The organism is Streptomyces roseolus (assembly GCF_014649855.1).
Classification (GTDB): Bacteria; Actinomycetota; Actinomycetes; order Streptomycetales; family Streptomycetaceae; genus Streptomyces; species Streptomyces roseolus.
Genome location: NZ_BMTV01000030.1, coordinates 56,212 through 99,960, shown reverse-complemented (window position 1 = coordinate 99,960; position 43,749 = coordinate 56,212). Strand labels below are relative to the sequence as shown.

General features: G+C 75.9%; 33 protein-coding genes (1 of these 33 only partly in view). 14 read left to right on the top strand and 19 right to left on the bottom strand.

What is annotated here, in order from left to right; translation table 11 throughout:
* The first annotated feature begins 412 nt into the window (after positions 1–412).
* Positions 413–862, top strand: a complete 450-nt coding sequence (locus IE245_RS29860; protein ID WP_189953192.1) for a PTS sugar transporter subunit IIA — start codon at positions 413–415, stop codon at positions 860–862.
* Between the two features lie 80 nt (positions 863–942).
* Entirely contained in the window at positions 943–2,613 is a 1,671-nt protein-coding gene (gene ptsP, locus IE245_RS29855) for a phosphoenolpyruvate--protein phosphotransferase (RefSeq protein WP_189953190.1), read from the top strand.
* A 76-nt stretch (positions 2,614–2,689) separates the two neighbouring features.
* Here ptsP and IE245_RS29850 read toward each other — a convergent pair whose 3' ends face one another.
* Positions 2,690–3,580, bottom strand: coding sequence for a DUF8829 domain-containing protein (locus IE245_RS29850; protein WP_189953188.1), 891 nt, complete (start codon positions 3,578–3,580; stop codon positions 2,690–2,692).
* A gap of 36 nt (positions 3,581–3,616) precedes the next feature.
* Positions 3,617–4,906, bottom strand: coding sequence for an MFS transporter (locus IE245_RS29845; protein ID WP_308436637.1), 1,290 nt, complete (start codon positions 4,904–4,906; stop codon positions 3,617–3,619).
* A gap of 46 nt (positions 4,907–4,952) precedes the next feature.
* Here IE245_RS29845 and IE245_RS29840 point away from each other — a divergent pair, with 46 nt between their 5' ends.
* Entirely contained in the window at positions 4,953–6,272 is a 1,320-nt protein-coding gene (locus IE245_RS29840) for a GntR family transcriptional regulator (RefSeq protein WP_189953186.1), read from the top strand.
* A gap of 69 nt (positions 6,273–6,341) precedes the next feature.
* On the opposite strand, the gene IE245_RS29835 is transcribed toward IE245_RS29840, so the two are convergent.
* Positions 6,342–7,928, bottom strand: a complete 1,587-nt coding sequence (locus IE245_RS29835; protein ID WP_189953184.1) for a serine protease — start codon at positions 7,926–7,928, stop codon at positions 6,342–6,344.
* A gap of 328 nt (positions 7,929–8,256) precedes the next feature.
* Here IE245_RS29835 and IE245_RS29830 point away from each other — a divergent pair, with 328 nt between their 5' ends.
* Complete coding sequence (locus IE245_RS29830) at positions 8,257–8,904, top strand: RNA polymerase sigma factor (protein ID WP_229851670.1); 648 nt, start codon at positions 8,257–8,259, stop codon at positions 8,902–8,904.
* Positions 8,901–9,941, top strand: a complete 1,041-nt coding sequence (locus IE245_RS29825) for a CU044_5270 family protein (protein WP_189953182.1) — start codon at positions 8,901–8,903, stop codon at positions 9,939–9,941. Before IE245_RS29830 ends, IE245_RS29825 begins: the two co-directional genes overlap by 4 nt.
* A gap of 50 nt (positions 9,942–9,991) precedes the next feature.
* Here IE245_RS29825 and IE245_RS29820 read toward each other — a convergent pair whose 3' ends face one another.
* Positions 9,992–11,971, bottom strand: a complete 1,980-nt coding sequence (locus IE245_RS29820) for an acetoacetate--CoA ligase (RefSeq protein WP_189953180.1) — start codon at positions 11,969–11,971, stop codon at positions 9,992–9,994.
* A gap of 213 nt (positions 11,972–12,184) precedes the next feature.
* On the opposite strand from IE245_RS29820, the gene IE245_RS29815 reads away from it, so the two are divergent.
* Positions 12,185–14,593: a glycoside hydrolase family 31 protein gene (locus IE245_RS29815; RefSeq protein ID WP_189953179.1), complete on the top strand. Its 2,409-nt coding sequence runs from the start codon at positions 12,185–12,187 to the stop codon at positions 14,591–14,593.
* Positions 14,594–14,603: 10 nt separating this feature from the next.
* The gene (locus tag IE245_RS29810; RefSeq protein ID WP_189953177.1) at positions 14,604–15,410 is read left to right on the top strand and encodes a DUF4253 domain-containing protein; all 807 of its coding nucleotides are present in this window, start codon (positions 14,604–14,606) and stop codon (positions 15,408–15,410) included.
* 12 nt (positions 15,411–15,422) lie between these two features.
* Here IE245_RS29810 and IE245_RS29805 read toward each other — a convergent pair whose 3' ends face one another.
* Positions 15,423–15,935, bottom strand: coding sequence for an NUDIX domain-containing protein (locus IE245_RS29805; RefSeq protein WP_189953175.1), 513 nt, complete (start codon positions 15,933–15,935; stop codon positions 15,423–15,425).
* 60 nt (positions 15,936–15,995) lie between these two features.
* Between IE245_RS29805 and IE245_RS29800 the strand changes: the two genes are divergently transcribed.
* Complete coding sequence (locus tag IE245_RS29800; RefSeq protein WP_189953173.1) at positions 15,996–16,829, top strand: M15 family metallopeptidase; 834 nt, start codon at positions 15,996–15,998, stop codon at positions 16,827–16,829.
* Between the two features lie 319 nt (positions 16,830–17,148).
* Here the strand turns inward: IE245_RS29800 and IE245_RS29795 are convergent, their stop codons facing one another.
* Genes IE245_RS29795 through IE245_RS29780 form a run of 4 tightly spaced genes read right to left on the bottom strand, consistent with a single transcriptional unit; the run spans position 17,149 to position 21,463 of the window.
* Positions 17,149–17,754 carry a GTP-binding protein gene (locus IE245_RS29795; protein WP_189953171.1) on the bottom strand — a complete coding sequence of 202 codons (606 nt, stop codon included), beginning with the start codon at positions 17,752–17,754 and terminating at the stop codon, positions 17,149–17,151.
* Entirely contained in the window at positions 17,735–18,172 is a 438-nt protein-coding gene (locus tag IE245_RS29790) for a DUF742 domain-containing protein (protein WP_189953169.1), read from the bottom strand. The genes IE245_RS29795 and IE245_RS29790 overlap by 20 nt, the downstream gene beginning before the upstream one ends.
* 10 nt (positions 18,173–18,182) lie before the next feature.
* Positions 18,183–18,626 (bottom strand): roadblock/LC7 domain-containing protein, encoded by a 444-nt coding sequence (locus tag IE245_RS29785; RefSeq protein ID WP_189953167.1) that lies wholly within the window; start codon positions 18,624–18,626, stop codon positions 18,183–18,185.
* Positions 18,623–21,463 (bottom strand): sensor histidine kinase, encoded by a 2,841-nt coding sequence (locus IE245_RS29780; RefSeq protein WP_189953164.1) that lies wholly within the window; start codon positions 21,461–21,463, stop codon positions 18,623–18,625. Before IE245_RS29780 ends, IE245_RS29785 begins: the two co-directional genes overlap by 4 nt.
* Before the next feature lie 476 nt (positions 21,464–21,939).
* On the opposite strand from IE245_RS29780, the gene IE245_RS29775 reads away from it, so the two are divergent.
* Complete coding sequence (locus IE245_RS29775; RefSeq protein ID WP_189953163.1) at positions 21,940–22,284, top strand: hypothetical protein; 345 nt, start codon at positions 21,940–21,942, stop codon at positions 22,282–22,284.
* Positions 22,285–22,335: 51 nt separating this feature from the next.
* On the opposite strand, the gene IE245_RS29770 is transcribed toward IE245_RS29775, so the two are convergent.
* The 5 genes from IE245_RS29770 to IE245_RS29750 form a co-directional block, all read right to left on the bottom strand.
* Positions 22,336–27,084: a coiled-coil domain-containing protein gene (locus IE245_RS29770; protein WP_229851667.1), complete on the bottom strand. Its 4,749-nt coding sequence runs from the start codon at positions 27,082–27,084 to the stop codon at positions 22,336–22,338.
* An 83-nt stretch (positions 27,085–27,167) separates the two neighbouring features.
* Positions 27,168–28,082 carry a hypothetical protein gene (locus IE245_RS29765; protein ID WP_189953161.1) on the bottom strand — a complete coding sequence of 305 codons (915 nt, stop codon included), beginning with the start codon at positions 28,080–28,082 and terminating at the stop codon, positions 27,168–27,170.
* Positions 28,079–28,852: a hypothetical protein gene (locus IE245_RS29760; RefSeq protein ID WP_189953159.1), complete on the bottom strand. Its 774-nt coding sequence runs from the start codon at positions 28,850–28,852 to the stop codon at positions 28,079–28,081. The genes IE245_RS29765 and IE245_RS29760 overlap by 4 nt, the downstream gene beginning before the upstream one ends.
* On the bottom strand, positions 28,849–30,378 hold the full coding sequence (locus tag IE245_RS29755; protein ID WP_189953157.1) for a hypothetical protein: 1,530 nt from the start codon (positions 30,376–30,378) through the stop codon (positions 28,849–28,851). Before IE245_RS29755 ends, IE245_RS29760 begins: the two co-directional genes overlap by 4 nt.
* A gap of 141 nt (positions 30,379–30,519) precedes the next feature.
* Positions 30,520–31,233 carry a GntR family transcriptional regulator gene (locus tag IE245_RS29750; RefSeq protein ID WP_189953154.1) on the bottom strand — a complete coding sequence of 238 codons (714 nt, stop codon included), beginning with the start codon at positions 31,231–31,233 and terminating at the stop codon, positions 30,520–30,522.
* A gap of 237 nt (positions 31,234–31,470) precedes the next feature.
* On the opposite strand from IE245_RS29750, the gene IE245_RS29745 reads away from it, so the two are divergent.
* From IE245_RS29745 to IE245_RS29725, 5 genes are all read left to right on the top strand, one after another.
* Positions 31,471–32,799, top strand: coding sequence for an MFS transporter (locus IE245_RS29745; RefSeq protein ID WP_189953153.1), 1,329 nt, complete (start codon positions 31,471–31,473; stop codon positions 32,797–32,799).
* On the top strand, positions 32,796–33,599 hold the full coding sequence (locus IE245_RS29740) for a putative hydro-lyase (RefSeq protein ID WP_189953151.1): 804 nt from the start codon (positions 32,796–32,798) through the stop codon (positions 33,597–33,599). Before IE245_RS29745 ends, IE245_RS29740 begins: the two co-directional genes overlap by 4 nt.
* Before the next feature lie 150 nt (positions 33,600–33,749).
* Positions 33,750–34,514: a LamB/YcsF family protein gene (locus IE245_RS29735; protein WP_189953149.1), complete on the top strand. Its 765-nt coding sequence runs from the start codon at positions 33,750–33,752 to the stop codon at positions 34,512–34,514.
* The gene (locus tag IE245_RS29730; protein WP_189953147.1) at positions 34,511–35,143 is read left to right on the top strand and encodes a 5-oxoprolinase subunit B family protein; all 633 of its coding nucleotides are present in this window, start codon (positions 34,511–34,513) and stop codon (positions 35,141–35,143) included. Before IE245_RS29735 ends, IE245_RS29730 begins: the two co-directional genes overlap by 4 nt.
* Positions 35,140–36,069 carry a 5-oxoprolinase subunit C family protein gene (locus IE245_RS29725; protein WP_189953145.1) on the top strand — a complete coding sequence of 310 codons (930 nt, stop codon included), beginning with the start codon at positions 35,140–35,142 and terminating at the stop codon, positions 36,067–36,069. Before IE245_RS29730 ends, IE245_RS29725 begins: the two co-directional genes overlap by 4 nt.
* Here IE245_RS29725 and IE245_RS29720 read toward each other — a convergent pair.
* From IE245_RS29720 to IE245_RS29700, 5 genes are all read right to left on the bottom strand, one after another.
* Positions 36,000–39,641 carry a hydantoinase B/oxoprolinase family protein gene (locus tag IE245_RS29720; RefSeq protein ID WP_189953143.1) on the bottom strand — a complete coding sequence of 1,214 codons (3,642 nt, stop codon included), beginning with the start codon at positions 39,639–39,641 and terminating at the stop codon, positions 36,000–36,002. The genes IE245_RS29725 and IE245_RS29720 overlap by 70 nt on opposite strands.
* Entirely contained in the window at positions 39,638–40,576 is a 939-nt protein-coding gene (locus IE245_RS29715; RefSeq protein WP_189953141.1) for an SGNH/GDSL hydrolase family protein, read from the bottom strand. Before IE245_RS29715 ends, IE245_RS29720 begins: the two co-directional genes overlap by 4 nt.
* Positions 40,573–41,862 (bottom strand): glycosyltransferase, encoded by a 1,290-nt coding sequence (locus tag IE245_RS29710; RefSeq protein ID WP_189953193.1) that lies wholly within the window; start codon positions 41,860–41,862, stop codon positions 40,573–40,575. The genes IE245_RS29715 and IE245_RS29710 overlap by 4 nt, the downstream gene beginning before the upstream one ends.
* Positions 41,863–41,933: 71 nt before the next feature.
* On the bottom strand, positions 41,934–43,055 hold the full coding sequence (locus IE245_RS29705) for a glycosyltransferase family 4 protein (RefSeq protein WP_189953138.1): 1,122 nt from the start codon (positions 43,053–43,055) through the stop codon (positions 41,934–41,936).
* Between the two features lie 225 nt (positions 43,056–43,280).
* On the bottom strand, positions 43,281–43,749 hold the 3' end of the coding sequence (locus IE245_RS29700; RefSeq protein ID WP_189953136.1) for a HEAT repeat domain-containing protein. 1,028 nt of this gene lie beyond the right edge of the window; 469 of the gene's 1,497 nt are visible here — the last part of the coding sequence; its start codon lies beyond the right edge, outside the window — the gene reads right to left on this strand; it ends in the stop codon at positions 43,281–43,283.

The following is a 43,749-nucleotide window of genomic DNA, read 5'->3' as shown; positions in this document are numbered from 1 at the left end:
ACTCTATCAGATCTTTCCGATCCGATTTCCTCGGTGCTTTCCGGTCCCGAAATCGAATTTCCCGGGGCCTTCCGGCGGGGTCAAACATTACCAGGCTTTCTCCGACCCCCTGACCACCCCTCCGCGTTCACCGGACGGACCGGAGCAGGCAGAGGTGTAGACCACTGGGGTTAGGATCTGGCTTGATCGGTGCTGCCGACCGCGACTCAAAGCCGCGTTGGGGTCAGGCAGGAGTACGACAGTACATCCCACCGTCAGTGGAGGCAAATCGTTTCCGGTAGTCCCTAGGTCCGCCAACTGGTACGTCTCGTGCGGAACCGGGACTTCTTATGACTTACGCTTCAGAACTAGTACGCGCCGCCCAGGACAGGTGTGGCGGCGCCACACGATCTCCGCCCCTGGGAGGCTTCCCATGTCAACCGTGACGTCGCCACTCGCTGGACGCGCCATCGGTCTCGCCAACGTTCCCGACCCGGTCTTCTCCGGTGCCATGGTCGGGCCCGGCACCGCCATCGATCCCGTACGTGAGCCCTCCGAGGCGGTCTCCCCCATCGACGGGGTCGTCGTCTCCATGCACCCGCACGCCTTCGTCGTCGTGGACGGCGAGGGACACGGGGTGCTGACGCACCTCGGCATCGACACCGTCCAGCTGAACGGCGAGGGCTTCGAGCTTCTCGTCAACAAGGGGGACACCGTGACGCGCGGACAGGCCGTCGTGCGGTGGAACCCCGCCGACGTCGAGGCCGCCGGCAAGTCCCCCATCTGTCCCGTCGTCGCCCTCGAGGCCACGGCCGACTCGCTCTCCGACGTCCGTGAGGACGGCGACGTGAAGGCCGGCGACCAGCTCTTCGACTGGAGCTGAGTCCGGTCCGTCGCCCGGACGGCCGCGAGTACGACATTCAACGCGGCGGCATCGGCCGCCGCTCAATCGGAGACGGTGAGATGGAGACAACGCTGCGAGGCGTCGGCGTCAGCCACGGAGTGGCGATCGGCCAGGTGCGGCACATGGGTACGGCGGTTCTCGAGCCGCCCGCCAAGCAGATTCCCGCCGAGGACGCGGAGCGCGAACAGGGGCGCGCCCGCCAGGCGGTGGAGGCCGTGGCCGCGGACCTGATCGCGCGCGGCAATCTGGCCGGCGGCGAGGCCCAGGCGGTGCTGGAGGCCCAGGCGATGATCGCCCAGGACCCGGAGCTCATCGCCGACGTCGACCGCAGGATCGCGGTCGGCAGCACGGCCGAGCGCGGTATCTACGACGCCTTCTCGCACTACCGCGAGCTGCTGGCGGGTGCCGGTGAGTACATGGCGGGCCGGGTCGCCGACCTGGACGACGTGCGGAACCGGATCGTGGCGCGGTTGCTCGGGGTGCCGATGCCGGGTGTCCCGGACAGCGACGAGCCGTACGTGCTCATCGCGCGGGACCTGGCGCCGGCCGACACCGCGCTGCTCGACCCGGCGCTCGTGCTCGGGTTCGTGACCGAGGAGGGCGGGCCGACCAGCCACAGCGCCATCCTGGCGCGTGCCCTGGGCGTGCCGGCGGTGGTGGCGCTGCCCGGCGCCGGCGAGCTGGCGGAGGGCACGCAGATCGCGGTGGACGGTTCCACCGGCGAGATCTTCGTGGACCCGAGCGAGGAGAAGAAGGCGGCGCTGACCAAGGCCGCCGAGGAGCGGAAGGCCGCGCTGTCCGCGTCCAGCGGCCCGGGTGCCACCTCGGACGGGCACAAGGTGCCGCTGCTCGCCAACGTCGGTGGACCTGCGGACGTGCCGGCCGCGGTGGAGGCGGGCGCCGAGGGCGTCGGTCTGTTCCGTACCGAGTTCCTCTTCCTGGACGACAGCCAGAAGGCTCCGTCCGAGGAGAAGCAGATCGAGGCGTACCGGAAGGTCCTGGAGGCCTTCCCCGAGGGCCGTGTGGTCGTGCGGGTGCTCGACGCCGGCGCCGACAAGCCGCTCGACTTCCTGACGCCGGCCGACGAGCCGAACCCGGCTCTCGGCGTGCGCGGGCTGCGGTCGCTGCTCGACCACCCTGAGGTGCTGCGGACGCAGCTGACCGCGCTGGCGAAGGCCGCCGAGGGTCTGCCCGTGTACCTGGAGGTCATGGCGCCGATGGTGGCCGACCGGACGGACGCGAAGGCGTTCGCCGACGCGTGCCGCGAGGCGGGGCTCCGGGCGAAGTTCGGCGCGATGGTGGAGATCCCGTCCGCCGCGCTCCGGGCCCGCTCGATCCTGCAGGAGGTCGAGTTCCTGTCGCTGGGCACGAACGACCTGGCCCAGTACACCTTCGCCGCCGACCGTCAGGTGGGTGCGGTGTCCCGGCTGCAGGACCCGTGGCAGCCGGCGTTGCTCGACCTGGTGGCGCTTTCCGCCGAGGCCGCCAAGGCCGAGGGCAAGAGCTGTGGTGTCTGTGGCGAGGCCGCCTCGGATCCGCTGCTCGCGTGTGTGCTGACCGGTCTGGGCGTCACCTCCCTGTCGATGGGCGCGGCGTCGATCCCCTACGTGCGGGCGACGCTGGCGAAGTACACGCTCGCGCAGTGCGAGCGCGCGGCGGCCGCGGCGCGGGCCGCGGACACGGCGCACGAGGCGCGGCTGGCCGCGCAGGCGGTGCTGTCCGGGGAGTGATCCCGGGGTCGTAGCGCGTGGTTCGGAGGGGCTTCCCGTCACCTGGTGGCGGGAAGCCCCTTCGGCGTGTCCGGGGTCAGGGGTGGCGGTGGGTGCCGGGGTCGGGGGTGAGGGGGAAGCCGGCGCGGTGGTCGACGCCGTGCTCCGGGGGCAGGGGTTCGCCGGTGCGGGCGTCGGTGCAGTAGGCGGCGAAGACCTCGGCCTCGGTGAGCGGGGCGAGGGTGCCGTCGACGAGGCGCCAGCCGTGGAGGCGGTCGGGGCGTCCGGGGCGGGTGGCCCGCAGGACGAGTCCGCCGGGGGCGGCGAGGACGATGCCGGCGGCGAGGACGGCGGCGAACTCGGTGGCGGCGGTGGGGTCGTGGTGGTTGGTGCCCCGGTCGTCCCGGGCGGTGTGGAGGACGGCGAGCAGGTGGTCGTCGGCGGCGGGGACGCTGCAGACGAGGTGGTGGGTGCCGGATCCCGCGCCGTCGAGGAGGGCGAGGAGCAGGCGGGTGGCGCGGTCGAAGGCGTCGCGGCCGAGGTCCAGGCCGCAGTCGGCGCAGTCTCCCGCGGTGGCGAGGACGGTGGTGGCGTACTCCCAGGTGGCGCGGCGGACGGCGGTGTCGACGAGCTCGGGGAGGAGGGTGGCGAGGGGTTGCCCGGTGTAGGTGACGCGGGCGCCGGTGGTGGCCAGGTGGTCGGTGAAGCGGCTGCGGCTGGTGGGGTGGTCGGGGTCGAGGCCGGTCTCGGCGCAGTAGGAGACGTATTCGTCGGGGTCGAAGAGGGCCACCGTGGTGTGGGTGCCCTGACGGGCGAGGGATTTGAGGAGGGCTTCGATCTCCTTGAGGTAGGTGCCGTGGTCGTCGAAGGCGAAGGTGCGGTAGCGGCGCATGGCGGCGAAGTCCTGCTCGTCGGCGAGGAGTCCGACGGTGCTGGGGATCTCGCGGCGCAGGGCGCGGCGGAGGCGGGTCGTGGTGGTGGTCGTCATGGGTCCCCCTCGGTCGTGGTGCTCTGATCGCGGCGATCAATGCTCACTCACCGTAACTTTCGCCACTGACAGTGACGACTGGGCGGGCTGGGTGACGCGGTCGCGGATGAGTCGGTGCTGGGCCGCGCCCGCGCCGGCGAGGGCGAGGCCGAGGAGCGGCCAGGCGAGGGGGCCCGTAGTCATGACGGCCGTGACGAGGAGGGGTCCGGCGAAGCGCTGGCTCGACTGGGCGAGGCCGTGGACGCCGAGGTACGCGCCCTGGGCGTCGGCGGGGGCCAGGGCGACGGAGAGTTCCCACGAGGAGGTGGCGTGGACGATCTCGGCGAACGTGAGGGCGACGACGGCCACGACGAGCGCGGCGATGGCGAGGGTGCGGCCGCCCGCGGCGGAGGCGGCGAGGGCGAGGGTGCCGACGACGAAGAGGCCGGAGAGGGGGACGAGGAGGCGGCGGGCCGCGGCCGTGGTGGCGCCGTGGCGGGCGAGGGGGACCTGGAAGAGGACGACGAGGACGGTGTTGAGGACGAGGAGGAGCGGGACGAGGCCGACGGGGGCCTCGGTGGCGTGGACGATCCAGAGGGGAACGGCGACCTGGAGGATCGTGTCGTCGAGGAAGAGGGCGGCGTCGGTGGCGGTGTAGCCGAGGAAGGCGCGGTCGCGCCAGGGGCCGGCGGGCTTGTCCCGGACGGCGGTGCGCGGGGTGGTCCCGGCCGAGGAGGTGACGCGGCTCGTGGTGGGCGGTTCGGCGCAGCGGAGGGTGAGGGCCGTGATGGCGGCGTAGGTGAGGACGTTGCCGACGAGGAGCCAGGTGTACGCCTGGGTGGAGCCGGTGGCGAGGGCGGCCGCGGCGCCGAGGCCGCCGATGGACCAGCCGATGTTGACGGTGGTGCGCTGGATGGCCTGGTAGCGGGCGCGTTCGGCGCCGGCCTGGCGGGCCGCGTACAGCTTGACGAGGACGCTGCTCGCACGGTCGGGGAGTGCGCCGAGGGCGGAGTAGAGGGTGAGGAGGAGGACGTGGTCGGTGGTGAGGAGGGCGAGGAGGGTGGCTCCGCGCAGGAGCTGGGTGGCGGCGATGACGCGGACGAGGGGGAAGCGGTCGGCGAGGACGCCGGCGAGGGGTGCTCCGGCTATGCCGACGCCGCCGGAGACGGTCATGAGCAGGCCGACCTGACCGAGGCTCAGTCCTGAGACGTAGGTGAAGTAGAGGGCGGTGCAGCCGGCCCAGAGGCCGGTGCCCGTCTTGTCGACGATGCCGACGACGAGCATGCGGCGGCCGTCGCGGCCTCCCGGGATGCGGTCGAGCGCGGTGCGGTGCCATGACGACCTCATGTGACCCCCCTTGACGCAAATTATGTACTGATACATAATCAGGAATGTGGTGACACAATATTCGATTCAGGGGACGACGGCCAAGGGGATCGCCGCGTCCGTCGAACGCGGGGTGACCGAGGGGGAGCTCGCCCCCGGCGACGCACTGCCTCCCGTACGGAAGCTCGCGGACGACCTGGGGATCAGTCCGGGCACGGTGGCGACCGCGTACAAGGAACTGCGCGCACGGGGGCTCGTGGTCACCCGCGGGCGGGGCGGCACCGTCGTGGCGGAGGCGCCGTCGGTGGCGTCCCGGAGGCCGCCCCGCATGCCGGAGGGGCTGACGGACCTCGCGAGCGGGCTGCCCGACCCCGCCTTCCTGCCGGTGCTCCACCCGCCCGGCGACGTACGGCCCGTCCACGGCTCGCACCGGGCGGCGCCGCGGCTCGCCGCCCTGGAGGAGCTGACCCGGGCGTGGTTCCGGCGGGACGGGGTGCCCGCGGAGCGGGTGACCTTCGCGCACGGAGCGCTCGACTGCGTCGCCCGGCTGCTGTCGGTGGAGCTCCGGCCCGGGGACGCGGTGGCCGTCGAGGACCCCGGCTTCCACCACCTCCTCGACCTGGTGCCGGCGCTCGGACTGCGGACGGTGCCGGTGGCCGTCGACGGTGAGGGGCTCTCGCCGGGCGCCCTGCGGGCGGCGCTGCGGGCCGGGGTGCGGGCCGTCGTCCTCAGCCCGCGTGCGCAGTGCCCCACCGGGGCGTCCCTCTCCCCCGCGCGGCGGGACGAACTGGGTTCGCTGCTCCGGGAGTTCCCGGAGGTCCTGGTGATCGAGGACGACTACCTCACCGAGCTCGACGGGCCCTCGGCGCCGACGCTGAGCGCACTGGGGCTCGCCCGCTGGGCCCAGGTGCGCACGGTCTCGAAGCGGCTGGGCGTGGACCTGCGGTGGGCCGGGGTGGCGGGGGACCCGGTGACGATCGCCCGGCACGACGGCCGGATGCTGATGACCTCCGGCTGGGTCAGCCATGTGCTCCAGGAGACCGTGGCCCGGCTCTTCTCCGACCCGGAGGCGGCACGGCTCGTGGCGCGCGGGGAGGCCGCGTACGCCGAGCGGCGGCGGACGCTGATCGACGCCCTCGGGGTCCACGGGATCCGGGCGGCCGGGGCCGCGGGCCTGAACGTGTGGGTGCCGGTGCGGGACGAGTCGGCGGTCGTCAACGGACTCCGGACGTACGGGTGGTGGGTGGCGGCGGGCGCCCGCTTCCGGATCGCCGCGCCGCCCGCCGTACGGATCACCGCCTCCCTGCTGGTGCCGGAGGCCGCCGAGCGGCTGGCGTCGGACTTCGCGCGGGTGCTCGGGGACACCCAGGCGACGTACGGGGGCTGACGCGGCGTGAGCCCGCCGTCCGGGCCGGGAGGCGGCCGGGCGACGGGCTCACGCGCGCGTGGCGGGTGGTCAGCGGGTGCGGTAGGCGTTGCCGAGGGTCTGGTCCAGGGTGTTGCCCTGGGCGTCGGTGAGCGCGGCGCGGAAGGAGACCGCGCCCCCGGCGGCGGGGTTGCGGACCACGACGGCGCCGTTCACGACGGGCGCCTCGGTCCAGGTGCCGCCCCCGTCGACGGAGACCCGCACGCGCAGCGACCGCGTGCCCGAGCCGGCGGCCGGACCCTGGACGGTGACCGGGACGCGGAGTTCCGCGCCGGCGGGGGCGGTGCCGTCGAGGTCGAGCGGCGGGGTGAAGCGGACGACGCTCAGGGGGAGCGCGGTCGGGGCGGTGGTCGCGGCGGAGTCGAAGGCCCAGACGGCGGTCGTGCGCCCCGCGCGCGTGCCGGTGCCGTGGAGGGCGGTGGCGGTGAGCCGGTAACGGGCCTGTGCCGGAGTGCCGGGGGTGAAGGAGGCCCGGCCCGGGTCGCCGCGGTGGGTGCCGACGAGGACGCCGTCGCGGTGGAGGGTCGTGGTGGCCGAGCGGAAGACCGGGTCCGAGGGGGCGTGCCCCTCGCCGTCGGCGAGCAGCGGCACGTCCAGGGCGAGCCGGTCGCCGTCGCGGACGCCGGCGGGAGCCGCGCCGGGGGCCTGGGGGAGGGCGGGGCCGAGGACGGCGTTGTCGAAGGTGTGGGTGGTGGTCACGCCGGCGCGGGCGGGGAGGTCCGGCGCCTCGTACAGGTTGGGCGGCGTCTCCGGCGTGCCGGGGGTGGTGTACGTCAGGTCCCAGGCGCCCCGCTCGGGGGTCACATGGAAGGTCGTGCCGCCGGGGCGGGCGAACTCGGCGCCGAGGCCGAGGGAGGTGCCCTCGGACGGCAGGATCGCCGCGGAGCCGACGCCGCCGGCGCCGTCCCGGTCGGCCGCGCGGACCTTCAGCGTGGCCAGATCGCCCGCCGCGGGCCTGCGGACGAAGCCGGTCAGGGCGCGGCCGGAGGTGAAGCGGTAGCCGAGGCCGTAGTCGGCCCGCTCGCCGACCCAGTAGCCGTCGAACGAGGCCGTCACCGAGCCGGGTTCGGCGGCGGGGCCGAGGTGGGCCACCCGCAGGCCGTCCGCCGACGACATCAGGTTCGCGAAGCGGGTCCGCCCCTCGTGGCGGACCTCGACGAACGACATGGCGTGCTCGGGACGGGCGCCGGGCTCGGGCGGGCGCACGTCGACCGGGGACGTCGTGCGGGCGTCGAGCGTGACGGTCGTGTCGTGGTCGAGGTCGAGGCGGGGCTGGACGAGCCAGTCCGTGCCGGCGCCCTTGGAAGGGGAGTGCACCTCCGAGTCGAGGAGGTAGCGGCCCCTGGGCAGCCGGAGCGTGACGGTGCCGGAGGGGTCGTGGGGGCTCTCCTGGACGGACTCGCCCGCGCCGGAGACGCCGACGACGCGGGTCGAGTAGGCGTCGGTCGGGGCGCCCTTCCGGTCGAGGTGGCGGAGGGTCAGGGTGAACGTCTCGCTCCGGGCGGCGGAGCCCGGGGCGGCGGGCGGGGCCGTGAAGGCGGTGGCCGTGAGGGCGGCGGCGAGGGCCAGGGCGGGGAGGGCGGGTCGGATCCTGGATCCCTTCCTGGGGCGGAGCACGGAGGGAGTGTCCGGGATCCAACATCCAGGATCCTGGATGTTGGATCCGATGCCCTGGATATCGGATCCACCGTCCTGGGCCGTGGGTCCAGTCTTCTGGGCGCTGGATCCCCTGTTCTGGATGTTGGATCCGGTGTTCTGGATGTTGGATCCAGGGCTGTGGGGCGCGGGGCGCTGCGTCGGTGTTTCGGTCATGCAGGGAACTGGGCGCTGTGCGGCGGGAGTTCCCGTGACCTGTGCCACACGGGGCGCGGGGCGGGTGGGGAGTGTGGTGCGGGTCACGGGAACCCGGGCGAACCGGTGACCAGTACTCAGTGTGGAACCAGAGATGAGAGAACGTTTCCGGGCCGGGGATCCCGCGGCGCTCGGTGAGGCGTACGACGAGCACGCGCGGGTGCTGTTCCAGTACGCGTACCGGATGTGCGGGGACCGGGCCGCGGCCGAGGACGCCGTGTCCGCGACCTTCCTGGAGGCATGGCGTTGCCGGGGGAAGGTCCACGCCGAGGGCGGGAGTCTGCGGCCGTGGCTGTTCGGGATCGCGACCAACGTGCTGCGGGGGGCCGCGCGCGAGGCGCGGCGGCGGGACGCGGCACTGGCGCGGATGCCGGACCGGGGGGTGTTGCCGGACTTCAGTGACGCGGTGGACTCGCGGCTCGCCGACGAGGAGCGGCTGCGGGCCGCGCGGGTGGCCCTCGGCCGGCTGCGGCGCCGTGAGCGGGAGGTCTTCGGGCTCGTCGTATGGGCCGGACTCGACTACGCGACGGCCGGCGAGGCGTTGGGCATCCCCGTCGGCACCGTCCGCTCCCGGCTCTCGCGGGCCCGGGAGCGGCTGCGGGCCCTCGCCGAGGCCGAACTGCGCGCCGGTCGGCGCGGTGCCCGGCCCGGCGTCGGTGTCGGCGCCGACGGGCCTTCCCTGTCCGTGAGCGACGGCCGTACCGTCCTCGTCCCCCGAACCTCCCCGGAGAAGCCGGCATGAACGACATCGATCCCCGTTCCCTTTCCCGTTCCGTCCGGGATCCGCTGCTCGGTGAGTTGGGCGAGCTGTTGCCGCCCCCGCCCGTGCCGGAGTTCGGGCCGGAGCGGCAGCGGGAGGTGCGGCGGGAGCTGATGGCCTCGGTGCGGCCCTCGCGGCCGGCGGGGTGGTGGACGCGGAGGGCCGTGCGGTTCGCCGTGCCGGCGGTGGTGTGCGGCATCGCGGCGGGTGCGGTGCTGGTCGCCGCTCCCCCGGAGCCGCGTGGACCGCGCCCCGCGGTGCGGGCGGAGGGCGCGACCGCGGTGCTGTCGCGGGCCGCGCTCGCGGCCGCCTCCGCGCCCGCGCCGGACGCGCGGCCGGAGGAGTTCGTGTACGTGGAGAGCCTGGTGTCCCGGGCGGGGCTTCCGGCGGGCGGCGGGGCCGCCGTCGTGGAACCCGTGCACCGGAGGCAGGTGTGGCTGTCGGCGGACGGGAGCCGGGCCGGGCTGCTGCGGGAGGAGGGGGCCGCGGACTCCGAGCTGTCGCCGAGGCTGCCCGTGTACGAGCTGGACCGGCCCGGTGCCGAACCCCGGCGGACGTACCTGGAGTCGGGCGGGCCGTCGGTGACCGAGCCGACGCACGCGTTCGTGGCGGGGCTGCCGACGGATCCGGAGGCGCTGCTGCGGCTGGTGCGGGAACAGACCCGTACCGGTGACGGTGACGCGGACCAGCGGGCGTTCGCCGCGATCGGGACGCTGCTCGCCGAGACCTGGGCGCCGCCGGAGGTGACGGCCGCGCTGTTCGAGGCGGCCGGGCGGATCCCCGGCGTCGTGGTGGTGCCGTCGGCGCGGGACGCGGCCGGCCGGGAGGGCGTGGCCGTGGCCCGCACCTCCGGCGCGGAGCGGACCCAGTGGGTCTTCGACCGGTCGACCTCGGCCTTCCTCGGGGAGCGGACCGTGCTCGTCTCGGCGTCGGCCGCCGGTGCGGCCGGGACGGTGCTGAGCGAGACGGCCGTGCTGAGGAAGGCGGCGGTGGCGCGGGTCGGGCAGGTGCCCGGCTGATTCGGTCCGTGACGGAGAGGGGCGCCCCGCGCGGGGCGCCCCTCGTGGTGTCAGGCGCGGCGGGCGGCCGCGAGGGACTCGTAGAAGCGCAGGAGGTCGAGGTTGTCGACGGAGCCCGCGTTGACGGCCTTCTCCAGCGGGGTGCCCTGGAGGAGACGCTTGACGGGGACCTCGATGCGCTTGCCGGTGAGGGTGTGCGGAACGCCCGGGACCTCGATGATCTCGTCGGGGACGTGGCGCGGCGAGAGTTCGGCGCGGATCGTGGACTTGATCCGGGCGATCAGGTCGTCGTCGAGGGCGGCGCCCTCGGCGAGGTGGACGAAGAGCGGCATCCAGTAGCCGCCGTCCGGTTCCTCCAGGCCGATGACGAGGGACTCGCGGATCTCGGGGAGCCGCTCGACCGCCTCGTAGATGTCGGCGCTCCCCATGCGGACGCCCTGGCGGTTGAGGGTGGAGTCGGAGCGGCCGTGGATGACGACCGAGCCGTGGTCGGTGATCGTGATCCAGTCGCCGTGGCGCCACACGCCGGGGAACATCTCGAAGTAGCTGTCGCGGTAGCGGCTGCCGTCGGGGTCGTTCCAGAAGTGGATCGGCATGGACGGCATGGGGTTGGTGACGACGAGTTCGCCGACCTCCCCGACGACGGGCTTGCCGGACGGGTCCCAGGCCTGGAGGTCGGTGCCGAGGCCGGCGGCCTGGAGCTCCCCGATGTGCACGGGGAGCGTGGGGACGGCTCCCGCGAAGCAGGAGCAGACGTCCGTGCCGCCGCTGACGCTGGCGATCCACAGGTCCTCGCGGACCTCGTCGTGGAGCCAGCGGAAGCCGTCGGGCGGCAGCGGGGAGCCGGTGGTGGCGACGCACTTCACGGCGGAGAGGTCGAAGTCGCGGCCGGGGTGGACGTCGGCCTTGGCGCAGGCCATGACGTAGGCGGCGGAGGTGCCGTACAGGGTGGCGCCGGTCCGTTCGGCGACGCGCCACTGGGCGCCGGTGTCCGGGTATCCGGGGCTGCCGTCGTACAGGACGACGGTGGTGCCGGTGAGGAGGCCGGAGACGAGGAAGTTCCACATCATCCAGCCGGTGGACGTGTACCAGAAGAAGACGTCCTCGGGGCCCAGGTCGCAGTGGAGGCCGAGCTGCTTGAGGTGCTCGATCAGGATGCCGCCCTGGGACTGGACGATCGCCTTCGGCAGGCCGGTGGTGCCGGAGGAGTACAGGACCCACAGGGGGTGGGCGAACGGGACCTGCTCGAAGACGGGTTCCGTGTCGGCGGCGACCAGGCCGGCCCAGTCGAGGGCGCCCTCGGGGGCCGGGGTGCCGAGGAGCGGGACGTGGACGACGGCGCGCAGGGTGGGGAGCTCGGCGCGGAGCTCGGCGACGGCGTCGCGGCGGTCGTGCTCCTTGCCGCCGTAGCGGTAGCCGTCGACGGTGAAGAGGACGACCGGCTCGACCTGCTGGAAGCGGTCGAGGACGGAGCGGGCGCCGAAGTCGGGGGCGCAGGAGGTCCAGACGCCGCCGACGGCGGCGGTCGCGAGGAGGGCGACGACGGCCTGGGGGACGTTCGGCAGGTAGCCGCTGACGCGGTCGCCGGGGCGGACCCCGAGGGCGCGCAGTTCGGCGGCGAGCGAGCCGACCTGGCGGCGGAGTTCGGCCCAGGTGACGGGGGTCGGCCCGTGGGTCTCGTCGACGTGGAGGAGGGCCGTGTCGTCGGGGCGTTCGGCGGCGGCGCGCAGGGCGTGCTCGGCGTAGTTGAGGGTGGCTCCGGGGAACCAGTCGGCGCCGGGCATGGAGCGGTCGCCGAGCACGCGCGCGTAGGGGGTGGCGAAGCGGACGTCGAACCACGCGGCGACGGCCCCCCAGAAGGTCTCCAGCTCCTCGACGGACCAGCGGTGCAGGGCCGGGTACCCGCCGTCGGCGGGGGCGCCGTGGTGTTCGGCGGCCCACGCCTGGAAGCGGGTGACGGCGGCGTGGGCGATGCGCTCCTCGTCCGGCTGCCAGAGCGGCTCGGTCGGCTCGGTCGGCGCAGTTGTCATCGGGTGGCTCCCTGGCTGTACGCGGGTCGGCGTGTGTCGCGCGCACGTGCGGGGGTGTGCGCGTGACGCGGCTGACAGGACGATGCCATGGGAGCGGCGTTCGCACCAGGGCCGCCCGCACATGGTCGGCGAGTTGAACATGTGCTCCCACCACGGGTGAACGGCAGCTGAACGAGGCCCGTATCGCCGCTGGTGGGTGGCAGGGTGGCCCGCATGGACGGTCGTGGACGGGTGCGTTCGGTGAGGGTGTTCGGTTCGGTGCGGGGGCTCAGGACGGTACGGGCGGCGTGGCGGCAGCGGCGGGCGGACGCGGCGGGGCTGCCGCCGCGGGGGGCGGAGCGGGCCCGGGTGCCGGGGCTCGCGGAGGGCGCGGAGCCGCTGCCGGGCGGGGGGACGGTGCGGTTCGCCCGGTCGTCGCTGCGGGTGTGCGTGTCGGCGGGCGGGACGGTGTTCTGGGGGTGGGACGGGGCGGAGCCGGAACCGTCGTACGCGCTGGCGGGGCCGGTGCCCGAGCCGGATCCCCGGGCGGTCCTGGAGCCGGACACGGACGGCGGCTGGCGGGTCGTGTCGGAGCGGGTGACGGTGGCGGTCTCGCGGCACGGGGCGGTGGAGATCCGTACGCCGGGCGGGGTGATGCTGCGGCGGGACCTGCCGCCGCGCTGGTGGGAGCCGGTGGGCGGGGGGCCGGCGCGGTGGGCGCAGCGGGCGGAGGTGCCGGCGGACGCGCGGTTCTTCGGGCTCGGCGGGCGGTCGGCGGGGCCGCGGCTGCGGGACGAGTCGTACCGGCTGTGGAACACGGACCCGAAGGGGCGGTTCGACCCGGGGGACGATCCGCTGTACATCACGATGCCGGTGCAGTTCGTGGTCGCGGACGCGGGGACGCACCTGGCGTTCCACGACAACACGTGGGACGGGCGGGTGACCCTCGCGGAGGGCGAGGAGGGGGCCGGGTCGGGGCACGACCGGCCGGGCACGAGCGAGGTGCGGATGGAGGGCGGTCCGCTGCGGTGCTGGGTGGTCGTCGGGACCCCCGCGCGCGTGCTGCGCAACTGGGCGGCGCTGACGGGCGCGCCGGCGCTGCCTCCGGCGTGGGCGCTGGGGCCGCAGCACGCCCGCTGGGGGTTCGGGAGCGCGGCGGAGGTGCGGCGGGTGGTGGCCGGGTACCGGGAGCGGGGGCTGGCGCTGTCGGCGGTCCATCTGGACATCGACCACTACGACGGGCACCGGGTGTTCACGGTGGACCGGGAGCGGTTCCCCGACCTGCCGGGGCTCGCGGAGGAGTTGCGGGGGCAGGGGGTGCGGCTGGTGTCGATCGTCGATCCGGCGGTCGCCGCGGAGCCGGGGAACGTGCTGTACGAGGAGGGGCGGGCCGCCGGGGCGTTCGTGCGGGACGCGCGGGGCGAGGAGGTGCGGGGGGTGGTGTGGCCCGGGGAGTGCGCCTTCCCGGACTTCACGGATCCGGCGGTGCGGGAGTGGTGGGGCGGGCTGTACGAGGAGCGGCTGCGGCAGGGCTTCTCCGGGGTGTGGCACGACATGAACGAGCCGGTGTCGTTCGCGGCCTTCGGCGATCCGACGCTCCCCCGGTCGGCGCGGCACCACCTGGAGGGGCGGGGCGGGGACCACCGGGAGGGACACAACGTGTACGGGCTGCTGATGGCCCGGGCCGGCTACGAGGGGCTGCGGAGGCTGCGTCCCGGGGAGCGGCCGTTCCTGTTCACGCGCGCGGGGTGGGCGGGGATGCAGCGGTACGGGGGCACCTGGTCCGGCGACGTGGCGACCGGCTGGCCGGGGCTGCGGGCCTCGCTGGCGCTGGTGCTCGGGCTCGGGCTGTGCGGGGTGCCGTACTCGGGGCCGGACGTCGGCGGCTTCGACGGGAGCCCGTCGCCGGAGCTGTTCCTGCGCTGGTACCAGCTGGGGGCGTGGCTGCCGCTGTTCCGGACGCACGCGGCGCTGGACGCGGGGCGGCGGGAGCCGTGGGAGTTCGGCCCGGAGGTGCTGGAGCACGCGCGCGTGGCGCTGGCCGAACGCGAGCGGCTCCAGCCGTACTTCGTGACCCTGTCCCGCCTCGCGCGGATGACGGGCGCGCCCTATGTGCGGCCGGTGTGGTGGGGGACGCCGGAGGACCGGACGCTGCGGGAGTGCGAGGACGCCTTCCTGCTGGGCGACGCGCTGCTGGTCGCGCCGGTCCTGCACCGGGGCCAGGACCGGCGGGCGGTGCGGCTGCCGCGCGGCCGCTGGTACGACACGGCGACCGGACGGGCGTACGAGGGCCCCGGGCAGGTGCTGCTCGACGCGCCCCTCGCGCGCGTGCCGGTCCTGGCACGCGCGGGGGCGGTCCTTCCGGTGCGGGGCGTGGACGGGGAGTTGACGCTGGAGGTGTGGCCGCCCGCGCCCGGCCGGACGGGGGGCGGGCTCGTCGTCCGCGACACCGGGGACGGCTGGGAGCCGGCGGAGATCGAGCGGTTCCGGTCGCGTCTCGAGGACGGGCGGGTCGTGGTGGAGCGGGTGACGGAGGAGGGGCCCGTGGAGGCGGGGCTGCCGGTGCGGGTGCGGGGGCGTGAGGGGGCCGTCGCCGGGGGTGGAGCCAAGCGGCTGGGCGGCGTTGTCGGACCTCCTGCCTAGCATGCGGCACATGGAACCCGAATCCCTGCTGGGCGAGGACATCCGGCTGCCGGCCGGTCGCGTGATCACGGCCGACGAGGCCGGGGACGGGGCGCGGCCGCTGTGGCTGAGCGACGGGCCCGCGCCCTTCGGGCTGTGGGGGCGCGTCCACGCCGCGCACGCGCGGACGGGCCTGTGGCCCCTGCTGCTCGAACCGCTCGACGGGGACGGGGGCTTCCGGCCCTGGGCGTCGGGGGAATTGTTCGGCACGGGCGCGTCCCGTCTCGCGGACCATGATCCGGCCGCGGTGCTCGCGCGCTGGTGGGACGGGTGCACGGCGGTCGACGAGGAGGACGACATGCTCTCCGCGGAGGAGCGGCTCGCCGTGACGACGCCCTACGGGGCGGTCTGGCCGGGGCTCGCACCGGGGCGTGCGCCGGCGGAGGACCCCGACGCGCTCGCGGCGGAGCACGCGGACGCGTTCCTGTCCTTCGGTGGTGAGGCGCGTCTGGGTCTGGTCGAAGCCGGGTGCGGTGCCGAGGCGCTCGCGGTCGTGGGCTGGTCGGGGCCGGCCAACCACGACGACGACACGGCGAGGATCGCGGCGGTCGTCGCCGACTGGGAACGACGCTTCGGGGCACGGGTGTTCGCCGTCGGGTTCGACACCCTGCGGCTCTCGGTCGCCGCTCCCCCGGCCGCCCTGGAGGAAGCGCTGCCGATCGCCGCCGAGCACTTCGCCTTCTGCCCCGACAACGTGTGGCAGGGGTCCGTCAGGGACCTCGTCGCGTACGCCGAGCATCTGGTGGGGGCGGACGTGTGGACCTTCTGGTGGGACTGAGCGGCGCCGGGATCAGCCGTACGCGCCCGCGAACCACTTCCGTACCGCTTCGGCGTGGAGGGGGAAGACCAGTTCGCGCGGTTCCGGGAGGACGAGGCGGGCGGAGGTCTCCGGGGTCGGGGTGAAGGCGGGGAGCGCGTGCGCCTCGACGGGCGGGAGGAGGCCGAAGACGAGGAGGTGGTCGGCGGAGGAGAGGACGTCGGCGAGGCGGACGTCCTCGGCGGAGGCCACGACGCCGGTCTCCTCGCGGAGTTCGCGGGTCACGGCGGTGCGCCAGTCCTCGCCGTGGTCGACGAAGCCGCCGGGGAGGGCGGTGCCGCCGTGGCCGGGGTGGATGGCGCGGGTGATGGCGAGGAGGCCGGTGCCCGCGGGGGCCGTGACCGGGAGGAGGGCCACGGCCACCGGGAGGGGGTTGCGGTAGGCGGTCGTGCCGCAGGTCGGGCAGGCCCGGGGCCAGGCGGCGGTGTCGGCGGGGTACGGGGCTCCGCAGGCCGAGCAGTGGGAGTGGAGTACGGGGGTGGTCACGGCGTCGACCGTACGCGAGGGGGTTTCCCGGCGGGGACGGAACTGGTAGACCCGGTGCGCATGACTCGACTTGGTGTGGTGATGCGTTCCCTCGGCGCGGCCGTGCTGCTCGTCTGCGCGGGGGGCGTCGGCTCCCCGGCGGTCGGCTCCCCGGCGGTCGGCTCCCCCGCCGTCGGCGCGCCCGGGCCGAAGGCGCCGCGGGAGTTCGTGGCGCTGGACTCGGTGGACCGGACGATCCTTCAGGAGATGCGGTACACGACGGCGCACAACTTCGTGGGCGAGCCGATCGACGGGTACCGGCAGCCGGTGTGCGTGCTGACGCGGCCGGCGGCGGAGGCGCTGCACCGGGCGCAGACGCGGCTGCTGGCGCGCGGGTACACGCTGAAGGTGTACGACTGCTACCGGCCGCAGCGGGCGGTGGACCACTTCGTACGCTGGGCCCAGGACCTGGCGGACGAGCGGATGAAGGCGGAGTTCTATCCGGCGGTGGCGAAGGACCGGCTCTTCGCGGACGGGTACATCGCGGAGAAGTCCGGGCACAGCCGGGGGTCGACCGTGGACCTGACGGTCGTGCGGCTGCCGGCGGAGCGCACGCGCGCGTACGTGCCGGGCGAGGAGCTGACCTCGTGCGCCGGGCCTCGGGAGGAGCGGTTCCCGGACAGCTCGGTGGACATGGGGACCGGGTACGACTGCTTCGACACGCTCTCGCACACCGAGGACCCGCGGATCACGGGCGTCCAGCGGGCCAACCGGCAGCTGCTGAAGGGTCTCCTCGAGGCGGAGGGGTTCGTGAACCTGCCGGAGGAGTGGTGGCACTTCACGTTCAAGCCGGAGCCGTTCCCGTCGACGTACTTCGACTTCCCGGTGGCCCGGAGGTCGGTGGCCGGGCACTGACGTCTTCCGCCGTCGCCGGGGCCGCGTCGGACTCGATCGCACATCCCTGACGCATCGCCAGATATGGACGGAGGGGCCGGGACCGCACGGACGCGCAGGCCGGTCGTGGGCGGCTGGTTCACCGACGACGCCGTTCCGGACGGGGAGTTCCGGCTGCTCGGCGCGGTGTTCGGCCGGCGACCGGCGGGGGCCGGGGGCGCGGGTCGGGAGCACCGCCGACCAGGGCCTGTTCGGGCGCGGGCCGGCGGTGGTGGTGGCGGTCCGCTGAGGCCGCACGGCGGGCGACGCGGGCGACCCCCGCGACCCGAGCCGTACGGCGTCAGGTCGCGACCGGCTGCTGCCCCCGGTCCGCGAGGACGAGGGCGTGTTCGACGACGGCGACGAGGACGGCCTTGACCGACTCGCGGTCGCGGGCGTCGCACAGCACCAGCTCGACCTCGGGGTCGAGGTCGAGCGCCGCCCGCACGGTCTCCGCCGGGTAGCGGCGGGCGCCCTCGAAGCAGTTGACGGCCACCGTGAAGGGGATGCCGCGCCGCTCGAAGTAGTCGATGGCGGCGAAGCTGTCCTCCAGGCGGCGGGTGTCGGCGAGCACGACCGCGCCGAGCGCGCCCTGCGCCAGCTCGTCCCAGAGGAACCAGAAGCGGTCCTGGCCCGGGGTGCCGAACAGGTACAGGACGAGGTCCTCGCGGAGCGTGATCCGGCCGAAGTCCATCGCGACCGTGGTGGTCGTCTTGGCCTCGACGCCGTGCAGGTCGTCCACGGGCCGGCCGGCCTCGGTGAGGACCTCCTCGGTCCGCAGCGGCCGGATCTCGCTGACCGCGCCGACCAGTGTCGTCTTGCCGACCCCGAAGCCTCCCGCGACCAGGATCTTCAGAGTCACCGGCTCGACGGGGGTCTTCTTGCGGCTAGAGCGCCCGAAGGCCATTGATCACCTCGCGGAGGATGTTCACGTCCGGCAGCTGGGCCGGCGGAACGGGGCGGGTCACGTGGACGAGTTCCTCGTCGACGAGGTCGCCGACCAGGACCCGGACCACCCCGACGGGGAGGTCGAGTCCTGCGGCGAGCTCGGCGATCGACTGGGGCTGCTCGGAGCAGCGTTCGACGATCTCCACGTGTTCCGGGGAGAGCGACTGGTCACGGCCGGGGTCGTCGGCGGCCGGCTCGGGCACCACCAGGGCGATGAGGTCGAGCCGGTGCCGGCCCGCGGCGCTCGTCCGGCCGCGGGTCATCGCGTACGGGCGGACGACCGGGCCCGCCTCGTCGTCGTACCAGTGGTGGGGGACGGCGGTCCGCCGGTCCGGGACGTCCCCGTCGGGCTGATTGCGCTCGGCTGCGTCGCTCATGCGGGGCGGCTCACCCTCCCGTCGTCAGACCGGTCCGGGGGGCCGTGCCGAGGTGGGTGCCGACCCGCTTGACCATGAGGGTCATCTCGTAGGCGACCTGGCCGACGTCGGAGTCCGCGTCGGCGAGGACGGCGAGGCAGCTGCCGTCGCCGGCCGCGGTGACGAAGAGGAAGGCGTCCTCCAGCTCGACGACCGTCTGGCGGACCCTGCCCGCCTCGAAGTGGCGGCCGACGCCCTTGGCGAGGCTGTGGAAGCCGGAGGCGACGGCGGCCAGGTGCTCCCCGTCCTCGCGGCTCAGGTCCTTGGACGCGCCGGTGGGCAGGCCGTCGCTGGACAGCACCAGGGCCTTGCGGATGGCGGCGACGCGCTGGACCAGCTCGTCGAGGAGCCAGTTGAGCTCGCCGTTGCCGTGGACGGTGCTGCTGGTGCCTGCTGCGGCGTTCGGTGCGGTCATCGACCGTCCCCCTCGGGTGTCGTTCCGTGTGCTGTGCTGTCGTCCGGGCCCGAGTCGTGCCGGCGGCCGCGCTGCCAGCCGCGCTGCATGGCGGCCATGCGGGCCCGCACCTCCTCGGCGTCGCGCTCGAAGTCGTCCTCGGCCCGGCCGCCCTCGGCGGGCCGGTCGTCGGCCGCGGCCGGCTGGTCCGGCTCGCGCAGCTGCGGCACGAGGCTGGCCTGCCGGACCCGGCGCGGAAGCCCGTCGAGCCCTTCCGGGGCCTCCGCGCGCGGTGCGGGCGGCGGCACCGGGGCCGTGCGCGGCTCGGTGCCCTCCGGGCGTACGGGGACGAGCGTGGGGCCGGCCGGGCGCGGCGGCACCGGGCGGTCCTCGGCGCCGCGCCGGCCGGGCGCCGGGTGGGCGCGGCCCGGCTCGTCGAGCCTGCGTCCGCGGTCGACGACGAGCGTCGGCGGGCGGCGGCGCGGCAGCGGCAGGGCGCCGTGGGCGCCCGGGGCGCCGTCCTCGCCCGCCGGTTCGCCGGTGCCGTGGCCGGAGGTCTGGTCGGGGGCCTGCTGGTGCTGCTCGACGGCCGGGACGAGCCCGCCCCGGCGGCGCTGGGGCCGGAAGAGGCCGCCGCGCTCGCTGTCGCTGTCCAGGAGGTCGGCGGAGCGGTCGAGGAGCGCCTCCAGGTCCTCGGTGTCCAGCGGCGCCTCCAGCTCGACGGGACCGTCCAGCGGGCGGGCGGGCGGCCCGCCCGCGGCTCCCGCCGGGCCCGTCTCGTCGGCGAGGTCGGGGACCCGGGCGAGAGCCGGGCGGCGCTGCGGGAGGAGTCCGTCGCCGAGCGCGCCGGCGGGCGCCCCGGAGGTCGTAGCGGATCCGCCGGAGGCCTGGTGCGGGGCGGCGTCCGCCGTGCGGGGGCCGGGGGACGTGCGGTCGAGGCGGAAGCCCGCGCCCTGGGTCTCGGGGGCGTCGGTGAGCAGCGCGGCCGGGATGAAGACGACCGCGGTGGTGCCGCCGTACGGGGAGGTCTGGAGCGAGACGCGGACGTTCTGGCGCTGGGCGAGCCGGCTGACCACGAAGAGGCCGAGGCGGTCGGTGTCGGAGAGCTCGAACTCGGGGGTCTCCGCGAGCCGCAGGTTGGCGTCGAGGAGGACCTCGGGGCTCATGCCGAGGCCGCGGTCGTGGATCTCCAGCGTGAAGCCGTTGGCGACGCGCTCGCCGAGGACCTGGACGGCGGTGTGCGGCGGCGAGAACACGGTGGCGTTCTCGAGGAGTTCGGCGATGAGGTGGGTGAGGTCGGCGACGGCGGGGCCGCCGACGCCGAGCCGGGGCAGCCGGCGGACCTCGACGCGCTCGTAGTCCTCGACCTCGGCGACGGCGGCCCGGACCACGTCCATGAGCTGCACGGGCTTGCGCCACTGGCGGGAGGGGGCCGCGCCGGAGAGGATCACCAGGCCCTCGGCGTGGCGGCGCATGCGGGTGGTGAGGTGGTCGAGGCGGAAGAGGTCCGCGAGCTCCTCGGTGTCCTCGGTGCGCCGCTCCATGGTGTCGAGCAGGGTGAGCTGGCGGTGGAGCAGGACCTGGTTGCGGCGGGCGAGGTTGACGAAGACCTCGGCGACGCCGCGGCGCATGTCGGCCTGCTTGACGGCGGCCTCGACGGCGGCGCGCTGCAGGGTGTTGAGGGCCTGGCCGACCTGGCCGACCTCGTCCTCGCCGTACCGCAGGTGGGGCACCTCGGTCTCGACGTCGACGTGCTCTCCGGCGGCGAGGCGGCGCATGACGCTCGGCAGGCGGACGCCGGAGACCTCCTGGGACTCCTTCTGGAGGCGGCGCAGGTCGCGGACGAGGGAGCGGCCGACCCGGACCGAGATGCCGACGGAGGCGAGGAGGGCGAGGAAGCCGAGGACGCCGGCGACGCCCGCCTTCAGCAGGACGCTGTACGCGGCGGGCTGGACGCGGTCCTGGTAGCGGTCGCCGGCGGCGGTGTTGGCGCGGGCGAGCTCGTCGAGGACGGGGCTGGCCTCGTCCTGCCAGTAGGCGGGGGTGACGCTTTTCGGCCGTTCTGTCGGGCCGGCCTTGATGAACGCCTCCTCGGCGGTGCGCAGGGCCGCGGTCTCGGGGCTGCGCCAGTACTGCTCGTAGCGCTGCCGCTCGGCGGCGGGGAGGAGTTCGAGGTTGACCTCGTAGTACTGCTTGCGTCCGGCGACCAGGTCGGAGACGGCGCGGATCTCCTGGGCGGTGACCCGGTCGGCGACGAGGGCGGAGAGGACGAGGGCGTCCTCGCGGGAGAGGAGTTCGCGGGCCCGGGTGACGCCGACGAGGGCGCGGCCCTGCTTGTCCATCTCCACGTTCTCCAGCGCGTGGAGGGTGACGAGGAAGCTGTAGCAGGGGTCGACCAGGCGGTTGTAGAACTCCAGCGCCTGGAGGCGTCCGATGCTGCGCTTCTCGACCGAGCGGCGCAGCGAGGTGATCTCCTCGAAGGCGGTGAGCAGGGAGTTGAGCCGCTGGGTGGTGACCGGGCGCATCTCCTCGCGGACGCCGGGGTCCTGGGCGTTGGCGCGGATGCGGGCGATCTGGCGGTCGGTGGCGAGGCGGGCGGCGCGGAGCTGCGGGAGCGCCTCGGAGCCGCGCGGGTCGGCGAGGTAGACGAGGGACTGGCGGCGTTCGAGCTGGATGACCCGGGCGGTGTCCTCGATGGGGTAGCCGACCTTCTCGACGACGTAGCCGACGTCGAGGAGCTGGTCGGCCTCGCGCCCGGTGAGGACGGTGGCGAAGACCCAGAGGCCGGTGAGGGAGACGAGCGGTACGAGGAGCAGCGCCACGATCTTCCTGCGGATGGACTTCCCGCGAAAGCGCATGGCCTCCCCCAGTACGGCCCCCGCGGCCACGGAGGTCCCTCGAACGGCGTCGCCGCGTCAACACGGCGCGTCAACCTTCGGTTTCAACAAACGGCGGCGCGAGCCTACTACTGCATCACGGCCTTCTCGAAGGTGTGTCTGGGCGATTTTCAGCCTGTCGAGTGAGTGTTGATCATGAGATGTCCTGGTATTCCAGGAGTTCGGGTGCGGCACTGTGGTGCAGGACACGTGACGGTGCGTCCTTTTCCGCCGTGGACGCAATGGCTGGAATCGTTCGTTCCGCTCGCGGGGTCAGGTGCGTCGCGAGCGACTCGGGGAAACCTTTTCCCTGTCCGGAGCGTCATGAAGCAAGGGGGAACGCCCTGTCCGAGGACGGGCCGCCGTGCGCCGGGGCCGCGGCCGTACGTAACGTGCGAAGCGGCCGGACCCGGGCAGCCACCCCTGGGAGAGTCGTGCGGTGGGGAGTGACGGAACAGATGGAAGACAGGACGCGGGCCGCCCGTCAGTTGTGGGTGGAGGACGAGCGCGGACTGCGGAGGATGCCGGATCCGGTGCGGAACGCGGCGGTGCGGGCGGTGATGATCACGTCGGTGACCCTCATCCTCGCCGTGGTCGCCTTCCTGACCACCGTGACGAGCTCCTGGCTGGCCTTTCCGATGACGATCGCGGCGGTGGTCGCGACCGTCGTGGCCACCTGGAGCGTGCTGGACATCTGGATCACCCGCCAGGTCTGGCGGCAGCGCAACGGTGTGGTCTCCGAACCGAGCAGCAGCGCGTATCCGGGGCGGCGGGAGCGGGTCCCGGAGGAGCGGGTCGCCTGAGCCCGCGGAGGAGAGGCCCGGCGCCCCGGGGGTGCCGGGCCTCCGTCCTGCCTACGGCGCCGGGGACGGGTCCTCGCTGTTCTGCCGGTCGTCACGGCGGTCGGCCTGACGCTCGCCCTGGCGGCCCTCCTGCCGGTCGTCCTGCCGGTCGTCCTGGTGGCGGCGGAACATCCGGGTGGCCTTGATCTCGCCGTGGATCGTCTCGCCCTCGCCGGCCGGCTGCGGCAGGCCCGGGCGCAGGTGCTCCTCGACGCTGATGTACTTCAGTCCCGCCCGCAGGTCCGCGTCGTTGCGCAGCCGGATCACCAGCGGGAACTCCGCGAGGGCCGTCGTGTCGAACAGGCCCGTCGTGTACAGCAGCTGGACGCCGAGAGCGTCCGACACGGCCCGCTGGAGTTCGAGCAGGTACGTGGCGTTGGCACGGCCGATCGGGTTGTCCAGGAACAGCGTGCCCGCGTGCCGGTGCTTGTCGCGGCCCCGGTCGTTGGAGCGCAGCGCCGCCATCGTGCAGTAGAGCGCGATGGCCGCGGTGAGCAGCTGGCCTCCGGAGAAGACGTCGCCCATCTGCCCGACCGGCACCCGCTCGGCGCGGAGCACCGCGTCCGGCTTGAGGATCTCGACGGCGACGCCCTTGGGTTCGAGGGCCGCCTGCACTCCGCGCAGCAGCAGCGACATGCCGTCGCGGCGCAGGTCGGAGTTCTTCTTCACGGCGGCCCGGGTCGCCTCGTCGACGACCTCGCCGAGCCGCTCGGTGAGGGTGGCCTGGTCCGGCTCCTCGAAGCGGATCCGCAGGAACTCCTGGCCCGACCACTCGCCGAGGCCCTCGGGGAGCCGGGAGAGGCGCTGGGCGGAGCGGAGGGTGGCGAGCGAGGTCTCCACCAGGCCGCGCAGCCGGTCCACGATCGACTCGCGGTTGCGCTCCAGCTGGGCCAGCTCGTCGGTGAGGACCCGCAGCCGGGGCGCGAAGGCCTCGGCCCACTTGGCGGCGTGCTCGGGCAGCGCGGAGGCGGGCAGCTCGCGGATCTGCTGGCGGGCCGGAGTGCGGACCTGCTCGTAGCGGGTGGAGTTGGCGTGCCGGACGAGGATGTCGCTCGCCTCGCGGACGGCGGCGTCGGCGGCGGACAGTTCGGCGGTGCGGGCGCGCAGCGCCCGCCGGGCCTCGCCCGCGGCGTTCCGGGCCTCCTCCAGGGAACCGGCGTACGGCTCCGGCTCCTCCTGCTCCTCCTCCGCGTGGTCGCGCAGCAGGTCCCGCAGGAGGGCGGCGGTCTCGTCGAAGCCGCCGGCGGCGTCCTCGGCGGCCCGGTGGTCGCGCAGCAGCCCGGCGTGGGCGGCGCGGGCCGCGTCCAGCGCGTCGCTGCGGGCGGCGAGTTCGGCACCCGCGGTGCGCAACAGGGCCTGGGCCTGGTCGGCGTCGGCCGGGACCAGCTCCTCCGGCAGCTCGGTGTGGGCCTCGCCGTCCTCGGGCGCGAGCCGCTCGGACTCGCCGCGGAGCCGGCCGAGCTTCTCGCTCGCCTCGGAGGCGCGGGTCTCCAGCATCTGCACCAGGGACTCGGCACGGGCCGCGGCGGCCTGCCGGGACGGGCCGTCGGCGCCGTCGGTGGACTCCAGGAGCTGCTCGGCGCGGGTGCGGACCTTGTTCGTGAGCCGGTCCAGCTCGGCGAGGGCGGCGGACTCGTCGCTCTCGGCGCGGGCCTGCTCGGCGCGCAGGTCGGCGCCGACGCCGACCTTCTCGTACAGCTGGGAGGCGGCCCGGTAGGCCTCGCGGAGGGTGGGGAGCGCGGCGCGGGGGGCGCCCGGGGCCTCCTCCGGAAGCTGCTCGGGGGCGCCGGCGATCTCGGCGCGCTCGGCGCGCAGCGCGCGGGCGGTGCGGTGGGCGTCGTCGGCGGCGCGCTGGGCGGCCCTGCGGTCCTCGTCGGCGGCACGCGCGCGTTCCAGGCAGGTCTGGGCGCGGGCCTCGGCCTCGGCGGCGTCGTCGGCGAGCTCGCGGAGCTTGGCCTGCCAGGCGGAGCGCTCGCGGAGCCGGTACGCGAGTCCGGCGAGGGCGTCGGCGACCCGGCGGGCGCGCTGGGCGGCCTCCTGCCGCTCGTCGCGGACGGCGAGGGCCTCGGCGGCGGTCTCCTCGGCCTCGGCGCGCAGGGCGCGGGCCTCGTCGAGGGCGCGGGCGGCCGTCCCGGCCGTCTCGCGGGCGGTGGCGGCGGCGGTCGCGAGCTCGGCGAGCATGCCGGGCGGGCAGTCGGCGCGCCAGGCGCCGATCCGGGCGGCGAGGGCCCGGTCGCCGGCGAGCCGGGCGGCCAGCGCCCGGATCTCCTCGTCGCGGGCGGCGGCACGCGCACGGAGCGCCTGCCGCTCCTCGTCGGCGGCGTGCTCGTCGTGCATGGCCGGGTTCGGCGGCACGAGAAAGACGCCGGTGTCGTCGCCGGAGTCCTGCGCCGGTACGGGGGCGAGGAGGGCGGCGGCGGTGCCGACGGCGACGGCGGAGCGGGGCAGCAGGGCGGCGGACCCGAGGGCCTCGCGGGCGCGCCCGTACGAGACGGGGTCGGTGATGACGACGCCGTCGACGAGTTCGGGGCGGGCGGCGAGCACGCGCGCGTGGTCGGCGGGGTCGACGGACTGGGCGAGGTAGCGCCAGCCGGGGAGCGCGGGGATGCCGTGCTCGCCGAGGAACTCGACGGTGGCGAGGACGTCCGGGCCCGGCGGCAGCAGGCCGCCGTCGCCGAGGGCGCCGAGGATGCGGGAGTCGTCGGCGGCGGCGGTGCGCAGGTCGAAGAGGCGGCGCTCGGCGGAGGAGACGGCCTCGTCGAGCAGGCGGCGCAGCTCCTCGGCGTAGCGGTCGAAGTCGGTGACGGAGAGCGGGGACCGGCCGTCGGGCCCGTCGCTGATCCCGTACGGCTCCGCGGGCCCGTCGGCCCCGTCGGCGGGGGCGGCGGCACGCCGGCCGGGCAGCGGGGAGCCGGAGGAGGGCAGGCCGAGGAGTTCGGCGAGGCGCTCCTCGGCGGCCAGGGCCTCGGCGGCACGGCGCTCGGCGTCGTAGGCGTTGCCGGCGGCCTCGGCGGCGTCGGCGGCGCGGGCGGCGGCGAGTTCGGCGCGGGACTCGGCGGCGGCCGTCTCGCGGGCCCGGTCGCTCGCGGTGCGGGCCGCCTCGCGGGCCGCGTCCCAGGCGGCGACGGTGGTCTTCTCCGCGTCGGCGGCGGCGAGCGCGGCGCGGGCCGGGTCGGCGTCGGGCGCGGAGTCGTCGAGCCAGCCGGCCCGGACGGCCTCGGCGGTCTCCTGCTCGACCTCGGCGAGCCGCTGCCGCAGGTGGCCGGCCTCGCTGCGGGCGCGCTGGGCCTCGGTGGCGGCGGCGGTGGCGTCCCGGTGGGCGGCCTCGCCGGCCTCCTGGAGGGCGGCGGACCGTTCCTCCTCCTCGGCGGCGTGCCGCTCGCCCTCCTCGGCGGCCGCGGCCAGGGCCCGTACGAGGTCGGCGGCGGCCAGGGCGCGGGCGGCGAGGGCCGGGGCGGCGTCGCGCTCGGCCTCGCGGATGGCGGCGGCCACGCGCGCGGAGCGGTCGCCCGCGGCACGGTGGCGGAGCACCGACTCGGCGGCCTGCCAGGCGGAGTGCAGGGTGCGGGCCTCGATCAGCTCGCGGCGCTGGGAGGCGGCGCCCTTCTCGGCGGCGGCGAGCGCCAGGGAGGCGTGCCGGTAGGCGAGTTCGGCGGCGATGAGGGCGCTGCGCTCGCGGGCCGTCTCGGCCTCGGCGACGGCGTGGCCGGCGGCGGTGACCCGCTCGGCCAGCTCGGCGGCGCGGGCCCGCTCGCCCGCGGCGCGGCCGGAGAGGCGGCGGGCGAGGGTACGGGTGCGGCGCTCGGCTCCGGCGTGCACCTCGCGCGCGCGGGACCGGGTTCCGGCGGCGTCGACGATGCGGCCCAGGAGGTCGACGGAGCCGGCGGTGAAGTCGCGTTCGGCGGTGAGTTCGGCGCGGCGGCCGAGCTTGTTGCCGAAGCCGCCGACGAGGTCGGCGAGGCCGTCGGTGTCCCGGGTGTCGGTGACCGCGCGGAGGAGGAGGTCGGTGAAGTCGGAGTCCTTCTTGACCGCGAAGAGGCCGGCGGCCTCGCCCTCGTCGGCGTTCATCTCGCGCTGGTAGCGGAAGAGTTCGGGGTCGAGGCCGAGCTCGCCGAGGTGCTCGTTCCAGCGGTCGTGGATCTCCTCCCACACCACGTCCAGGTGCGGGTAGGCCTTGCCGGCCTCGGTGAGGGCGTCGCGGAAGCCCTTCATGGTGCGGCGTCGGCCGGTGGCGGCGGAGGCGCCCTCGACGGCGGGACGGACCGCGTTCGCCTCGGCGACCGGCAGGTTGTCCAGGCTGAGGCCGGGGCCGGGGCGGAAGGAGTACCAGGCCTCGGCGAACTTCCGCGGGTCGTTGGAGACCTGACGGCCGCGCCACTCGCTGACCTTGCCGACGACGACGAGTTCGCCGGTGAGGGTGTGCTGCCACTCCAGCGCGACGTGGCCGCAGTCGTCGGCGAGCAGGAACTTGCGGAGCACGCCGGAGCTGGCGCCGCCGAGGGTGTTGCGGTGGCCCGGGAGCATCACCGAGAAGATCAGCTTGAGGAGGACGGACTTGCCGCCGCCGTTCTCCAGGAAGAGCACGCCCGCGGGGGCGGGGCGGCGCGGCGGGCCGACGGGCTCCTCCTCGAAGAACTCCGCCTGGGTGGGCGCCGGGTTCGGCACGGGGGCGCCGACACCGCGCAGGTCCAGGACGGTGTCGGCGTAGCGGGCGCCGGCGGGGCCGATGGAGTAGAGGCGGACCCGGGACAGCTCGTACATGGCGAGGGACTCTCGTGCTCTCGTGCTCGGGGAGTTCGGTGGGGCGGAACGCGGCGGCCCGGGGGACGCGGGCGGTGGTGGGGTTACGCGTGGAAGGGGAGGCCGGCGTCGGCGGCGAGGTCCAGGTCGTCGCCCTCGGGCGGCGGGACGAGGGTGGCGGTGCCGTCGCTGACCGGGACGATCCCGAGGTCGAGCAGTTCGGTGAGGGCGGCGGAACCGGCCATGTCGCGGACCTGCAGCTGGTAGCGGGCGGTGGTGCGGTACGAGCCGCCGTTCTCGTCGCCGGTGCGCTGGAGGAAGCCGGAGTCGGTGAGGAAGGCGACGGCCTTGGCGACGATGCCGGTGGTGGAGCCCGCGAGGCGGCGGGCGTCCTTGGTCGCGCCGGTGGTGGAACGGCGGGACCAGACGCGCCAGGCGGCCTCCAGGCCCGGGGCGTCGGAGGCGGGGTCGGTGTTCTCGCCCTCCTCCTCGGCGCGCTGTTCCAGGCGGAGGCAGGCCTGGCGGACGAAGGAGTCCACGCCGTTGACGGTGAGGCGGCCGATGTACGCGTCGTCGGCGAGGTCCTCGGGACGCGGGAAGGCCATCGCGGCGACGGCGAGGTGGGCCAGGCCGTGCAGGAAGCGGTCGGCGGAGTCGGTGTTGGCGCGGCGGGCGTAGTCGCCCATGCGGACGGCGAAGACGGAGTCCTCGCCGGCGGTGACGGCCATGCCCGCGCGCGGGGAGACCTCCAGGACGATCAGGCCGAGACCGGTCGCGACGGCGTCGGCGAGCCGCGCGAAGGCCGGGTCCTCCTGGTAGCGGCGGAGCAGTTCGGCGTACTCGGCGTCCCGGGCGGGCAGCAGCTTGGGCTGGAGCCCGAAGGAGACGAGGCGCGCGGCGTCGGCGGCGTCCGCGGGGGTGACGGCGGCGTGCGCGGGGGCCGTGGCCGGGGGCCGGGGGGGCTCCTGCTCGCTCCACGCGTCCGGGTACTCGGCGTACTCGACGTGGTTGTCGCTCACGGCTGGGGCTCCTCGGTGCGGCTCTCGTTCGGTACGGCGGTGCCGGCGGTCCCGGGCAGGGGCAGCGGCACGGGGGTGACGGCGGCGGGCGGCACGGCGGGCCCGCCCGGCGCGGGCGGCTCCCCCGCGCCGCCGAGGCGCACGGCCCGCACGCTCGGCAGCTCCCGCCGCCGGGCACCGCGGGGCGCCTCGGGCAGGGAGACGACGGCGAAGCGGGGGCGGGGGGCCGGGCCGGGGGCGGGCTCGGTGCCGGTTCCGCCGGTCGGCTCGGGCGCCGGGGCCGCCGGAGCGGCGGGGGCGGACGGCGGGTCCACGAAGGGGGGCACGAGGCGGGGGCCGGTACGGGCTTCCGGCGCGGGGCGCGCGGCGGGGGCCTCGGGCTGCTCGATGGTGGAGTCCGCCGGGGCCGTCGGGCCGGTCGGACCTGTCGGGCCTGTGGTGGGCTCGACGAGGTCGGCCGTCGAGGCCGTCGGCACCGTGGCCTGCGCGGCGGTCCCGGCGGGGGCCGTCGGGTCGGTCGCGGGCTCGACGGAGACGGCCGTCGGCACCGCGGGCCGGGAGTCGGCCGCCGGGGCCGTCGGCTGTTCGGCGGGGTGCGTCGGGGCGGGGGCCGGTCCGGCGAAGTCGGGCGTGGCCGGGGCGGGTTCCGTGGCGGGCGCGGGTGCCGGCGGCTGCTCCGGTGGGGTGGGCTTCGGGAGCCACGCGCGGGTGGCGCGGGTGAGGAGGCGGGGGCGCTTGCGGGAACGGTCGGTGTCGGAGGCGTGCGTCACGACGCCTCCGAGCGGTCGGCGGCCATGCCCGCGGCGTCGAGGAGGGCCGTGCCGACGATGAGGTCGGCGCCGCCGAAACCGGGGTCCTCGAGCGGGGTGCCGTCGTCGACGGCGAAGAGCAGGCGCTCCTCGCCCTGGCGGTAGGCGGTGCCGACCGGCGGGCTGGCCGCGTGGACGGCGAGCAGGGCGACCAGGTAGGCGAGGTCCTCGCCGCCGGTGGCGCGGGCGTCGGCGAGCAGGCCGGAGAGGCGGCGCGGGGCGTCGTGCTCCAGGTCGAGGAGGGCGAGCGCGTCGGCGAGCTGGCGCTCGCTGAAGCGGGAGTCGTCGGGGGTGGCGATCAGGTCCGGCTCGGGCATCTCCGCGCCGAGGTGCTCGCGCTCGACGGGCGGGGTGAGGAGCAGGTCCACGAGGTCGCCGAGGCGGACCGAGGCGGGGGTGCGCAGGCCGGTGCCGCGCGCGAAGAAGGCGTCCGTGACGCGGGTGGCGCGCTCGACGGGGAGCGGCAGCACGGGCGCGACCAGCTGCCCGTACAGGTCGAGACCGGTGTACCGGGTGGGCGCGGCGAAGGCCTGCCGGTCCTGCTCGGCGCGGAACAGCGGGCCCGCTTCCAGGAGCCGGGACTGGAGCTGGGTGTGGCGGCGGATGCAGTCCTTGACGATGTCGACCAGTTCCGCGGCCCGGCGCTTGTGCTCGGGTTCCTCGGCCTCGTCCCGGGCCTTGCGGATGTTGGTGAGGATCGCGTTCTCGTGGCGGTAGCGGTCGGCGACGTGGTCGAGCGCCTCGGCGATCATGTCGGGGACGCTGTTGAGCCAGTCGACCGCGCGCACGTTGCGCCGGGTGGCCTCCAGGGTCCTGCGGAGGGTCTCGGCGTACTGGACGGTGCGGTAGCGGGCCTGTTCGGCCGCGAGCTGGGCGTCGGCGAGGCGGCCCCGGCTGATGAGGACCTCCAGCTTCACCTCGGCGGCGATCTGCGCGCTGGTGACGTCGGTGTCGAGCGCGCCGACGAGCACGTTGACGGCCTCGTCGGTGGTCCGGAGGCAGACGGCGCCGCCGTACCCCGGGACCTCCTCGACGAGCTTGAAGTCGTAGTCCCGGCGGACGTACACGCCGTCGGTGCCGAAGGTGCCGTAGACGGCGCGGAAGCCGCGGTCGACGCTGCCGACGTTGATCAGGTTCTCCAGCACCCAGCGGGCCACGCGCTCGTGCTCGGCGGCGGGGCGCTCCGGGGCCTGGGCGGCGACGCGGGGCAGCAGCCGGGCGACGACCTGGTCGTGGTCGGCGCCGGTGTCGAAGTCCATGTGGAGGGTGACGAGGTCGATCGCGGCGAGGGCGATCTCGGCCATCGCGTAGACGGTGTACTCGCCCGCGAGGTTGGCCTTGCGCGCGTCGAGGTCGTGCAGCGGCGCCGTGCAGGCGAGCGCGCGCAGGCGCCGCGCGAGCCCTTCGTCGGCGGCCGGCCCCTGCGCGGGGCGCGGCCCCGCGCTGAGCTGGGGCGGAGCGAGGTCCGTCGAGGCAGGCGAAGTCACGGTGCACAGAGTAGGTCCTCGCACTGACACGGGTCGAAACGGCGCAGAAACCACCGCCCCGGTCCCGCCCCGGACGGTACCCTCCGCCCGCCGGCCGGGGGCCCAGCGCCCCGGCCGGCGGGCCGGTGCTCCGCTCCGCCGCTACGCCTCCGCCGGCTCGCCCACGGCGCGGGCGTAGGCGGCCGCGACGCGCTCGATGGAGTCGTCGAGGTAGCGGGCGAGGAGGCGTTCGGCGCCGGTTCGCTCCCCCGCTTCCAGGGCCGCCAGGATCTCCTTGTTGCGGGCGAGGTAGGGCTCGTGGAGGGCCCGCGGGTCCTCCACGACGTGGAAGGCGAGCCGGAGCTCGGCGAGGACGCCGCGCATGAGCTCGTCGGTACGGGCGCTGCCGGCGAGGGCGACGAGTTCCCGGTGGAAGTGGATGTTGGCGGTGGAGACCGCGCGCCAGTCGCCGTCCCGCGCGGCGGCCTCGCCCTCGGCGACGGCGGCGGCGAGGCCGGCCACCGGGAAGGGCGGTTCGCCGAGGCTCCGCACGACGGCGCATTCGACGAGCCGGCGGGTGCGGTAGAGGTCCTCGACGTCGTCCACGGCGAGGACGCGGACGAAGACCCCGCGGTTGAGCTCGTGGACGAGCAGCCGCTCGTGGGTGAGGAGCCGGAAGGCCTCGCGCAGGGTGTTGCGGGAGACCCCGAGGGCGCCGCCGATGCTCTCCTCGGAGAGACGGGTACCGGGCGGGAAGAAGCCCTCGGCGACGCGGGTGCGCAGGATGTCCGCGACCCGCTCCGCCGTGCTGGTGCGGCCGAGCAGGGCCCGGTCGTCCGCCAGTCCCCCGGCCGTGCCGGTGCCGCTCGCGTCCACGGTCCCCCTTCCTCACGGGGCGGTCGGCCCCGTCGTCGTGTGGCCGCCGAGTCAACCGCAGAATCGGATCCGGGACAACAGCCCCCTTGTCGAATCGTTGAACAATCCCCTACCTTGGCGCCACCGCACTCCTCCGTACGGCCCGGCACGGGGCCGCACGGCCCCGCACGGCCCTGAACAGCCCCGCACGGCCCTCTCGTACGTCTCTCAGGCACGCTCCCCCACTGCGAGGTGCAGATGAGCACGGCACAGACCCGGCAGCACTCCGAGGACGACCGGCCCGACGGCCCGCCCGGTACCCCGCTCGACGGCGGTCCCGACGGCCGGCCCGGCGCGGACGGGCCCCTCGGCTGGCTGCGCGCCCTCGGCCCGCGCGGACGACGCGCCTTCGGCGGCGCGTTCGGCGGTTACGCCCTCGATTCCTACGACTTCTTCACCCTCCCCCTGTCGATGGTGGCGATCGCCGCCTATTTCTCCCTCGACAAGGGCCAGACCGGACTGCTCACCACGGTGACCCTGGTGGTCTCGGCGGTGGGCGGCGCGCTCGCGGGCGTCCTCGCCGACCGGGTGGGCCGCGTCAAGGCGCTGATGATCACGGTGATCACGTACGCGCTCTTCACCGTGCTCTGCGGTTTCGCGCCGAACTACGAGACCCTGCTGGTCTTCCGGGCGCTCCAGGGCCTCGGCTTCGGCGGCGAGTGGGCGGTCGGGGCGATCCTGGTCGCCGAGTACGCCTCCGCCCGGCACCGGGGCCGTACGCTCGGGGCCGTGCAGTCGGCGTGGGCGGCCGGCTGGGCCCTCGCGGTGATCGTCTACACGCTGGTCTTCCAGTTCTTCGACGCGGATCTCGCCTGGCGGATCCTGTTCTGGACCGGCGCCCTTCCCGCGCTGCTCGTCCTCTGGGTCCGGCGGCACGTGGAGGACGCCCCCCGGGCGGCCGCCGCGCGCGTGGCGAGTCCGGAACGCGGCTCCCTGCGGGCGGTGTTCCGGCCGGGGCTCCTGCGCACCACGCTCTTCGCGACCCTGCTCTCCACGGGCGTGCAGGGCGGCTACTACACGCTGGCCACCTGGGTGCCGACCTTCCTCAAGACCGAACGGGGACTGACCGTCGTCGGCACCGGCGGCTACCTGACGCTGCTGATCTCCGGCGCCTTCATCGGCTACCTGACGGGGGGCCACCTGACGGACCGGCTCGGCCGCAAGCGGAACATCGCGCTCTTCGCCGTCCTGTCGGCGGCGTCGGTGCTCGCGTACACGCAGATCCCGGCGGGCGCGAACACCCTCCTCCTGGTGCTGGGTCTCCCGCTCGGCTTCTGCATGTCGGCCATCTTCAGCGGCTTCGGCTCCTTCCTCGCCGAGCTGTACCCGACGCCGGTGCGCGGCACCGGACAGGGGCTCACCTACAACACCGGCCGGGCGTTCGGCGCGGTCTTCCCGACCCTGGTCGGCTTCCTCTCGGAGAGCTGGGGGGTCGGCGGCGCGCTGGTCTTCGGCGCGGTGGGGTACTGGATCGCGGTCGTCGCACTGCTCGGCCTGCCGGAGACGCGCGGGAAGGAGCTCGGATGAACGGCGGCGACCCCAGGGGGCCTTCCGTTCCCGGTCCGCGCGAGGCACGCGCGCGTGCGCGGGCCGGGACGGCCGGCCCGACGGCCGGCTGGGCCCCCGGCCACGCCCAGGCCAACCTGATCGCGGTGCCCGCCGACTGGGCCTACGACGTCCTGCTCTTCTGCACCCGCAACCCGAAGCCCTGCCCCGTCCTGGACGTCACCGACGCCGGTTCCTGGACCACCTCCCTCGCGCCCGGCGCGGACCTGCGCACCGACGTCCCGGGCTACCGGGTGTGGGAGGACGGGCGGCTGGTGGCGGAGCCGGCGGACGCCACCCCGTACTGGCGCGACGACCTGGTCTCGTTCCTCCTCGGGTGCAGCTTCACCTTCGAGGGGGCGCTCGCGGCGGCGGGCGTGCCGCTGCGCCACGTCGAGCAGGGCCGGAACGTGTCGATGTACGTGACGGACCGGGCCTGCCGGCCGGCCGGGCGGCTGCACGGACCGATGGTGGTGTCGATGCGGCCGGTCCCGGCCCGGCTCGTACCGGTGGCGCGGCGGATCAGCGGGCTGCTGCCGGCGGTCCACGGGGCGCCGGTGCACGCGGGCGACCCGGCGGCGCTCGGCATCCGCGACCTGGACCGGCCCGACTTCGGGGACCCGGTGGCGGCGGAGCCGGGGGACGTGCCCGTCTTCTGGGCCTGCGGGGTGACACCGCAGGCGGCCGTCACGGCCTCGCGTCCGCCGTTCGCGATCACCCACGCGCCGGGGCGGATGTTCGTCACCGACGTCCGGGACGAGGAGTACCGGATCGCCCTCTGAGCACGGAGGACGGACGAACAGACGGACAGGACGGGCGGACAGGACACTCAGACAGGACAGGCAGACAGACACACAGGCGCGCGAACAGACACGCATCACGGCACGACAGCGACACGGCACCACGGCACCGGTGAAAGGAACAGCACCATCATGAGCGGGGTCTCGATCGACCTGAACGCCGATCTCGGGGAAGGGTTCGGCCGCTGGACGCTGACCGACGACGAGCGTCTGCTCTCCGTCGTCACCAGCGCCAACGTGGCCTGCGGCTTCCACGCGGGGGACGCGGTCACCATGCGGCGGGTGTGCGAGCTCGCCGCCGAGCGGGGGGTGAGGATCGGGGCCCAGGTGTCCTACCGGGACCTCGCCGGCTTCGGGCGGCGGGCGATGGACGTGCCGCCGGCGGAACTGGCCGCCGAGGTGGCGTACCAGATCGGCGCCCTGGAGGTCTTCGCCCGCGCGGCCGGCTCCCGGGTGGCGTACGTGAAGCCGCACGGGGCGCTCTACAACCGGGTGGTGCGGGACGCGGAGCAGGCGGCCGCGGTCGTCGACGGGGTGCTGCTCGCGGGCGGCGCGCTGCCCGTGCTGGGGCTGCCCGGCTCGCGGCTGCACGAGGCGGCGGAGCGGGCCGGCCTTCCGGTGGTCGCCGAGGCGTTCGGGGACCGCGCCTACCGGGCCGACGGCTCCCTGCTGCCACGGGGGCGGGAGGGGGCCGTGGTGCACGATCCGGACGCGGTGGTCGAGCGGTCGGTGACGCTGGTCCGCGCGGGCACGGTCACCGCCCACTGCGGGACGGCCGTGGCCGTGCGGGCGCACTCGCTCTGCCTGCACGGGGACACCCCGGGCGCGGTGGAGCTGGCCCGGCGTGTCCGGGCGGGCCTGGAGTCGGCCGGCGTCACCGTGGGGGCGTTCGCGTGAGGGTGCTGCGGGTGGGCGAGCACGCCCTCCTCGTCGAACTGGCCGACGCGGCCGCCGCCGAGGCCTTCCACGCGGAGCTGCTGCGGCGCCGGGCGTCCGGCGCGCTGCCCGGCGTACGGGAGATCGTGCCGGCGGCGCGGACGGTGCTGCTCGACGGGCTGGCCGAGCCCGCGCGGCTCGCGGCCGAACTGCCCGGCTGGGAGCCGCGGCCGGGGCACGCGCGCGTGGGCACGGTCGTGGAGGTGCCGGTCCGGTACGACGGGCCGGACCTGGCCGAGGTGGCCGCCCGGTGGGAGGTGTCGCCGGAGGAGGCGGCACGGATCCACTCCTCGGCCGAGTTCCGGGTCGCCTTCTGCGGTTTCGCGCCCGGCTTCGGCTATCTGACCGGGCTCGGGGCACGGTACGAGGTGCCGCGCCGGGCGACGCCCCGCACGGCGGTGCCCGCCGGGTCCGTGGCGTTGGCGGGGCCGTACACGGGCGTGTACCCGCGTTCCTCGCCGGGCGGCTGGCAGCTGATCGGGACGACGGACGCGGTCCTGTGGGACACCGGGCGGGAGCCGGCGGCACTGCTGTCGCCCGGCACGCGCGTGCGGTTCGTCCCCGCGTCCCGGACGGGGGCCGACCGGTGAACGACCGCGCCGTCGCCGTCGTCAGGGGCGGCGCCCTGACGACCGTGCAGGACCTCGGGCGGCCGGGCCACGCGCACCTGGGCGTGCCCCGCTCGGGCGCCCTGGACCCGGCCGCCGCCCGGCTGGTGAACCGGCTGGTCGGCAACGCCGAGGACGCCGCCGTCCTGGAGACCACCGTCGACGGCTGCGCGCTGCGGCCCAGGAGCGCGGTGACCGTGGCGGTGGGCGGGGCGCCCTGCCCGGTGCGGGCGGACGGCCGGCCGCTGCCCTGGGGCACGGCGGTACGGGTCCCGGCCGGGGCGCTCCTGGAGGTCGGGCCCGCCGTGCGCGGGCTGCGCTCGTACGTGGCGTTCGGCGGCGGGATCACCGTCGAACCGGTGCTCGGCAGCCGCTCCACCGACCTGCTGTCCGGGCTCGGCCCGGCGCCGCTGGCCGAGGGGGCGGTGCTGCCGCTGGGAGCGGCCGCGGCCGTACGGGGGTCGGTCGACGCTCCCCCCTGGCCGGGCCCGCCGGACGAACTGGTCCTGCGGGTCCGGCTCGGGCCGCGCGACGACTGGTTCACCGCCGACGCGCTCCGGACCCTCACCACGCGCGCGTACCTGGTGTCCTCGGCGAGCAACCGCATCGGGCTGCGCCTCGACGGGCCGGCCCTGGAGCGGGCCCGTCCCGGGGAGCTGCCCAGCGAGGGCATGGTCCTGGGGACGGTGCAGGTGCCGCCGGACGGCCGGCCGGTGGTCTTCCTGGCGGACCATCCGACGACCGGCGGCTATCCGGTGGTGGCGGTGGTGCGGGAGGCGGACCTGGGGGCGGCCGCGCAGGCCGTGCCGGGGACCCGGGTCCGGTTCGTCACCGCTCCTCAGGAGCCCCGGGACCGGCGGGGTCCGCGGTCGCCGGGCGCCCCGTCGTCCTCCGGCGGGATGCCGTAGCCCCCGCCGCCGGGCGTGCGGACGACCAGCACGTCGCCGGGGGCGACCCCGGTGGTCGCGGTGCCGTCCAGGTGCTCCACGGTGCCGTCGGCGCGTTCGACGAGGTTCTCGCCGAGCGCGCCGGGCGCGCCGCCCGCCATGCCGTACGGGGGCACCCGCCGGTGTCCGGTGAGGAGGGTGACCGTCATCGGCCGCAGGAAGCGCAGCCGCCGCTCCACGCCGGCGCCGCCGTGCCAGCGGCCCCGGCCGCCGCTGCCCTCGCGCACGGCGAAGGCGTCGAGGCGGACGGGGTGGCGCCACTCCAGGATCTCGGGGTCGGTGAGGCGGGAGTTGGTCATGTGGGTCTGGACGGCGTCGGCGCCGTCGAAGCCGTCGCCCGCGCCGGAGCCGCTGGCGAGGGTCTCGTAGTACTGGACGCGGTCGTCGCCGAAGGTGAGGTTGTTCATGGTGCCGGAGCCCTCGGCCTGGACGCCGAGGGCCGCGTAGAGGGCGCCGGTGACGGCCTGGGAGGTCTCGACGTTCCCGGCGACGGTGGCGGCGGGTGGTTCGGGGGCGAGCATGGAGCCGGGCGGGACGCGGATCTCCAGGGGCTCCAGGCAGCCGCTGTTGAGGGGGACGTCCTCGTCGACGAGGGTGCGGAAGACGTACAGGACGGCGGCCGTGACGACGGCGGTGGGGGCGTTGGCGTTGCCGGGGAGCTGTGGCGAGGTGCCGGTGAAGTCGAGGACGGCGGAGCGCCGTTCGCGGTCGACGCGGACGGCGACCTGGATGACGGCGCCGGAGTCGGTCTCGTACCGGTGGGTGCCGTCCTCCAGGCGGGCGACGATGCGGCGGACGGACTCCTCGGCGTTGGCCCGGACGTGGCCCATGTAGGCCTGGACGGCGTCGAGGCCGAACTCGGCGACGGCCTTGCGGAGTTCCTCGACGCCCTTCTCGTTGGCGGCGATCTGGGCGCGCAGGTCGGCGAGGTTGGTGTCGGGGTCGCGGGAGGGGTACGGGGCGCCGGTGAGCAGGGCGCGGGTCTCGGCCTCGCGGAGCCTGCCGTCGCGGACGAGGAGCCAGTCGTCGAAGCGGACGCCCTCCTCGTCGATCGTGCGGCTGAAGGCGGGCATGGAGCCGGGGGTGATGCCGCCGATCTCGGCGTGGTGGCCGCGGGACGCGACGAGGAAGAGCGGTTCCTCTCCCGCGTCGTCGAAGACGGGAGTGACGACGGTGACGTCGGGCAGGTGGGTGCCGCCGTGGTACGGGTCGTTGACGGCGTAGACGTCGCCGGGGCGGAGGTCGCCGGCGCGGCGGCGCAGGACCTCCTTGACGGTCTCTCCCATGGAGCCGAGGTGGACGGGGATGTGGGGGGCGTTGGCGACGAGGTTGCCGTCGGCGTCGAAGAGGGCGCAGGAGAAGTCGAGCCGTTCCTTGATGTTGACGGAGTGGGCGGTGTTCTCCAGGCGGACGCCCATCTGCTCGGCGATGGCCATGAAGAGGTTGTGGAAGACCTCCAGGAGGACCGGGTCGACGTCGGTGCCGGCGGCGGTGCGGGCGGGGCGCGGGACGGCGCGGGTGAGCAGCAGGTGGCCGGTGTCGGAGGCGGTGGCGCGCCAGCCGGGGTCGACGACGGTGGTGGCGTCGTCCTCGGCGAGGATCGCGGGCCCGTCGACGGTGTCGCCGGGGCGCAGGTCCTCGCGGCGGTGCAGGGGGGTGTCGGAGGCGGTGGCGCCGTCGTGGGTGCGGACGGTGGCGCGGGGGACGAGGGGGCCGGTGCGGGCTCCGGCGGGGACGCGGACGGGGCCGTGGGGTCCGGCGGTGCCGACGGCCTCGACGGTGACGGCCTCCGCGACGAGCGGCTTGTCCATGGTGAAGGCGTAGCGGGCGCGGTGCTCGGCGGTGAAGGCGGCGGCCATCTCCTCGGCGGGGCCGAGGTCGACGGGGAGGCTCGCGTCGGTGCCGGCGTAGCGGAGGAGTACGCGCGCGTGGGTGGTGATCGCGGTGCCGGGGAGGCCGTCGGCGCGGAGTTCGGCCCGGGTGCTGTCGGCGAGTTCGGCGGCGACGGCGGTCACGCGCGCGTGGGTGCCGGGGTCGTCGAGCGGGGCCTCGACGGAGCGTTCGCGCAGGGCGGTGGCATCGGCGAGGCCGATGCCGTAGGCGGAGAGGACGCCGGCGAGCGGGGGGACGAGGACGGTGTCGACGCCGAGGGCGTCGGCGACGGCGCAGGCGTGCTGGCCGCCGGCGCCGCCGAAGCAGGTGAGGGCGTAGCGGGTGATGTCGTGGCCGCGCTGGACGGAGATCTTCTTGACGGCGTTGGCCATGTCGAGGACGGCGATCCGCAGGAAGCCGGCCGCGACCTCCTCGGGGGTGCGGCCGCCGCCGACCTCCTCGGCGAGGGCGGTGAACCGTTCGCGGACGACGTCGGCGTCGAGGGGGCGGTCGCCGTCCGGCCCGAAGACGGCCGGGAAGTGGTCGGGCTGGATCCGGCCGAGCATCACCTGGGCGTCGGTGACGGTGAGGGGGCCGCCGCGCCGGTAGCAGGCGGGGCCGGGCACGGCGCCGGCCGAGTCGGGTCCGACGCGGTAGCGGCGCCCGTCGTAGTGGAGGACGGAGCCGCCGCCGGCGGCGACGGTGTGGATGCTCATCATGGGTGCCCGCATCCGCACCCCGGCGACCTGTGAACCGAGTTCACGCTCGAACGTCCCTGCGTAGTGGGACACGTCCGTGGACGTGCCGCCCATGTCGAAGCCGATGACCCGGTCGTGTCCGGCCTGGCCGGAGGTACGGGCCATGCCGACGACTCCGCCCGCCGGCCCGGAGAGGACGGCGTCCTTGCCCCGGAAGCGGGCGGCTTCCCGCAGTCCGCCGTTGGACTGCATGAACATCAGGCGGATCCCGGCGAGTTCGGCGGCGACCTCGTCGACGTAGCGGCGCAGCACCGGCGAGAGGTAGGCGTCGACGACGGTGGTGTCGCCGCGCGGGATCAGCTTGATGAGCGGGCTGACCTCGTGCGAGCAGCTGATCTGGGTGAAACCGGCGTCCCTGGCGGCGGCCGCGACGCGCTGTTCGTGCTCCGGGTGGCGGTAGCCGTGCACGAGGACGACGGCGGCGGAGCGGATCCCGTCCCGGTGGGCGGCGGCGAGCGCGGCGGCGACGGCGTCCTCGTCGAGGGGGCGGACGACGGCGCCGCGGGCGTCCATCCGCTCGGGGACCTCGGCCACGCGCGCGTACACCGCCTCCGGCAGCACGATGTGCCGGTCGAAGAGGCGGGGCCGGTTCTGGTAGGCGATCCGCAGGGCGTCGCGGAAGCCCTCCGTGATGAGCAGCAGGGTCGGCTCCCCGCGCCGCTCCAGGAGGGCGTTGGTGGCGACGGTGGTGCCCATCTTGACGACGGCGACCCGGTCGGCGGGGACGGGTTCGCCGGGGGCGAGGCCCATGAGGAGCCGGATCCCGGCGACGGCGGCGTCCTGCCGGCGGGCCGGGTCGTGGGAGAGGACCTTGCGGGTGACGAGGCGCCCGTCGGGGCGCCGCCCCACGACGTCGGTGAAGGTGCCGCCCCGGTCGATCCAGAACTCCCAGCGCCCGCTCATTCCCCCATTGTGGCCGCGAGGGCCTCGGCGAGGGCGGTCGCGGCGCGCGCGTCGAGCGCGCCGCCGCCGCCCGTCCGGTGCAGCAGCTCCTCCCCCGCGAGCAGGAGCAGCTGCGGCAGCAGGTCGCGGCTGCGGCGCAGCACCCAGCCGGTCCCGGCCGTGGCGAGCCACAGGACGGTGTCGGCGCGGGTGGGCGGCGGTTCGGACGCCTCCGGGGAGGGCGCGGGCCCCCGGGCGAGGCCGCGCTCGGCCAGGACCCGGTGGAAGGCTCCGGCGACCGCGCGGTGGCCGCGCTCGCCCGGATGGAGCCGGTCGGCGCTCCACAGCCGCCGGTCCTCGGTCCAGGCCGGGTCGGCGAGGTGGACGTGGGCGGCGCCGTGCCGGGCCGACAGCGCGTGCACCACCGCGTTCACGGACGTACGGCGGCGGGCGAGCGGCCGGGCCAGCGGCCCGGGGAGCCCGAGCATCCGCCCGGGGTCGGGCAGACAGGCCGTCAGGAGTACGGCCCCGGCCGCGTCGAGCGCCGCGAGGACCCGGTCCAGGCGGCGGGCGAACAGCCCGATGTCGAAGGTGTGCCGCAGGGTGTCGTTGACGCCCACGACGACGGAGGCGAGGTGCGGCCGGAGGGCGACCGCGCGCGGGGCCTGCTTCTCGGCGACGTCCGCGCTGAGCGCGCCGCTGACGGCGAGGTTCACGTACTCGACCCGCCGCCCGGGCCCGGCGAGCCCGTCGGCGAGCAGCTCCGCCCACCCGCGCCACGCCCCGCCGGCCCGGTCCCCGACGCCCTCGCTGAACGAGTCCCCGAGCACGACGAACCGCAGCGGCGCGGCCCCCGCCGGGGCAGGGGGCGCGCCTGCCGGGCCGGACTCCGGGCCGCGCGGCTGGGCCGGTACGCGTCCCTGGGCCGGGACGCGGCTCTCCCGGACCGGGTTCATCCGCCGACCTCCTGCGGCCGGGGCCGGGCCGCCGCGGCGGCGGGGACGGCACCGGCGGTGACCGGGCCGTCGGCGGCGACCGAGCCGTCGGCGGGTGGATCCGGGACGGCGGATATCGGATCCGGACCGGTGGGCAGGGGATCCGGGACGGCGGCCGCGACAGGTTCCCGTCCGGTGGCCGCCTCGTGGGCGTGGAGGAACGCGTCCACGGAGCGGTCCCAGGAGAAGTGCTCCGCACGCGCGCGTGCGGCGGCCCGGCGGACGGGCTCCGGCAGGGCGAGCAGGCCCCGGACGGCGTCGGCGAAGGCGGCCGGGGTGTCGGCGGCCGCGGCCCCGGCCGTGCCGACGACCTCCGGGAGCGCGGAGGAGGCGCTGACGACGGCGGGGGTGCCGCAGGCGAGGGCCTCCAGGGCGGAGAGCCCGAAGGTCTCGGCGGGGCCGGGCGCCAGGCAGAGGTCGGCGGCCGCCTGGAGGTCGGCGAGTTCCTCCCGGTCGGCGACGTGGCCGAGGAACCGCACCGGCAGGCCCCGCTCCCGCGCCCGCCGCTCCAGGCCCGCGCGCAGCGGCCCGTCGCCCGCGACGACCAGCCGGGCCCGCACCCCCGCGTCGAGCAGGCGGACGAGCGCCTCGACCGCCGTGCCGGGCCGTTTCTCCACGGAGAGGCGGGAGCAGAGCAGCAGCAGGACCCCGGCGCCCTCCACGTACCGGGCCCGTACGGCGGGGTCGCGCCGCCCGGGCCGGCGGTGTTCCAGGTCGACGCCGAGCGGAGCGCGTACGACGTTGCGGGCGCCGAGGCGGACGAACTCCTCCTCCGCCCAGGCGGTGGTGCACACGATGCGGCCGTAGGCCCAGGCGGTGCGGCGGTTGAGCCGGTCCGCGGCGCGGGCGGCGAGCGGCCCGGGGAGGCCCCAGGTGCGCAGGACGCCGTCGGCGGTCTCGTGGGAGACCATCACGGAGGGGACGCGGGCGCGCCGGGCCCACTCCCCGGTCCAGCGCAGGGTGGTGCGGTCGGAGACCTCGATGCGGTCCGGGGCGAGCCGTTCGAGCAGCTCGGCGAGCCGGCGCCGGTCGGCGAGGACCCGGTAGCCGCCGGTGCCGGGCAGCACGGGCCCGGGCAGGGTGATCACCCGGCCCTGCTCGGCCGGCTCGTCGGCGGCGCCGGCCCCGGGGACGACCAGGACGGGTTCGTGCCCGGCCGCGCGGTATCCCCGGCCGAGCCGGTCGAGCGCGGTCCGCAGGCCGCCCGAGGTGGGGGTGACGAAGTTCGCGAGCCGTACGATCCGCAGCCCGTCGCGGCCGTACGAGGCGGGGTACGCGCGCGTCCGCGCGGGACCGGTCGCCGGAAGGGTCCGCCCGTTCACGCCGCCACCGCCGTCCGCTCCCGCAGGACCTCCAGGTAGTGGCCGATGAGTTCGTCGCCGAGGACCTCCCAGGTGCGGCCCTCGACCTCGGCGCGCCCGGCCCGGCCGTAGGCCTCGCGCAGGCCGGGCGCGGCGGCGAGGCCGGTGACGGCCTCGCGGAGGGCGAGGGGGTCCCCGGGGGGCACCAGGAGGCCGGTGCGGCGGTGGGCGACGAGGTCGAGGGGGCCGCCGGCGGCCGGGGCGATCACCGGCAGTCCGCTGGCCATGGCCTCCTGGACGGTCTGGCAGAAGGTCTCGTACGGACCGGTGTGGGCGAAGACGTCGAGCGAGGCGAAGATCCGGGCGAGGTCGTCGCCGGTGCGGCGGCCGAGGAAGTGGGCGTGCGGGAGGCGTTCGCGCAGGCCGGCGGCGCTGGGGCCGTCGCCGACGACGACGAGCCGGACGCCGGGGAGCCCGTCCGCGGCGGCGAGGAGGTCCACGCGCTTCTCGGGGGCGAGCCGGCCGACGTAGCCGACGAGGAGTTCGCCGTTCGGGGCGAGGTCCCGGCGCAGTCCCGGGTCTCGGCGGTCGGGGCGGAAGCGGTCGGTGTCGACGCCCCTGCCCCAGATGCGTATCCGCTCGATGCCGTGGGCCTCCAGGTCGCGGCGGGCGGCCCGGGAGGGGGCGAGGGTGCGGTCGGCGGCGCCGTGGACGGCGCGGAGCCGGCGCCAGGCGGTGCCCTCCCCGGTGCCGACGTAGGTGCGGGCGTATCCGGCCAGGTCGGTCTGGTAGACGGCGACGGCGGGCACCCGGAGGCGGGCGGCGGCGGCCATGGCGCGGACGCCGAGGACGAAGGGGCCGGCGAGGTGGACGAGATCGGCGCGGTGGGCCGCGAGGGCGGCGGCGACGCGGCGGCTGGGCAGGGCGACGCGGACCTGGGCGTAGCCGGGCAGGGGCAGGGAGGGGACGCGGACCACGGGGCACGGCGCGTCGGCGTCGGCGGCGGGGTCGGGGACGGCCGGGGCGATCACGAGGGGCTGGTGGCCCCGGCGGACGAGGTGGCGCGCGGTCTGCAGGGCGCAGTGCGCCACACCGTTGACGTCGGGGGGAAAGGATTCGGTGACGATGACGACACGCATACGGGTGTTCTCGTCGCGCCCGACGTGTCCCCGCCGACGTGGATCTGGACACCGGGGGAACGTCCCGTGAGCTTTTCCCGCCCGGGCCGCGCGGCTCCGCTCCGACAGCCGGAACCGGAGCCGCCCGGGGCGGAGGGGGAGCCTCCCGGTCCCGGGGCGGGGCCACGCTCGGCGGGACGCGCCGGGGGACCGCGCCGCCCCGGGCGGGGGCGGTGGTGGGTCGGCTCAGACCTGGAGGTCGGGGCCGATGCGGTTGCGGACCGCCGTCTGGACCTCGACCTCTTCGGCCGGGTCGGCGGCGAGGCGGCGCAATCGCTCGGCCACGCGCGCGTCGGCCGTCTCCGCGTGCTGGGCCGCGATCTCGCGGGTGGTCTCCTCGCAGTCCCAGAGGCACTCGACGGCGAAGCCGCTGGCGAAGGAGGGGTCGGTGGCCGCGAGGGCGCGGGCCGTGCGGCCGCGCAGCTGGGAGGAGGCCGTCTCCCGGTAGACGTGGCGCAGCACGGGCGCCGCGCAGGCGATGCCGAGGCGGCCGACGCCGTCGACGAGGACGCCGAGGGCGGCCGCGTCGGGCCCGCCGGTGCGGATGGCGGTGCGCAGGGCGCCGAGGACGAGCCCGGCGTCCCGCGCCTCGCCGCGCGCGGCGAGGGTCTCGCCGGCGGCGGCGCCGAGCGGGTCGGTGCGGTGGATCCAGGCA

Bases quoted from the DNA above. Each gene is read 5' to 3' on its own strand.
- ptsP (WP_189953190.1), top strand. From the start codon at position 943: ATGGAGACAACGCTGCGAGGCGTCGGCGTCAGCCACGGAGTGGCGATC.
- IE245_RS29775 (WP_189953163.1), top strand. From the start codon at position 21,940: ATGGAAGACAGGACGCGGGCCGCCCGTCAGTTGTGGGTGGAGGACGAG.
- IE245_RS29850 (WP_189953188.1), bottom strand. From the start codon at position 3,580: ATGACGACCACCACCACGACCCGCCTCCGCCGCGCCCTGCGCCGCGAG.
- IE245_RS29745 (WP_189953153.1), top strand. From the start codon at position 31,471: ATGAGCACGGCACAGACCCGGCAGCACTCCGAGGACGACCGGCCCGAC.
- IE245_RS29705 (WP_189953138.1), bottom strand. From the start codon at position 43,055: ATGCGTGTCGTCATCGTCACCGAATCCTTTCCCCCCGACGTCAACGGT.
- IE245_RS29740 (WP_189953151.1), top strand. From the start codon at position 32,796: ATGAACGGCGGCGACCCCAGGGGGCCTTCCGTTCCCGGTCCGCGCGAG.
- IE245_RS29770 (WP_229851667.1), bottom strand. From the start codon at position 27,084: ATGTACGAGCTGTCCCGGGTCCGCCTCTACTCCATCGGCCCCGCCGGC.
- IE245_RS29785 (WP_189953167.1), bottom strand. From the start codon at position 18,626: ATGACCGCACCGAACGCCGCAGCAGGCACCAGCAGCACCGTCCACGGC.
- IE245_RS29715 (WP_189953141.1), bottom strand. From the start codon at position 40,576: ATGAACCCGGTCCGGGAGAGCCGCGTCCCGGCCCAGGGACGCGTACCG.
- IE245_RS29830 (WP_229851670.1), top strand. From the start codon at position 8,257: ATGAGAGAACGTTTCCGGGCCGGGGATCCCGCGGCGCTCGGTGAGGCG.
- IE245_RS29720 (WP_189953143.1), bottom strand. From the start codon at position 39,641: ATGAGCGGGCGCTGGGAGTTCTGGATCGACCGGGGCGGCACCTTCACC.
- IE245_RS29795 (WP_189953171.1), bottom strand. From the start codon at position 17,754: ATGGCCTTCGGGCGCTCTAGCCGCAAGAAGACCCCCGTCGAGCCGGTG.
- IE245_RS29780 (WP_189953164.1), bottom strand. From the start codon at position 21,463: ATGCGCTTTCGCGGGAAGTCCATCCGCAGGAAGATCGTGGCGCTGCTC.
- IE245_RS29810 (WP_189953177.1), top strand. From the start codon at position 14,604: ATGGAACCCGAATCCCTGCTGGGCGAGGACATCCGGCTGCCGGCCGGT.
- IE245_RS29860 (WP_189953192.1), top strand. From the start codon at position 413: ATGTCAACCGTGACGTCGCCACTCGCTGGACGCGCCATCGGTCTCGCC.
- IE245_RS29825 (WP_189953182.1), top strand. From the start codon at position 8,901: ATGAACGACATCGATCCCCGTTCCCTTTCCCGTTCCGTCCGGGATCCG.
- IE245_RS29820 (WP_189953180.1), bottom strand. From the start codon at position 11,971: ATGACAACTGCGCCGACCGAGCCGACCGAGCCGCTCTGGCAGCCGGAC.
- IE245_RS29815 (WP_189953179.1), top strand. From the start codon at position 12,185: ATGGACGGTCGTGGACGGGTGCGTTCGGTGAGGGTGTTCGGTTCGGTG.
- IE245_RS29845 (WP_308436637.1), bottom strand. From the start codon at position 4,906: ATGAGGTCGTCATGGCACCGCACCGCGCTCGACCGCATCCCGGGAGGC.
- IE245_RS29790 (WP_189953169.1), bottom strand. From the start codon at position 18,172: ATGAGCGACGCAGCCGAGCGCAATCAGCCCGACGGGGACGTCCCGGAC.
- IE245_RS29800 (WP_189953173.1), top strand. From the start codon at position 15,996: ATGACTCGACTTGGTGTGGTGATGCGTTCCCTCGGCGCGGCCGTGCTG.
- IE245_RS29735 (WP_189953149.1), top strand. From the start codon at position 33,750: ATGAGCGGGGTCTCGATCGACCTGAACGCCGATCTCGGGGAAGGGTTC.